General features: G+C 62.0%; 5 protein-coding genes. 4 read left to right on the forward strand and 1 reads right to left on the reverse strand.

Annotation, left to right across the window (positions count from 1 at the left end; all coding sequences use genetic code 11):
* Both AC04P6_RS08690 and AC04P6_RS08695 read left to right on the forward strand, forming a co-directional pair.
* The coding region (locus AC04P6_RS08690) for a HypE family hydrogenase expression/formation protein (protein WP_475566231.1) at positions 1–500 on the forward strand (500 nt) is incomplete at its 5' end.
* A 683-nt stretch (positions 501–1,183) separates the two neighbouring features.
* The gene (locus AC04P6_RS08695) at positions 1,184–46,720 is read left to right on the forward strand and encodes a BspA family leucine-rich repeat surface protein (protein WP_475566232.1); all 45,537 of its coding nucleotides are present in this window, start codon (positions 1,184–1,186) and stop codon (positions 46,718–46,720) included.
* 274 nt (positions 46,721–46,994) lie between these two features.
* Here AC04P6_RS08695 and AC04P6_RS08700 read toward each other — a convergent pair whose 3' ends face one another.
* Positions 46,995–47,183, reverse strand: coding sequence for a 4Fe-4S binding protein (locus tag AC04P6_RS08700; RefSeq protein ID WP_475566233.1), 189 nt, complete (start codon positions 47,181–47,183; stop codon positions 46,995–46,997).
* A gap of 451 nt (positions 47,184–47,634) precedes the next feature.
* On the opposite strand from AC04P6_RS08700, the gene dnaK reads away from it, so the two are divergent.
* Both dnaK and AC04P6_RS08710 read left to right on the forward strand, forming a co-directional pair.
* Complete coding sequence (gene dnaK / locus AC04P6_RS08705) at positions 47,635–49,545, forward strand: molecular chaperone DnaK (RefSeq protein ID WP_475566234.1); 1,911 nt, start codon at positions 47,635–47,637, stop codon at positions 49,543–49,545.
* Between the two features lie 2 nt (positions 49,546–49,547).
* Positions 49,548–50,168, forward strand: a complete 621-nt coding sequence (locus tag AC04P6_RS08710) for a nucleotide exchange factor GrpE (RefSeq protein ID WP_475566235.1) — start codon at positions 49,548–49,550, stop codon at positions 50,166–50,168.
* Positions 50,169–50,759 lie beyond the last annotated feature (591 nt).

The raw sequence follows: 50,759 nt of genomic DNA on the forward strand, positions 1-50,759 counted from the left end.
GCGATCATGGCATCACGATCATGAGCTGTCGCGAGGAACTCAGCTTCAAGGCCGACCTCCAAAGCGACGCCGCCCCCTTGAACCATCTCATTGCCGAAGTGCTTGAAGCGGCGCCCCATACGCGGTGCTTCCGCGATCCCACGCGCGGTGGTTTGGCGAGCACGCTGAATGAACTCGCCGAGCAGAGTGGTGTCGATATGGTCGTCGACGAAATGAACGTGCCCGTGAAGGACGCGGTGCGTGGCGCGTGCGAAATGCTCGGCTACGATGTCTTCCAGGTTGCCAATGAAGGCAAGATGGTATGCGTTGTGCCGGCGGAAGAATCTGAACTTGCGTTGAAGGCGATGCGCGCAAACAAGTACGGTGCCGATGCGGAGATTATCGGAGAGGTTCTTGAGTGTCCGAGCGACCGTGCGCCGCGCGTGAGCATTAGAACCGGTTTCGGAAGCATGCGAATCCTCGATATGTTGGTTGGCGAACAGCTTCCGCGCATCTGCTAATTTTTAAACTGCGCGCGCTGCGGGCTCGTGGAAAGAGAACCACTGCGGATCGAGTTGTTGAACCAAAGACATTGCAGATTGTGTGAAAGTTGAACCTTCACGAAGAAAAATGAACGCGGTTGTGGATGTAAAAACGCGCCGCAAGGGGGAGGCGGGTTCGTGCCGAAGGGTGCGTGCCCGCCTTCCGCATGCATGGGCGGCGGAGGCTTTCGAATGGTTGGCGGAAGCGCGGTATGTGGTGTGTACGATGGCTCGCTCAGGGTGGCTCTTTCGAAGGGATGGAGCGACGCGCTCGATTGAGCCCATCTTCGTCACATTGGAGCGAATGACCTTCCTTGCGTAATTGCCCCTTCTGATGGCCGAGTGCTCGAGAGCGGGCATTATGTCTGCTGGGTAACGCGTGTAGACCTTTTGAAGAAAGGGTATGGCAGAAGTTTCAAATAGGTGCTAGTATCAAGTGATACCAGGCGTGTAGCAATGGGTGAAGTATGCGCTGCGCACCTGGAGGGCATCAACTTGAGCGGGCCAAGTAACGCAGCACACCAACGTATTCTCGCTTGACCAGGCAATTCAAGGGTTCGTTGCCCGGGGGTTGTTATAAGAGGAGTGCGTTGGCAGTGGAGTGCGCTACTGCTAATAGGCGTTTCGCTTGGGGCGAGGGCAAATCCTCCGCTAAGGTGGCGGTGGCTTTTGTCGTTGTGACCCTGTGCGCTCTTCTCTCCATTGCGGCCCCCAATCTGGCATTCGCCGCAGACTCCGATTCCAATACCTCCACCAGCTCCGACGCTGCGGTAATCGCGCAGGTCGCAAGCGCTGACGAGGCTATCGCCGAGGAAACCAACAACCCCCTTTCCTCCAGCGAAGCCCTCACCGCTTCCGATACGCAAGATGCCGCTTCCGTTGTTGATCTGGAGGGTACCCAGACCCCTGAAGACGATGGGGTCGAATCCGATGATTCCGCTGATGAAGAGCTTAGCGAGCAGGGCGCGGACGCCGATGCTCCCGCAAGCGAAGAGGCTTCGCCTGCAGCGGACGATCCCGCCGGAATAGACGGCGAATCAGATACCGATCAGGTAGACGAGGAATCCCCGCAAGGAGCGGGAACCGAAGCGGACGCACCCGCCCTCGACGATGCCGATAATGATCGGGCAACCACTTCCGCAGAGACCATCGAGGCTCGCTCGGCAGACGCCGGAGCGAGCTCGTTCGTTTCGGGGAACGATGAAGGAGCGACTACTTATATAAGTAATAGTGTAGAGGGCGCCGCCGCCCAGGCTGCAATCCCCGCCGCGGATGCTTCCGCTGCGGACGATGAAAATGCTTCCGCGGCCGCCGCGAGCGAGATGGGCATCGCCCTCGCCGCCTACGCTACCGACGCTCCCGCAACGCTTCTCGATGCGAGCGAAAATGGAACCGAACTTTCCGGCGCCGCTTCCCATGGCGACGGCGCGGACGTTGCGATTGAAAACGGAACCGCTTCCGCGAATGCAACCGCCGTCGAAAATGGAACCGACGCTTTCGGTGAAAACGAAACCGGCAACGCCGCCGCGGCGGGTTCCGAAAATGGAACCGCCGACGCGAATCTCTCCGACGGCGAAAATGAAACCACGGTCGATGGTTCTTCCGACACCGCGGCTGCCAACGAAAACGAAACCAACGCTTCCGTCGAAAATGGAACGAATGAAAACGGAACCACGGATGCATCCGCTGCCGCCGCCGACGCAAACGCAACCGCGAATGCCGGCTCTGAAAATGAAACGGCCAACGCGAACGAAACCGCAACGGGCGTTCAGGAAAACGGAACCAATGGCATTCAGTTCGATCGCGCCGCGGGCATGGGAATTGCATCCGCCGACGGCGCAACCTCTCTGGTTCCGATGGCGACGAGTGGTAGTTTCAGCGGAACCGGAAGCGACGTATATTGGAGCGTTTCCGGAACCACGCTGACGCTCACCGCTTCCGGCACCGGCAATTGGACGATCGTGGAATTCGGAACTTCGCTTCCGTGGAAGAGCTCCTACGGCAAGAGCTCCATCACGCGCGTGGTCATCGACTCCCGCATCGTTCCCACCAATTTCAAGGAATGGTTCCTTGGCTACGATCAGTTGGTGAGCGTCGAAATCGTCACCAACGGCAACGTCTCCTTCGACGTTTCTCGCGTCACGAGCTTCGAGAGCATGTTTAGCGGATGCACCAACCTCACCACGATCACGGGCACGAATGGTTGGGCAACCAATCCGAATGCTACCTATACTAATATGTTCTACAACTGCTCGAGCCTTCGCTCGCTCGACATGACGGGTTGGAGCATCTACGAGACTTCGAATCGCGCGGGCATGTTTAACGGCCTTGCCTCCATCATGCAGCTCGTGGTTCCCACGAGCGTCGTGCTCGATGGCACCGGCTTGACGGTCGCCCCCAGCCGCGGTGCCACCGCGGGCACGTGGACGGGCGGCGGCTTCAGTGGAAGCACCGCCGACTTGGTGACTCTCTACACCACGGCCAACACCGCAACCGGCAATACCACTACCTACAACTTTGCCTACACGTCCTATTTCGCGAGCAACGCCGACCGCAACGTCATTTGGAGCTTCGACACCGCCACGGGCGCGCTCACCATTTCGGTGGTCGACGCCAGCAAGAGCACCGCGGTTACCGAGACTGCCGCCGAGCTTCCCTGGCTTGCCTCCGTTGACTACAAGGCGATCACCACGGTGACGGTCGACGGTAGCGTGGCGAAGATTTCCCCCGCAACGCTGGAGGCCTGGTTTAAGGATTACGTCGACCTCACGTCTTTCGATGGTTCGGGCTTCGACGTTTCCTCCACCGCGAGCTTCGCGAATCTCTTCAGCGGCGCCACGTACCTGGCGGTCGTTAATCTGACGGGTTGGGACATGCCCGCTTCCTCTTCCCGCACCTACATGTTCGCGGGATGCTCGGCGCTTTCGCGTCTTACTCTTACTAATAAGGTGATCCTCGCGAACACCTCGCTTGGCAACACGCTTTCCGGCCATGCGGCCACTGCGGGTTCCTGGGATGTCGAAGGCGGCGTATGGTTCGGCACCACCGACAACATGGTGACGCGCTATCCCGCCGACACTACCTTCGACGCCGAGCTTGGCGCTGAAGCCATTACCTACGTTTGGCATCCGAATCAGATTGCCGGTCGTTTCGCCAACGACAATGCGTGGTGGAAGTACGCGGACAATGCGCTCACCCTTGGCGTCGACGACGCCACTGGAACCGTGACGGTTACCGAGCTTGCCGCCGCGCAGCCGTGGCTGAAGGATGCGAGTGGCGCGACGATCGTTGCCAAGAACAGGATTCGCTACGTCTATACGAGCAATGGCATCGCCCCCACCAATCTCGAGGATTGGTTCTACGGCTACACCAATCTCGTCTCCTTCGATGGCTCTGGCATGGACGTCTCGCAGGTGACTACGTTCGCGGGCATGTTCCGCAGCCTTACGCAATTCACCACGATCAATCTCACCGATTGGGAAATGCTCGATGTCACGCGCGGCAACATGTTCTATGGCTGCAGCGCCCTCGCAACGATGACGCTCACTGATGGCGTCATCCTCGCGGGCACGGGATTCGATGATACGCTGGCGATCCACACGACGGCTGATGGATCCTGGCAAACGTCCGATGGTCAGTGGTTTGGTAGCACCGCGAATCTCGCGGCGCGCTATCCCGCCAGCTCGGCCACCTCGGGCAATGCGACCGGTACGTTCGTGTACATGTGGTCGACGGGACTGAAGTCGGGCCGCTTCATTTCCAATGACAACGCCTGGTGGAAATTTAACGCCGATGATGGCACGCTCACAGTTGGCGTAACCCCCACGGCGGGCAATTCCAGCAAGGTAGTGACCGAGGTGGCCACGCTGCCGGCAAATGGCGATCGCAGCAGGCTTCTTCCGTGGCTCAACGTGCTGTCCTCGGTGACGAGCGTGCAGAAGGTAATCATCCTGGGCGGCCTGCAGCCCACCAATCCCGAGGGCTGGTTCGCGGGCTACTCCAAGATCACGTCCTTCTACAGTGCGGCGTCGATGAATCCCGATGGCACGCTCGTCGATGGCCTTGGCCTTGACGTGAGCGCGGCAACCGCCAACCAGTCGCTCGCCAACTTCTTCAAGAATTGCTCGATTCTTGGTTCCGTGAAGGGCCTGGAGTACTGGGACGTGAAGGACATTACCTCGCTTTCGTCCTTCTTCTACAACTGCCCGCTTCTGCTGCTCGTGCCCGCCGTGGAGGATTGGGATACGGGTAAGGTGACGGACTTCAGCTACATGTTCTACAACACGCCCGACCTTACCGATATCTCGGCGCTGGCGCAGTGGGACGTTACCAGCGCTACCACGTTCGAGAGCATGTTCGACAATGCGCGTTACGTGGTTACGCTCGACCTGCGCGCTTGGCAGATGCCCCTCGACGCGGTGCGCACTAACATGATGCATGAGATGGGCTCGCTGCGCACGCTCATCATTGGCCCGGGCGTGATTCTGGAAGGCGTCGATTTCGAGAACGTGAGTTCCCGTTTCGCGGTTGCTGGCAGCTGGGATCGCACCGACGGGGGAGACAACGACCCGTGGTTCGGCACCACGCAGAATGTCGTTGATCGCTATCCCGAAACGGGCAACACCCACTATGGCACCGTGCATACGTATGTATGGGCCGACGGCAGCCAGCGCGGCCGCTTCCCCAGTAACGACAATGCGTGGTGGACATACGATAGCACCACGAAGCAGCTGCTGATTGGCACCACGTTCCAGACCGCTCCTTACAGCACTACGGTTACCGAGACCGCAACGGCTTCGTTCCTGGATGTCGTTCCCAACGATACCACCGTGCAGCCGTGGCTCGATGTCATCGAAGGTGGCAACGCGCGCTACAACGTGAAGTCCATCGTGGTGAAGGCTGGTTCCGACTTCATCGCCACCAACCTGTACAAGTGGTTCTACCATTACGAGGCCGTGACCTCCATCACCCTCACGGGCATGAAGCTTTCCGGCGTCGAGAATCTGGAGAGCCTGTTCGAGGGTTGCTACGAGCTCACCAGCATCGGCGGCCTGTCGAGTCTGGACGTCTCGTATGCCACGAGCCTTTCCCGCATGTTCGCGGAAGACCGCAAGCTCACCGAGATCACGGGCGTCGGCGCATGGGATACGAGCAACGTGACCGACCTGTCGGGCCTGTGCTACAACGACTACGGCATGCTGCGTTTGGTCGACCTGGGCAATTGGAACACGAGCTCGGTTACCGACTTCTCGAACGCCTTCTACAACAACAGCAGCCTCACCACGCTCGACCTGCACAACTGGGATATGCTCGCGAGCGTTGCCCCGGCCTCGCCCGATGCCGGCGTGACGTACTCGCGCGACCATATGCTGCAGCTTTGCAACGGCTCCTCGCATACCACCGTTGCGCTAACGAGCTTGAAGCTTGGTCCCAATGCCATCCTCGTCGATACCGATTTCGACGACGCGCTTCTTACGCGCCAGCCCACCGATGGTTCGTGGGATGCCAGCGATGGAATTTGGTTTGGCAGTACGAGCAATATCAATAGCCGCTATCCGGCAAGCAAGCTGGGTACCGTGAATGGCGTTGCCGGAGCCGCGCTTCCCGCGGCGATCCTGGAATACACGTGGGCGCCTGGCTTGCTGCGCGGCCGCTTCCTGAACGATAACGCGTGGTGGACATTCACGTGGACGTCGGGCAGGAACGCCGGTACGCTCACCATTGGCGCCGATGGTGGTACCAACAAGCTCATCACCGAGACGGAAGACGTTTCCAATCGCTCGATGCCATGGCTTCCCGTTATCGGCGGGCAGGCGAAGGTGACCAAGGTGGAAACCGACGCTGCGTACATGTTCCAGGCCGTCGACCCCACGAGCTGGTTCGCTGGGTACACGGCGCTCAACAGCTTCAACGGCGAGGGCTTGGATACCTCGAACCTCACGAGCTTGGCAGGCATGTTCCAGAATTGCGCCGCGCTCGTTACCTTCAAGGGTGCCGACAACTGGGACGTCACGAATGTGACCACGCTTGCCGAGATGTTCAGCGGCTGCAACGCCCTTACCACGGTGAGCGGCACGAATAGCTGGGATACCCAGTCGCTGGAAAGCCTGTATCGCACGTTCTATCAGTGCTACGCGCTCGTTACGCTCACCACCGTTTCCGCGTGGGATACCGCGGATGTAACCGACTTCCGCGAGACGTTTGCCGGCGACCGCCGCCTGGCAACGCTTAGTTTGGAAGAGTGGGATATGACCGCCGTGGATGCCGACCGCACCGACATGTTCGCGAACGATTACGCGCTCGCGGTTGTGACGTTCGGACCGATGGTCGTGCTGGATGACACGGGCTTCGGCAATGCGCTGCAGTACAACAACTCCTACACGCGCGAAGCGGCCGATGGCTCTTGGAATGCGGATACTGGCTGGTTCGGCAGCACGAACAATATCGCGTGCCGTTACCCCGCAAGCAAGCTTGGCACCGTGAACGATATTCCCGATGCAACGCTTCCGGCGCAGGCCATCACCTACACATGGGCGCAGGGCCAGCTTTCCGGGCGCTTCGTCAACGACAACACCTGGTGGCGCTACGCGAATTACACGCTCACCATCGGCGCGGACAATGGCCCGAACAAGATCGTGTACGAGACCGCGGCCGAGCTTCCGTGGAGCAGCAGCCTCGCGGGTGACGCGCATGTGGCCATTCCCACGCTGTATAACAGCAATAGGGTTTCGAGTGGCGCGGTGCTGCGCGCGTACTTCAACATCCGCACGATCAGGACGCAGAATGGCGTTGCCCCTCAGACGCTCGAGGGTTGGTTCGCGAATTACCGCATGCTTGGTTACGGCACTGGCAATTCCTCTTCCAATTACGGATACTTCGACGGAACGGGCATGGACGTTTCCGCCACGACGAGCTTCGAGAATCTCTTCAACGGCGACGACTACCTGCATATCGTGGATATCTCCACGTGGCAGATGCCCGAATCGTCGAGCCGCGCCAACATGTTCACCGGATGCACGAACCTGGGCGACCCGACGGTCGGCAGCCTCACCCTAGGACAGGGCGTCGTGCTCGAGGGCAGTGGCATCGACGGGCTTTCCACCCGTACCATCACGCAGGGCCGCTGGCTTCTGATGGACGGCGAAGACGAGCTATGGTTCGACTCTTCGGCCGAGCTCGAGAATCGCTATGGAACCATCGCCACCGTCACCGCGCGCTATGTCGATAACGCGATTACCACGCGCCCAGCCAGCGTCTACACGTATGTGTGGGATAGCTCGAAGCTCGGCGGTCGCTTCTACAGCAATCAGGATGCCTGGTGGACATTCACGCCCACGTCGGGTAGCGTTTCCACGCTTACCACCAAGGGCACGCTTGCCATCGGCGCCGATGTTGCCGGTGCGGAGGTAATCGAAGATGCGACCACGGCGAGCCCCTATGTGCTTCCGTGGATCGAGCCGCTTGGCGGTCTTTCGCGCCTGAATCGCGTGACGTCGGTGGTGACGCAGGGTCGCCTGGCGCCCACCACCATGCATGGCTGGTTCCAGGACATGGTTTCCCTGGTGAGCTTCGATGGCAATGGCCTCAATCCCACCAACACGACGTCGATGGAGAAGCTCTTCTACAATTGCACGAGCCTCACCACGATTACGCATATCGACTTCGACACGAGCAGCGTCGAGAGCTTCGCCTACGCATTTGCGAATGCCTCCTCGCTCGCGAGCATCGACCTTTCGAAGTGGGATGTTTCTGCGGCGCGCGACTTCAGCTACATGTTCTACATGGATGACGCCCATAAGGACACGAACAGCCTGACGTCGATCACGTTGGCATCCACCACGAATTCGTGGAACATGCGCACCAATGCCCAGCGAGGAACGCCCACGCTTACCGGCATGTTCACGGGCCTGCGTTACCTCACCACGCTCGTGCTGCACGACAACGTGGTGCTCATTGGCTCGGGCATCGACAACGACATGTACTACCACAAGCCCAACGCCGGCTCGTGGGGCATTGGCTCTTCCGACAACCTGGTGGGCAATACGCTCAGCCTGGCGAACCGCTATGCCGATAACGACGATGGCCAGTACTGGCGCACCACCTACACCTGGTTCCCCGGCGTGTTCGTGGGCAACTTCGCAAGCAACCCGAACGCCTGGTGGCGCTACGATAACGGCCTGATTACCGTTGGCCTTACCGACAAGACCGGCGAGGCGCACGTGAGCGAATTCGAGGGTACGTACAACGGCGTCGAATCGTCGTTGCCGTGGCGCGCGCTCATCGAGGACCCGAACACGGCAACGGGCGAAGGCGCCACCCCGGTGTATACCTTCAGCTCCTCCGTTTCCGATGGCGTGCTCATTCCCACCAACCTACTTGGCTGGTTTAAGGATTACACCGAGCTCACCACGTTCGTGGGCGATGGCCTCGACTTCAGCGAAGCCGTGACCTTGGAGAACATGTTCTATAACTGTCAGAAGCTCGAGTCGGTTACGGGCATTGGCGTTTCGGGCGCCCCCTCTTCCGCGAACACGAGCTTGGCGGGCATGTTCTACAACAATCTGCTGCTGGCAGAGCTTACCGACCTCACTACGTGGGACACTTCGGGCGTGGGCGATTACACGGCCATGTTCCAGAATGACAGCAACCTGACGAGCCTCGACCTTTCCAGCTGGGATATGTCGAACGTTTCCAGCGACCTTACCAAGGTTGCCAACATGCTCGACGGTTGCACGGGCCTGCGCTTCATGACGCTCGACGATGGCGTCATCCTGATGAATACCGGCTTCAACAATACGCTCACGAGCCTCACCGACACCGACGGCATGTGGGTGAACGAGAACGCGAGCGGCGACGAAGTGTGGTTCGACACCACGACGAATCTCGCCAAGCTGTACGATCCGGCCAACCCCACGCGCGCCGGACCCACGGGCAAGCAGCTCTACTATTGGGATGACACCCGCCTGGGTGGACGCTTCCCCAGCAACCCGAATGCCTGGTGGAAGTACACGAAAGACCCGACCAGCGCTAACTTCGGCCTCCTCGAGCTTGGTGCGGACGGCGGCGCGTCGGGCGATAAATGGGTATACGAGACCGCGGCCGGCGGATACGTGCACAATGGCGAAACCTGGGGCACGCTGCCGTGGCGTTCCGTAATCCTTAAGGCGAATGGCACGTTCGACAATACGGCCATCACCGATGTAACTACCATGGGCCACCTTTCCCCGGTGGATCTGTCCTCATGGTTTATCAATCACACCGCTCTGGAAACGTTCGCGGGCGCCGGCTTCGATACCGATAACGTGACGAGCATGCAGAGCATGTTCGAGGGCTGCTCTTCGCTGAGCAGCGTGACCGGCACTACGAGCTGGAACACTTCGCAGGTGACGAGCCTCGCCTCGATGTTCAAGGGTGCTTCTAGTATCGTGACGCTTCCGAGCTTCTCCAACTTCGACGTATCGCGCGTCACCAATTTCAGCAGCATGTTCGAGGGTGCCTCGAGCCTGCAGTATGCGACGGGCATTTCCGGTTGGACCACTACCGCTGGCACCACCTTCAAGAATATGTTCAAGAACGCGCGCAGCTTGCTCTCGCTCGACTTCAGCAACTGGAATATGCGCGCGAACGAGCGCACCTACGGTGGCGTGCTTGCGAGCGATTACGCCGACGACATGATGTACGGCTGCAGCAGCCTGCAGACCGTCGTCCTTGGCGCGAAATTCGGTAACTCCACGGTGGACAACAGCGTTGCCGCTCCCGATGAGGCGGCCCCCACGCGTAAGCTCGAGTACGATCGTGGCAATTACACGTACGACAGCAATGTGTACGGTAACAAGGAATACGAATTCTATGCTCCGGGCTCCACGTACCTCACGTTTGTGTTCGACAGCGAGATGTACCTTGGCTATCACGGAGGCATTTCGTATTACCATGGCTCGCACTCCGATACGCTCACGCTCTACAATGGCGCCGGTCAGGTGCTCAAGGCCTACAATGATGCGGGCCAGGAGGTCGAGCTTGCGTGGGGCAACATGCGCAATGCGCGCGTTACCTCCTACGATGGTTTCCTGCGCATCGTCATCAATTGGTGCGACTCCAGCTCGGGGTATCGCGCGGGAAATATCAAGGGCATCGCCTACAGCGACAGCCCCATCTACTTCCTGGGTCGTTCCTCCGCTGATGAGCCAACGGGAGCGACGGGCGTGCAGAGTTCGGGGTATTGGACGCGTTCCGATGGCTGGCTGGGTTCCTGGAAGGAGCTCATGCTGAGCTACGACGAATTCGGCGGCGCTAGCATGGCTGGCACCTATACCTGGAGTGCGGGCTCCTTCGGCGGGCGCTTCCCCAGCAACCTGAGCACCTGGTGGACGTATGACACCGGCGAGCTCGGTCTGCACGGCACGGGCGTTGCCGCCGACAGTCGCGTTACCGAAACGGCCAATCCGAGCCTCATCGATGCCGCCGACAGGGTGCCGAACACCGAGGTCTTCCCATTCGAGTTCCTGCGCAATTGGAATTCCCGTAGCTACGGCGCGCAGACCTACATTTCCGGCATCGTTTCCGAGGGCAATATCGCACCCGTGAACATGGAGAGCTGGTTCAACAGCTATGGCCTGCTCACGAGCTTCGACGGCAGTGGCATCGATACCAGTTACGCGACGCGCTTCAAGGGCCTGTTCGCCAACAATGGCGAGAGGAAGAGCGGCAACACGGTAACGCACGCCGGCCTTACCAGCGTGACGGGCATTTCCGGTTGGGATACCAGCGGCGTGGTGACGTTCGAGAGAGCGTTCTTCGGCGACAGCGGCCTGAATACCATTACCTCGCTCGCTGGCTGGGATGTCGAGGCTTCCGAATCGTTTGCGTACATGTTCTACAACGTCGATGGCCTTACCAGCCTGGACGACCTGCAGTCGTGGGTCATCAACACCACGGATAGCGTGGACATGCAGTATATGTTCTACGGCACGCGCTTCACGTCGCTCGACCGTATCGCTGGTTGGAACACCACGAACGTCACGTCGTATAGCTACATGTTCGCCGAGAACACCGCCCTGGCGCATGCCATGGCCATTGGCGCGAGCGGCACGAACTGGGTAATCGACGGCGCCGACCTGAGCTACCTCTTCTACAACTGCACGGCTCTGGAGGACGTGGACTTCAGCGAGTGGAACATGAAGGCCGCTGGCACCGTGTATACCAACATGCTCCTCATCGACCCGGCCAAGCTCTGCTCGCTGGTAACCGTGCGCGCGGGTGACAATACCATCCTGTTTGGCACGGGCCTTACCAACAGCCTGAACGACCGCGACATCGCCGACGGCATGTGGATGCGCGAAGACCGAGCCTGGTTCGACAGCACCACCAAGCTGAGCAAGCTCTATCAGGCCGATTCGACGCGTTATAGCGGTACCTGGGCGTACACGTGGCAGGCCGACCTGCCCGGTGGCCGCCTCATCAAGGAGCGCACCGTGAGCACGGTCGACGGCGCAACGGTGATTACCGAAGTCGACAACGACTACGTGTGGTGGCGCTACCTGCCCAACGAGGATCCTTCCACGGGCGGCACGCTCGCCATCGGTACCGATTACGAGGGCGCAACCCCCGACCTCACGGTCATCAACGCCTATGACGAGCTGCCTTGGCTGCCGCTCGTGAGCAATGGCCTGAAGATCACGGCCATCTCCTTCAATGGTGGCGTGAAGATCATCAACCCGAAGGATTGGTTCAAGGGTTACGCCCACGTCGTGACCTTCGACGGCTCGGGCATCGACTTCGGCGGCGCGGCCCCCACGACGACATACGTCGCGGCCGATGGCACCACCAAGAATGCGGCTGGCACGCTCGAGGGCTTCCTGCAGAATTGCGGCAGCCTCACGACGGTTTCCGGCGTGGCCAACTGGCTCAGGCCGAACATCACCTCGCTCAAGAATCTGTTCGCGAACGATAGCAGCCTTTCCACGATTGACGGCATTCGCTACTGGACGGTTGGCAACATTACCGACATGAGCGGCCTCTTCCAGGGCGTATCGCAGATTTCCAGCCTCTCGTTCCTGCTGAATTGGGACGTGAGCAACGTCGTGACCTTCGACAACATGTTTAACGGCGCCACGAGCCTGGGCAACCTCGATTACATCCGCGGCTGGAACACCGCTTCCGCCACGAGCATGGCGGGCATGTTCCGCGGTGATACGAGCCTGAACAGCGTCGACCTCACCGGTTGGGACGTGAGCGGCGTGACGGACTTCAGCTACATGTTCTACGGCGACAGCGGCATCGGCACGATGGATATCAGCACGTGGGATATGACGGTCAGCACCAACCGCGCGTACATGTTCGCGGGCCTCATCAACCTGACCACGATTACGCTGGGCGAAAACGTCATCATGACGAATGCCGGATTCTCGGGCACCACCTCGAACACCACGGGCATCTCGACGCGCCAGGCTTCCCAAGGTCGTTGGCAGCTGCGCGGTGGCCTGTGGTACGACGGCACCGACCGCCTGGCCGAGCGCTATGCCGCTGGCATTCAGCCCAGCGAGGTTACCACCTACGACTGGCAGGGCGGAAAGCCTGGCGGCCACTTCAGCAGTAACCAGAACGCCTGGTGGACGTACGACCCGACCACCTACACGCTGACCTTCGGCCTTGATGAGGGCACCACGGGCGATGAGAACATGCAGGTAAGCGAAACGCGTACCGCCCAGACCTGGGTGAGCGACGCCACGGGCATGGTGCTGAAGGGCGATACGCTGCTGAATGGCACGGTCACCTACACGCTGCCCTGGCTCGCGGTTGCCACGCCGTCGAACACCAGGTACGTGGTTGCGCGTAACAACATCATTGTGCTCAATCCCGCAAGCTGGTTCAGCGGCTATGGCGAGATTCGAGGATTCACCGGATCGGCCATGGACGCCAGCCGCGCCAGGGACTTCAGCTACATGTTCTACAACTGCTACAACCTGGGAACGCTCACGGGCGTGACGGGCTGGGACATCAGCAGCGCCAAGAGCCTGGCGTACATGTTCTACGACGACAATGCGCTTACCGATCTGTCGGGCCTTTCTGGATGGCAGACCGGCAACGTCACCGACTTCAGCTTCATGTTCTACCATGCGAGCGCCCTGGCCGATGCGACTGCCATCAGCAATTGGGATACTTCGTCCGCCACCAGCATGTCGCACATGTTCTGCTACGACTCGCTGCTGACCACCGTGGACTTCCAGGATTGGGATATGCGCACCAGTGGCGATGGCGTCACGCGCACGTCGCTCGACCTTACCAACTTCTTCTATGGCACGGGCGTGACCTCCATCACGCTGGGCAACCAGTCGTGCCTCGACGGCAGCTACCTCATCAGCCTGCGCCCCGACAGCTATGGACGTTGGTGCCTGCCGGGCAATACCTGGTTCGGCAACACCACGGCGTTGCTTGGGCGCTACCCGAACTCCGGCAACCAGCTAGCCGATCCGCTTACCTACACGTGGGACGGCGAACATCTGGGCGGCCGCTTCGAGAATGAAAACACCTGGTGGGTCTACACCATTTCCAGCCACCTGCTTACCATCGGCAGCGATTCGGGAGATGATAAGGTCATCACCGAAACATCCGACGACCTGCCGTGGGATGACCTGCGCGTGTACAACAGCTCCAACGTGGGCCGCGCGCTCATCACCTCCATCAATACCGATGGCGCGCCCATTCTGGAATCGCCCGCTGGCTGGTTCCAGGGCTATGTCTACCTGACGAGCTTCGATGGCACGTACCTTTCCGTGACGGGCGCCGAGGACCTTTCGGATATGTTCGCCGACAATCCGCGCCTTTCCAGCATCACCAACGTGGCTGGTTGGGATACCAGCAGCGCCACGAACATGTCGGGCATGTTCGCCAACGACTACGCGCTGCAGAACAACAACGCGCTTACCTCCTGGAATACCAGTAACGTGGAAGACTTCAGCAACATGTTCAGCATGGCGCCGAACAACTCGTTCACCACGCAGCTTTCCAGCCTCGACCTTACGGGTTGGGATATGACGAACGCCGCGACGGTTGCTGGCATGCTTTCCGGTTGCAAGTCGCTCACCAGCTTGCTGCTTGACAAGCAGAGCGTGCTCGCCGGCAGCGGTCTGGATGACACGCTGGTCAACCGCACGTCGCGCGATGGTCGCTGGGTGCTTGGCCAGAAGGTGAATGGCGTGTGGAACTATGGCCGCACCGCCATCGACGCCGACCATGACACCGCGAACACCTGGTGGGGCGGAAGCCCGCAGCTTTCCGCCATGTACAAGCTTGGCGGCAACACGCGTGGCGACGCGATGCTGTATACCTGGGATGGCACAACGCTGGGTGGCCGCTTCGAAAGCGACGAGCGCGCCTGGTGGACGTACGTCATTGCCGAAACCACGCTCGACCTGGGCACGCAGGATGACGACCGCATCGCGGTAACCGAAACGTACGACATCCTGCCGTGGATCAATATCGTGCCCCTGTACGCGATTACCACCATCACGAGCCATGGCCAGCTCGTTCTTCCCGCCGATTCCAATCAGTGGTTCGCGAGCACGCCGTTCGAGAACACGGACGTGATTCCCTCGGGCCACGACTTGAGCACCTGGTCGTCGAATGCGTTGAATTACCGCTCGTACAATGCTGCAACGGGCGAGCTCACCATTAGTGGCGGCAGCGGCAATGGCACCGTGTACATGCCGGTGTACCTCACGCCGGGCGATTACGCCATGAGCATCGACTACCGCGTGCCCTACTACAGTGGCAACCAGAATTACATTGCCCTCGAGTTGGACAACGCGCTCGTCCATGCGCCTTCCGGCAGCAGCGGTGGTGGCAATCGCATCGCCTACATCCAGTTCACCCTGGGTGGAACCGCCATCACCAATGCGGCGATCGGCTTCACCATCACGAACGCGCAGACGTACTATCTGATCTTCCAGCTGGACGGCCTGAGCGACTCTGCCAGCATGACGGCAGTCTTCAAGAACATTCAGCTCGTGAAGGATCCGGGTTACATCCTTCTGTCCTCCTTCGATGGCAGTGGCATCGACACGTCTGAAGTGGAGAATGCTTCGAAGATGTTCGCTGGCGACCGCAAGCTATCCACCGTGAAGGGCATCATTGGCTGGAACACCAGCAACTTCTCTGACATGAGCGGCATGTTCCAAGATGACGCCTCGCTTTCCAACATCACGCTCATGCGTAACTGGGATACTTCCAACGTCACTGACATGAGCTACGCGTTCGCTGGCTGCACCTCGCTGGTGGATAACGCGGGCATCGCCGGTTGGGATACCTCCAGCGTGACCGACTTCAACCATATGTTCTACGGTGACACCGCCCTCGAGACGCTCGACCTGAGCAAGTGGAACATGCAGGCAGCTACCGATTTGACCGACATGATTGGCGTGGACGAGGGTGACGAAAACTCGCTGACCACCATCATCGCGAGCCCCCTGACGGTGCTCGTTGGCAGCGGCATGGATGACGACCTGGTTGATCGCAAGCCTCAGGATGGCCGCTGGATGCTGGCGGATGAAAGCTGGTTCGATAGCTCGAGCCGCCTGGCGATGCGCTACCCCGTAACCGCCAACAACACGCACACCGGCGTGCTCACCTACATCTGGGACGACACCACGCTGGGCGGATGCTTCACGCCCGACAGCGGCACTTGGTGGAAGTACGTGAAGGATGACCTCGAGCTCATCATCGGCACCAACAGCGCCAGCGATAACACCGTCGACGTGCTTGCCGCCGACCTTCCCTGGATTCCCGCTCTTGGGTACGTGGCAGTGGATGGCGATGACGAGGCCACCGCGGCAAGCCTGAAGGCCGCCAAGGACCGCATCGAGACCATCAGCTCGCAGGGTGGCATCATCGTGCACAACCCGGCGCATTGGTTCGAGGACTACGACAACCTCACGACCTTCGACGGCAGCGGCATGGACGTGCAGCAGGCCACGAGTATGGCCCACATGTTTGCCGGCAACGAGCAGCTTTCCAGCTTCACGGGCGCCGATAACTGGAACACCTCGAAGGTGCAGAACTTCGGCAGCATGTTCATGGGCAACGTGAGCATGGAAGACGACGACTTGGAATGCATGCTCGACTGGGATACCAGCGAGGCCGTGAACATGGCCAGCATGTTCGAGGGCTGCGAGGGCATCACCTATCTCACTTCGCTGCGCAAGTGGGATACGAGCAGCGTGACTTCCTTCGCGCGCATGTTCTACGGCTGCAGCGAGCTCGTTGACCAGTCTGGCATCCGCAATTGGGATGTGACGGGCGCCGACCTGACCGAGATGTTCGCCGCCTGCGCCAAGCTCACCACCGTCGACTTCAGCAGGTGGACGATGACCGGCACCCTTACGGACATGCTTGCCGAGGATTCGAATCTGTCGCATATCACCACCGGCACCGGCACGGTGCTCGCGGGCACGGGTCTCGACGATACGCTTGCCGGGCGCACGCCCGACAACGGCAGTTGGACGCGCGATACCTCTTCCGGCGGCGCAACGTGGGCCGATAGCTCCTCGAAGCTTGCTGACCTGTATACGCTCTCCAACAACGCGGGCGCCTTCACCTACAACTGGGAGGAAATCATCCGCGGCCGCTTCAACAGCAACGATAACGTCTGGTGGGAATACAACGTGAACACCAAGACGCTCACCATTGGCTACGACGGACCGAACGGTGGCGACTACAACGTCACCGAGCTCGCTGGCGACCTGCCGTGGCGCGCGCTTGCCCCACCCGTGGGCCATGAGGGAGAAGAAGGCTACACCAACGTCATGGAGCATGTCGTGTTCCAGAACACGGTGCGCGTGGACAACCCGGCTAGCTGGTTTGCGGGTCACACGGCGCTCCAGGATGTGGAAGCAACGTACCTGGATGTTTCCGAAGCCACCTCCCTTGCATCCATGTTCCAGGGCTGCACCAACCTCACCACCATTACGGGTACCGAGAACTGGAACCCGGCGAAGGTCACCGACTTCAGCGACATGTTCAACGGCGCGCTGAGGCTCGAGTCCCTCGATCTTACCGGCTGGCACATGAGGGGCGATAACGTCACCGACATGTTCGCCAATGCCGCTTCCCTCTACACTCTCACGCTCGAGAGCGATGCCGTGCTGCAGGGCGCCGGCCTTGAAAGCGTGCCCTCCTTCGCACTGCATGCGGGCGTTTGGAAGGCGAATGGCGCGGTTGTTCCCGCTGCTACTTCCGCTAACGAAGCTGGCGACACCCCGTCGTTCGTGGCGCTTTATCCCGCTTCCGGCGGTAGCGTTTCCGGCGTTGTGACCTATACGTGGTCGCTCGAGAATCGCTTTGACAGCAACCCCTACGCCTGGTGGCGCTATGATGCCGACACCAAGACGCTCTACGTTGGCGTGTACGACAACGATAGCGCGTATGGCAAGGTCGTTACCGAATACGGTGATTACAACGGCCACGCGAGCGACCTGCCGTGGCGCGATTCCATCAATCCCGCTCTCGTGGAGCATGTGGTGCTGCAGGATGGCATTGCCCCCGCCAACCTGTCCGCTTGGTTCTCCGGCTACGACAGCGCGACCTTTGGCGAGACGCTTGCCTACGAGAACCTGAAGTCCTTCAATGGCGCGGGCTATACCGATGACGGCGGCGTCGTCCACACGGGTGCCGACACGAGTGCCACTTCGAGCTTCGCCGATATGTTCCGCGGCGATGCGGCTCTGGAGGTCGTCGACATTCATACGTGGGATATGCTTCCCAATGCCAGCCGTCCGGCAGGGGAGGGCGCGACGCCTAACGCTCCCGTGCTCGACGATATGTTTACGGGCACTGGCCTGACGATGATCACCCTGGGCAAGAGCACGGTGCTCGACGGCACGGGCTTCGCAGCCGACATGAACGATCGCACCACTGCCGACGGCATGTGGATGACCGATCCCGAAAAGGATGGCACGACCACGGTCGAGAACGAGGAGTGGTTTGATACCACGTCGCATCTTGCTGGCCGTTACACGAGCGATGGCAATACCATCGGCGATGAAATCACCTACACATGGGTGCCTGGCAAGGGCGGCCTCTTCGGCACGAGCGGCGACGCGGAAGACGCGTGGTGGGCGTACGAGGAAGCGACGAATACGCTGTGGATCGGCTCCGCCTTGAATGCCAAGAGGGTTGTGAACGTCGACGGCAATGCGGTGCCTTGGATTGGCATCATCGATACCAAGGATGTCCATCATATCGAGACCCGCGGCCAGCTGGCACCGATTACGATGCGCGGATGGTTCGCCAGCAACGAGCTGAGCGAAAGTAACCTCGATTTCAGTACGTGGACGCCGTCGGGTGGCGTGCAGGGCAACAATTACAAGGTGAATGGCAACACCATGAGCATCACGGGCGGTAGCGGCAATGGCCTGGTTACCACCCCGGTGTACCTGCATCCTGGTAGGTATACGCTCACCACCGACTACACGCTTTCCGATTGCACGAGCTGGTATGTCCATCGTGGCCTGTGGCTCACCGTTGCCACGACGCGTGCGGAAACCGCGAGTGGCATTTCCGGCTACGACCTTGGCTACGTGTTCCTGCCCGCTGCTTCCAGCGGCTTGGCAACGTTCTCGTTCACCATTACCTCGGCGGGTACGTACTACCTGTCGCTGCACTGCAACGAGGTAAATGACGGGCATACCGCGTACCTCACGCTCGACAACCTGGTGATTTCGGCTTCGGGCTCCACCTATGAGAATCTCGTCAGCTTCAATGGCTCGAACCTCGATGTCTCCGGTACCACGACGGCATCCGGCATGTTCAAGGGCGACAAGGCTCTCGAGACCGTCGACTTGGGCAATTGGGAGCTTTCCACCAGCGCCAATGTCTCCGGTATGTTCGATGGATGCGATGGCATCAAGACGATAACCCTGAATGAGGGCTCGATTCTGGAAAGCTCCGACCTTCCGGACAAGGATGAGCTTGGCTCCTGGGTGAATGTGACCGAAGGCAGCGCGGACGAGGGTTGGTTCGGCACCAACCAGAATCTGATCGATCGCTATCCGCAGGCGCAGGACGCGAAGGGCAACACCTTCGTTAACCAGACCTACGAGTGGACGACCGAAATCATTGGCGGACGCTTCCCCAGCAACGACAACGCTTGGTGGCGCTACTTCGACGAGGATACGACCTTCAACGGCCAGCCCGTGAAAGCCGGCACGCTCATGTTCGGCATGGATGGCCATGCCAGCCAGACTACGCGCGTGGTAACCGATAGCGGAACCAACATGCCCTGGCGCGACGTGCTTCCCGCGGGCAGCATCCGCTACGTAACTGCCGACGCCACCAACGGAAAGGTCAATCCCGTCGACCTTACGAGCTGGTTCTACAACACCGATGGCTTCTACGACGGTCTGGAAACCTTCGACGGAACCAACTTGGAAGTGACGAGCACCACGACCAGCTTCAACAACCTGTTCCGCAACTGCGACGACTTGACCACCCTGAACTTCACGGGCTGGTTCATGAATGCCTCGGTCCCGCGCGCCAACATGCTCGCCGGTGCCACGGCCCTGAACGACCTTACCATCGACGAGGGCACGCTGCTCGCCGGCGCGGGCCTCGATCCCGTGGCGTTCCGCGACTCCCAGGCGGCACGTTGGCTCATCGAGGATGTTGCGGAGACGGAGACGTCGGACAAGACCTTCACGCCAGGCGATTACTTCACCACGAGCGAGATGGAGGCGCTGTATCCCGACCCCTCGCGCAGCAATTACCGCACGGTGCATTACCACTGGTACGAGGGCACGGTCGTGACCTTCAACAAGAACAGCGCCCAGGCTTCGGGCGAGATGAAGGACGTCTTCCTGCCCTTCGGCTTCGAATACACCATGCCCGTGTACTCGCAGGATGCCGTGGTGAAGGTCTTCGAGTGGACTGGTTACCGCCTGCGCTGGTGGAACACGGCCGCCAATGGCTCGGGCGACGAGTATGAGGCGGGCGCGACCTATACGCCCACGAGCGACATGTTTGGCGAGTACACCACGCTGTACGCGCAGTGGGCTCCCATCCAGCATTCCAAGATCATCTACGACCCGAATAATCCGGCGGCGCATCTGCGCAGCGGCCATGATAGCTACAGCAACTACCTGGGCGACGCGGGCGACGATATCGCCATTCCCGCGCTGAACGACTGGTATTACGCACGTGGTTACGACATCGTGGGTTGGTATACCAATGCCGACGGCACTGGCGACTACTACGAAGCCGGCACGATCTACCGTCTGCGTTGGCTGAACGACGGCCTTACCCCGCCCTGCGTGGAAGGCGAGACGTACGAGTCGGGCGGCAACACCTACACGACTGCCGTCCAGACGCTCTACGCTCACTGGGCGCCGCGCGGTAACTTCGTTCTGAATTTCGACACCGATGGCGGCACGCCCTCCATCGCGGCCAGCACCGGCATCAAGTGGGACCAGGACAACCTGTTCCCCAAGGTAGATGGCGTGGTGGTTGAGCCCACGAAGCCTGGTTACGTTTTCCAGGGCTGGTACTACACGATTGATGGCAGCAACTTCGACGTGAAGCTCGAGGCGGATACCCAGTACATGGCCCTGCGTGCCTACCTGCTGGATATCGAGGATGGCGAAGGCTACGACGACAACGCCGTTGCCGTGAAGGTCATCGCGAAGTGGATTGCCGGCTACGTGGACATCACGTACGTCGCGGGCACCAACGGCGTCGTTTCGCGTAACTACGATGGCGCCACGGCCGACACGTCGGTAATCGAGAGCATTTACGCTCTGAATCCCACTCATAGCGAGGACGGTTTCGGCATCGGCGGCATGGCCATCGCCGACACGGGCTATCACGTTGCCTACTGGATCAACAACGTCAACGACACCATCATCCAGAACCAGGATTACATTGGTGCGAACGACCTGTTCAACATCGCATTCTGGGATGGCACGTACCATGCGGTGACGTTCACGGCCATCTTCGAGCCGAACGCCAACACCATCGCCTACGTGGGCAACACGACACCTGCCGACTTGGTGCAGGCACAGGGCGCCATCGCCAACGGCACGGCTACTCGCGGCGTGTACTACCAGATTGAGAGCGGCGGTACCACCACGGGCATCTATCGCCCCGGATACAGCTTCCTGTATTGGACGCTAAATGCCGATGGCTCGGGTCGCAGGTTCTACTCCGGCGACCTGGTGAACGACTTCTCCGCCGCCAACGGCCTGCCCATCACGCTCTTCGCCAACTGGCAGGAACTGGAAACCAAGGTGAGCTTCGGCGTGCAGACTGGCGGCTCGTTCACGCATGACGAGGTGAACGCCACTTCGTGGGGCACCTACATTGCGCGCGTCACGGGCGAAGCCCCCACGGTCACGGCGGTTGCCGTTAATGGCTATCATTTCGTGGCCTGGCTCGATGCATCCTCGGGTGCGCAGGTGAGCGCGAGTGCCGAATTCACGCCCACGCGTACCGGCAACTTCTGGCCTGCCACCATGAGCTTCATTGCCACGTTCGCCCCCAACACCTATACGGTGAGCTTCGACATGGGCGAGGGAAGCGGCTCCATCGACGATATCTCCGCCACGTACGGCACGGCGTTCCGCCTGCCCATGGCCACCAATGCCTCGCGCACGGGCTACACGTTCGGCGGCTGGACCACCGGCCCGAACGGCACGGGCACGCTGTACGAGGATGGCGCGCTGGTGGAGGATAACCTGGCCTACGCCCAGGATGCCGTTGCCATGCTGTACGCCAAGTGGGTTCCCACCACGTACCAGGTAGCCTTCCGCTCCGGCGCTTCGGGTGCTACGGGCACGATGGCCAACCAGACGCATACTTACGATCAGGCGAAGAACCTTTCCGATAACGCCTTCTCGTATGCGGGCCACACCTTCGCCGGCTGGGCTACCGAGCCCGGTGGTGCTGCGGTATACACCGACGCGTTCGACGGTACCGCCGACGGCAAGATCACGGTCATGAACCTTTCCAGCGATGGCACCACGGTGACGCTCTACGCGACCTGGGTTCCCACGTCGTACACCGTCACGTTTGCCGCGGGCGACCATGGCTCCATCAGCGGGTACGCCGGTCCGTACAGCGTCGCGTATGGCGAAGTGATTTCCGGTTCGCTCGTACCTGGCACCTCGCCAGCCGGCGGCTACAAGTTCTCGCATTGGTCGTACGTGATGACCGCTGATGGCGCAACCGTCAAAGTCGACATTACGCAGGATCCCACGCGCGTGCACGTGTGGGGCAACACGGTGTTCACGGCCGTCTGGCTGCCCACGAGCTCGTATCTCGTGCGTTACTCGCCTGGCGACCATGGCTCGTTCGGCGAAGTGGAAAACGTGACGTACTGGACCAACGTGGCCGACGGCGCGAGCATGAGCAACTACCAGTTCCCCACGGGCAATACCGGCACCGAAACGTACATCGACACCATCGAGACGAATCCTCGTAACTTCGGCAACCCTGCTGCGGAATCCGGCTGGAAGTTCCTCGGCTGGAAGTGGACCGTGGGTTCCGTGACGTACGCCACGTTCGCCAATGCGAATGGCTGGATCGTATCCGAGCTGCCCACCACGGTTACCGCTGACCTGAACTTCTCGGCGCAGTGGGAGCAGAGCCAGCAGGTGCTCACCTTCGACGCCAATGGCGGCACCGCACTCACCTCGAACCTTTCGGCGCGCACCGCCACCACGGGCGATACGGTCGTGCTTCCCGATGCCACCGACGTTGCGCGCGCTGGCTACACGCTCGCCGGTTGGGGCCTTTCCGCAACGGGTGCAGCGGGATACGCTCCCGGCGCCAGCGTGACGATGTTCACGGGCAACACCACCCTGTATGCCATCTGGGAAGCCAATACGTACACGCTCGTGTACGACACGCAGGGCGGCAGCGTCATCGCGAGCCGCACGGGCGTTGGCTGGACGCAGGCCGACCTGCTGAACGGCATCGCCGATCCCACCAAGCCCGGCTACACCTTCGTGGGCTGGTACATCGGCACCGACGATGATTCCTCGCCCGTGAGCTCGAACACGCAGTTCTCGGTTGTGGCCAGCGGTAGCGCCAATGGCTCCATCGGCACCATCTACGCATGGTGGCGCGAGGAAGTGGGCAAGATCACCTACACCGCCGTTACGCGCAATGCCACCACGGGTCAGATGACCATCACCACGGGCGGCTATGTCAACCGTACGTCGGAGACGATTGCGGCCGTGTCCGATAACGAGGCAACCGGTTCCGCTGCCTACGCACGTACTGGCTACAGCTTCCTGTACTGGATGGATGCTGCGGGCAATATCGTGGAAACGTCCTCGTCGTTCAAGCCCACCAAGGATCCCTACGATGCAGCCAACGGCGTGTACTCGGTATGGGGCAGCCCCACCGCCTATTACGCGGTGTTCACGGCTCATGGCTTCACGGTGAGCTTCAACGTCAATGGCGGCACGGGTGCGCTCGATGACATCGCATTCGTCTACGACGTCGAGCAGCCGCTTCCCACCGCTGCTGCGGGTGGCATCACGCGCGCTGGCTACACGTTCGGCGGCTGGACCACCGGCGCCGATGGCTCTGGTACCCTGTACACCGACGGGCAGTCCGTGAAGAACCTCACGGGCGCGTCGGGTGGCAAGGTCACGCTGTACGCGTATTGGGAGGTCGCGGCTTACACGCTTACCATCGATGGCAACGGCGGTTCGTACAACACCTCTTCCGCTTACTCCGCGAACCTCAAGCCCAATGGCACGCTCCAGTTCCCGCTGAACGCGTTCGCTACCATGCACCTGCCCGCTGCAAACGCATTCCTGCGCACCGGCTACGTGCTCGATGGCTGGTCGGAGCTTGCCGAGGGTGCGGTCACGTACGTCCCGGGTGCAACCTACACGATGCCCACGGGCAACGCGACGCTCTATGCGCATTGGAAGCCCATCACCTACACGGTGAGCTTCAGCCCGAACTGCGACGACTCGACGGGCTCCATGGCGAGCGTCACCTATACCTACAACGTCGAGCAGGCGCTTCCCGCCAACGGATTCACGCGTAGCGGTTACCACTTCGCAGGTTGGAAGACGGCTACGGGCACCGTGGTCTACGGCGACCGCGCCTCGCTTTCCAACCTCACGACCCAGGCTGGCGCCGACGTGCTGCTGTATGCGCAGTGGACCCCGGTTGGCTATGCGGTGTCGTTCGGCACGAGCGACATGGGCAAGGGCACGGTGTCCGCTGACACCCTCACGGTGCTCTACGGTTCCACGCCTTCCACGGCAGCCGTTACGGTGAATGCTGGCAGCGGCTACGCGCTCGACGTGTGGACCTACGTGATGACGCGCGATGGCGTGCAGGTGGCCACGGGCCATACGCCCAACCCGGCGCAGATCGTCATCCTGGGCGATACCGTCTTCACCGCCCAGTGGACGCAGGTGCTTTCCGTGACGTTCCTTCCGGGCGAGCACGGCGATTGGGCGTATCGCGATGAAGGCACCTATTACGAGAGCAAGACGTCTGGCATGGAAGTCACGTTCTCGGGCCCGGTTGAGGGCGGCGCGCCGCGTTCGGCCGTGGATGCCGACGGCGTGCGTTGGGTCTTCGTCGAGTGGATCGACGGTGACGGCAACGTCATGACGGGCCTTACCTACGCGTTTGGCGAGTCCAGCGTGGTCTACACCGCGCATTGGAAGCGCGACATCGAGGTTACCTACTCCTTCCTGGATGCCGACGACGTCGAGCGTGGCGGTTGGGCCGTGCCTGGCACGCCCAGCACCGATACGCAGGAGTACAACACTGCTTCCAGCAACAATTACACGCTGCGTGGAGCTTCCGACGTCGTGCGCGCTGGCTATCGCTTCGATGGCTGGGCGCTCGAGAAGGACGGCACCGTGAGCTTCGCCCCCGGCGAGGTAATCGAGCTGTTCGCCGCGAACACCACGCTGTACGCGCGCTGGACCCAGCTGCGCTACACCGTGATCTACGATACGGGCGAGGGCACGTACGTTCCCACACGTTACGACGTCACGTGGGATAGCAGCGACGTCGTTCCCGTGGATGACCCCGAGCATGTGGGCTACTACTTCATCGGCTGGTACTACTCCAACGAGTTCGACCAAAGCGACCTCTCGAAGTACCGTGCGCATGAGGGCGACACGTTCGCCATGCTGGCCGAGGCCTTGGGATATGCGGATGACGAAATCACGACCCTCATTCTGTACGCGTGGTTCACGCCCGAAGAGGCCGTGCTGCATTACGCGGTTAAGGAAGGCAGTGGCACCATCGAGCCCGATTCCGAAAAGGTCAATGCTGGCGACGGCAAGCCGCTTGGCGCCACCGCGAGCGCGCGTGCTGGCTACAGGTTCGCCGGCTGGCGCGACGCTTCCGGCGCGTTGGTGAGCCGCTATGCGGTATTCGCTCCCACCAAGGGCGCGGATGACGTCTGGTTCACGGGTACCACCTGGTACGCATACTTCGAGCCCATCAACTACACCATCGTCTTCAACGGCAATGGCGCCGATAGCGTGTCGGCGGGCATCCAGCCGCTTGATGCCACCTATAACGAGCCCATCGCCCTGACGCCGGTGACCGGCGGCTTCGAGCGCGAGGGTTACACCTTCAACGGCTGGAACACGTCCTCCACGGGCACGGGCACGAATTACGCCGACGCCGAGACGGTCATCAACCTGGCCAACGTTGACGGCACCGTCGTCGTGCTCTACGCGATGTGGAACGAAATCGGTCATACCGTCACGTACGACCCGAACAATACGGTTCGCGGTAGCGTGAACCAGCCGCCTTCAGGCGTGCTGTACAAGACCGGCGCCACGGTGACCACGGCGAGCTCGAGCGACACCACCAACCTCTGGCGCTATGGCTACGCGTTCGACGGTTGGGCGCTTTCGCCCAACGGCGCGAAGGTCTACGGTTTCGGCGATACCTTCACGATGCCCAACTATGACGTGGTTCTCTACGCGCACTGGACGCCCTACACCTACAAGGTGGAATTCCACGGCAACGTGTGGGATGCCTACTACGATACCTCCAGCGGCCTGCCCCAGAGCATCACCGTGGCCTATGGCGAGCAGGTGAACATCGCCAATCGCTTCAAGCGCGAGGGCAACCACTGGGTTGGCTGGATCATCGAGGGCGCTTCCGATAGCACGCTCACCAGCACCACGTCCCAGGGTTACATGGACAACCTGAATTACCACGACGGCGCGACCGTGCACTTCTATGCGGTTTGGGAAGCCGAGCGCGTGACGGTGACGTTCGCCAGCAGCGATATGACGAAGGGCACCATCGGCGGCAGCGATAGCCAGACCGTCTGGTATGGCGATAGGGCCGACTACGACAGCGTGGTCATCACGCCTGCGAACGATTACTTCCTCGCTGGCTGGACCGTCTACTACGAGAGCCAGGGCGGCACCGCCCAGCGCGACCTCACAATCGAGGAGGCCAAGGCCTGGACGGTCATCGGCCCCACGGTGTTCCTGGCGAAATGGGCTGCTGGCTACACGGTGAGCTACCTCAACGGCGAATATGGCACCTTCACCGAGGGCGACGAGGGCACGAGCTACTTTGGCCACGTGCAGCCCGGCGATGCGGTGCCCACGTTCGGTGGTTACCCCGCATCCAGCAATCCCGCCAAGACGTTCGGCGGCTGGGAGCTCGCCGACGCGGACGGCAATGGCACGGGAACCATCTACAAGCAGGTCGACCTTTCGCAGGTGCCCGGCCTGAAGGTCGATTCCCCGCTCGTATTCATCGCGCGCTGGGTCGACCTCGACTTCACCATCACGTTCGACGCGAACGAGCCCGTGGGCGCCGACGCCCATACGGGCAGCATGCCCGCTCAGGGCTTCGCCTACGGCTACGGCATGCAGCTCGCGCCGAATGCGTTCGCCGTGAATGGCTACACCTTCGCTGGCTGGAACACGCGTGCCGACGGCATGGGTGCCGACTACGCGGATATGCAGGCCATCACCCTTGCGAGCCCCACCGCTTCCTTCACGCTCTACGCGAAGTGGGTAGCCAACAGCTACACGCTGATCGTGGATGGCGGCGACGAGACGGGCGGCGCGCTTTCCGAGGGCACGGGCTTCACGCATGATACGCGTACCAGTGGATCGGTGGTGCAGGACATCTACACCGCTACCGTTACGTACGGTCAGCCCGTTTCGCAGGTCATCGGCGTTACCGAGAATGCTGGCTGGCGCCTGAAGGGCTGGAAGTGGACGAGCGTCAAGGATGACGGAACCGTTCTTTCGGGCACCATCACCTGGAACGGCACTGATGCCGATTACGGCCTGGCACAGCTCATTCCGTACGGCGCCTCTACTGCCACCGCGCTGTGGGAGCAGCTGGTGAACGTCGTGTACCGTCCCGGTGACCATGGCGATTTCGCCGAGCAGGTCATCTCCGGCCAGCGCGTGGGCTCTCCCGTTCCCGCGTTCTCGGGTGCGACCATCAACGTCGACGGCGTCGACCTGCCCAAGGGCACGGGCACCGAGCAGTGGCTGTTCGTGGGCTGGCGCGCGGGCGATGGCACCGTGTATAGCGCAAGCGACCTTTCCACGCTCAGCATTCCCGCGGGCGGCCTGGTGCTTACGGCCATGTGGACGGCTTGGTACCACACCATCACGTTCGACGGCAACAGTGGCACGATCGACGGCAGCGTGACCAACCCGCTCACGCGCCGCACTGGCTCGACCGTGGTGCTGCCCGCGTCTTCCGACGTGACACGCGCCGGTTACGTGCTCGATGGCTGGGCGCTTACCGCCGATGGTAGCGTTGCCTATGCGGCGGGCGCATCCATCGCGATGCCCACCACCAACATCACGCTGTTCGCGCATTGGGCGCAGGACGCCGTGCAGATCAATTACGAAGTGCGCACGATTGGCAGCTGGTCGTACGGCAAGCTGGAAGGCCCCGAAGGCGCCACGGGTCTTACCTGGACCGATGGCACCGTTACCGACCCGCGTAACTACTACGTGCCGTCGTTCAGCGATACCTACACCGTGCATCAGGGCGCAAGCCAGTGGGTGAGCTCCATCTACGGCGAAGTCCTGGTGTGGGACGACGTGAACAAGGTGTACGTCCAGACGGGCGTTGGCTATCCCTACACCATCACGGCCACGCCGTTTACGGGTTACACGTTCCTCTACTGGGTCGACGCGAACGGCAACATCGTCTCCAGGGATGCCGCCTGGCGCGTGTCGCCTAGCAGCGAAGACGCTCGCTACCATACGGCCACGTACTACGCGGTATTCGCGGAGGACGGCAAGGTGACGTTCACCTACGCGGTAGAGAATTCCCAGACCGCTTGGGTCAACCGCTCCACCGAAAGCGTGAACCCGCTTTCCGGTACGCCCGCGGGCAGCGAGGGCCATATCTCCCAGGGCTACACCATTCTGGGCTGGTATGACGAAACGGGCGCGCTCGTTTCCACCGAGCTCTCCTTCGTGCCCACGCGCAACGCGACCACTGGTCTGTTCGAGGCACATACGTACACGCTGAAGACTCAGCCCGCCACCAACACGGGTTACGTCATCAGGCATCTCTTCCAGGATTCCGACGGCTCGTTCGCCCAGGTTTCCGGCTATGGCGACATGAACGCCACGGGCACGACCGGCTGGACCGTAACCGTGGTTGCCGACGGCACGAACTACGTGGTCGCGAATTCCGCTGACTCTACGGTATGGACGCCTTCTGGCCAGAGCACCGTGCTCTACAGCCGTTCCGGCTGGACGTATTCGCCCACGCTTTCCGCCTCCAGCGCCACCGGCGTCATTGCGGCGGATGGCACGCTCGTGCTCACCCTGTATTACGTGAGCAACGACAACCTGGTTACCATCGTGTACCAGGCTGGCACGGGCGGAACGGTTACCCCCGGTTCCGAGACGCTCACCTCGGTGAACGATGACAATGCCCAGGGCGCCACGGCAACGGCGCTTCCCGGCTACTACTTCGTGGGCTGGCAGAACGCCGCCGGCGTGACGGTTGGCTCCACCGAAGCATGGGCTCCCACCTTCAGTGGCCTGGGCATTACGGAATGGCAGCAGGTGCAGGCGTTCACCGCCATCTTTGCCGAGCTTGGCGACGTGACGATTTCGTACACGGCTGGCACCGGCGGCACCGTGAACAAGTCGAGCGAGACCGTTGCCCCGGCGTCGGGCACGCCCACTGGTGCGCTGGCGACCGCGGCCGATGGCTACGAATTCCTCTACTGGATTGATGCGGCCACCAAGCAGATCGTGCTCTACGCCGATGGCAGCCGCGCCCCCGAACATATCACGCCGCAGAAGAACCCGGTTACCGGCGTCTTCGAGCCCATTACCTACCAGGCCGTATTCGGAGCGCTTTCCGATGTGGCCTACACGGTCGAGCATTACAAGGTTGACGGCGAGGGCAACGTGAGCGTGTACGCCACCGAGCATTTGACGGGCACCACCGGACGCCCCGTTACCGCGACGCCCATCGACACGAACACGACGCCTGGTTGGGAAGGCTACGCGTATTACGCCAATTACAAGGGCGAAGGCATTGGCGAGGTGGCCGAAGGCACCGTGGCTGGCGACGGCTCCACCGTGCTGCGCCTGTTCTACGTGGCCGGCGATACGGCCTACACCGTGCTGCGCTACCAGCTGAATGGCGACGGCACCATAACCGTCCTCGACCCGCTGGAGCTTACGGCTACCACCGATAGCCAGGTCACCGCGCCTACCAACGACATCCCCGTCGGCTATGTGGCGGTTGCCAACGGCGGCACCATCACGGGCAAGCTCGCGGGCGTTACCACCACCTACACCGCCGACCTCACGGGCACGGTTACCGGCTTCGTGCTGGCGGCTGATGGCACCACGATCGCGCACGGCTCTAAGCTCGTGCTGGTGCAGCTGTTCACCGCCGAGGAAGTAACCTACACCATCAAGTACTGGAAGATTCCGGGTCAGTATCACGATGTTGCCAATCCGCTGGCGTACGCCGAGCTGGTGCAGACCGACACGCCCACCGCTCTTACGGGTGCGAAGGTTACGGTGACGCCCATCACCATCGCTGGCTACACCTACGTGCCTCCCGAGACCAAGGAAGCCTATCCCAGCGTCATCGCGGGCACGGTTGCCGGCGACGGCAGCCTGGTGCTGAACCTGTACTACGAAGCCAATACCGGCCGCAAGCTGGTGCTGGTCGTGAACCCGGCCAATGCTTCGGGCGCCGAGTGGGCAAGCGGTTACGCGCACCTGGCTTCCACGAGCTACCGCAGCGACACCAAGACGTACCTGCCCACCGCCGTGAACGTCAACTACGCTGGCTACACGTTCCTGGGCTGGGATACCAATGAGGCCGCCACCAACGCGGTGTACAACCCGGGCGTCGAGTACACGGTTGGCACCGCCGCCGAAACGAAGCTGTACGCGGTATGGCGCGCCAACACCAATACGCCGTACAACGTCGTGCGCTTCCAGGTGAATGGCGATGGCTCCATCACGCAGCTCGATACGCTCTCGTATTGGGGCACCACCGGCACGAGCGTCACGCCCACGCCGGTCGTTCCCACGGGCTTCGAGCTGAACAGCAGCAAGGAAATCACCTTCAACGGCGTCACGTACCGCACGATCGAGACCGGCACCATCGCCGGTGACGGCTCCCTCGAGTTGGTGCATGTGTTCACGGCCAGGGAAGTGGCCTACAAGATTTACGTGTACACGCTCGATGGCGATGGCACGCTTTCGGTGTACGACTCCGTGAACACCACCGCGGCTACCGGCACGCAGATCGTTGCCGATGCCGCTGCGGGCGCCGTGGCTCCCACGGGGTACGTCTACTACAACCTCACCACCAATCTGCCGGCCGGGTACGAGTACCTGGGCCACCTGGTTGCGGTAACGAGCCAGAGTGGCAGGTCGTTTACCTCCGTCGCGCGCGGCACGGTTACCGGCGACGGCAATCTGGTACTGGAAATCTACCTGCACGCAATTGTCTACGAACTCACCTATGCGCCTGGCAGCGGCACCTGGACGGGTGCTGGCGACAGCTCGCCCGAGACGCAGTATGGCTACACGGTAACCCCGCTCCCCGTGGCCAACGACGTAACGCGTTCCGGCTATACGCTGGTTGGCTGGACGACGAGCGCGCAGGTTGACGTGAGCTACGTGAGCTCGCGCACTGGCGGCAACGTGAACGCCACCGTGACCACGAACACGGCTGTGGGCGACGAGGCCATCGCGCTTTACGCACTGCTTTCCGGCGACGCTGCCACGTATGGCTTCTACGCGGTGGGCGGCCAGTTCACGATGCCCCATGCCGACACCACGCTCTACGCGGTGTGGATGCCCAACCTGGTGAATTACACCATTTACCGTTACGCGCTCAACGCCGACAAGACGGCCGCTTCCAGCACGCTCACGCAGGAAACGCGTACCGCGCGCGTCGATACCTGGACGAGCGCCATGGCTACCGACACCACCTGGAGCGGCTACCATTACTATGAGAACAACACCACCGACCCGTTCACGCTGAACGTCACGCAGATTCAGGTGAATGCGGCCGGCACGGGCTCCGACGCCCTGAAGCTCTACTTCACGCAGGACGCCGATACGGCCTATACCGTCATGTACTGGAAGATCACCGGCAACGGCACGCGCGAGGCGCTGAACGTCGTCTACGATTCCACGACCGGAACCTGGGGCAACGCGCTCGTGCGCACGGGCTACGCCGACACGACGGTGAACGTTTCCGAAGATGGCACGAACACCGCGACGTACTACTATGACAACCAGGTGGTTCCCGACGATTCCTCCACGTACAACACGCTGGGCTACAAGTTCAGCAAGAGCTACAACGACGGCACGTACGCCACGCGTTACGAGGGAATCGTTAATGCAGCCGGCACGCTGGTGCTGAACCTCTATTACGAGGCCATGTCGCGTTCGCTCGTGTACGATTTGGGCACCGACGGCCAGTGGACCGACGGCGACAAGACGCCCACGCCCGGCCCGAACTCCGAAGCCGTGATCACGCTCGCTGGCAGCGACGACGTGTACCGCTACGGCTACGCGTTCGTTGGCTGGTCGCGCACCTCGGGCGCCACGTCGGCCGATGACGACCTGCTCGCCACGGGCACGCTTTCCTTCACGATGCCCACCGCCGCAGTCACCACGCTCTATGCGGTGTGGGCGCCGGCCGATTCCACGTACGTCGTGGAATACTGGAAGCTGCGCGGCGACGGCACGCTCGAGCATGTGACCTCCGAAGATGCGGTGGCCACCGGTACCACTGGCACCGTGGCCAACGTGAAGTCGCCCATCGACTACACGGCGCACGTCATCGCGGGTTACGAGTACGCTTCGAGCATCTCCTACAACGGCGAGACGCTGTACTCCTACGGCGAGACGGGCAACACCGACGACGGCACCATCACCGGCCATGCCGCCAACGCCACTGCGGGCGTGCTGCATGTGAAGCTGTACTACACGGCTGCGAGCACCGCCTACACGGTGGAGCGCTGGGTGGTTTCGGGCGATGGCACGCTGCTTCCCGTGAAGGCCGACGGCACGGTCGATTACAGTTGGAACGGCACCGACGACGTGAGCTCCTACTGGATCTCGCATTCCAGCTACACCGATGCCAATGCTAACGCGCAGGCTAACAACGATTCCGCGGCTCTTGGCTGGGATGCTGCCACGCATACCTATTACACGGCCGACGACGTGGCCATCACCGGTTTCGAGTTCGCGCCTCACGGCACGTACGTCGAGAAGGGCGACGCGGCCGAGACCAAGTACTACACCGTGGCCATCGGCACCATTTCGGCCGTGGGCGACCCGCTCGTGCTGAAGCTGTACTACAGGGCCATCAGCATGCGCCTCACGTTCGACAAGGGCACGGGCGAAGCGTACTCCTGGTATCCGAACGAAGATCCTTCCGCCGACCATATGGCTGGCGACGCCGTGACGCTGCCCACCGCCGGTCAAACCCGCCGCACGGGCTACACGCTGCGCGGCTGGGTGCAGCTGCCCACCGCGGCCAACGCCGACGACTACACGATTGACATCACCTACGGTGGACAGACGCGCACCTTCAAGGCATCCGACATCACCTCGCTCGCTGGCAACTGGGCCATCGAGTTCCTGAAGCTCGTCCAGAGCGATGCGAGTGGCCAGTACCTGGTGTTTACCTACGCTGGCGCTACCGTGAACCTGCCGTACTACACGGCGGCATCGGTGATCAGCATGCCTACCGTTCCCACCACGATGTACGCTGCGTGGGAGCCGAACCAGAACACCGCCTACGTCGTCGAGTTCTACAAGCATAGGGGCGACGGCGCGATGGTGAAGGCCGACACGCAGACGTTCTACGGCTACACCGACACCACGGCGACGTTCGACCCGGCCAACGCCTCGGGCAAGTACGCTGGCTACCACCAGTACACCACCTCGCCCGACGAAGAGGGCTACAAGCTCGATGCCGACGGCTACGTGCTCGATACCACGGGTGCGCGCATCACCGATGGCACCAACCCCTACCAGCAGATTCTGGAGGGCAACATCTCCGCCACCACCACGTTGGCCCTGAAGCTCTTCTACGAGGCCGACCTGGTGCACTACGTGGTGCGTTGGTACAAGTGGACCGGCGCCGAAACGCTCGTGCGCGAGTACGAGGAAGTGCGCAGCGGCAAGGTCGATGGCCAGGTGAGCGTGCTCGATTCCGATAAGTACCTCACCAAGGACACCACGAAGGGCTATGACTTCACGTCCTACGCGTGGAGCTCGACGTTCACGTACACCGACGAGGCGGGCGTGACTTCGAAGAACATCCTTTCCGACACCGTGGGCACCACGCCTCTGGGCTCGGTTTCCGTGAGCGGCACCGACGTCGATTACTACACCGAGCTGGCCCTGTACTACGTGTCCCAGGAAATCACGCTCACGCTGGAAATCGGCGCGGGCAGCTGGTACAACCCGTCGTACGCTTCGCAGAACGTGCGCGCCGACTACCCGAACTACCCGCTTCCCGGCTCCGACGTGGTCGACCGCAGCGGCTATCAGTTCATGGGCTGGACAGCGGTGTCCGACTACACGTTCGCGAACGACGCAGCTCATTACGCAGGCGAAACGTACACGGTGAACACTGCGGAAGGCAGCGTCTCCCGCGCGATCTACGAGGCCCTGAACGCGGCTGGCGCCATTATCACCGGCACCTTCAACCTGGGCACGGAAGACACGACGCTCTACGCCGTGTGGTATGCGCTCGACAGCACCACCTACACCGTGCGTCACGTGCGCATCGATGGCAATGGCAACGAGAAGACGGTTATCGTCGACACCTTCACGGGCATCACCGACGACACCGCCGTTGCGGAAGTCTACACGTCCACTTCGGGCACCACCGCCGCTAACTATCCGTCCTTCGTGGGCTGGACGTACGACGACGTAGTTACCGTTGGTAGCGTTACCAAGACCAGCGGCAACAACCAGACGGGCACGTGGGCTCCTGGCACCGGCAAAATCGTGGCCAGCAACCCGAAGCTGATCATCACGCTCTACTATGCGCCGAACGGCTACACGTTCACGCTGGATGCGGGCACAGAATGGTCTACGCTTCCCGCAACCTGGACCGATGGTACCGTGGGCAACAAGGTCGACACCGACCACGCCACCGAATACAAGACCACGCTTCCCGGCGCCAACGCGGTCGATCGCCCCGGCTACACGCTGGTTGGCTGGACCACCGATGCTGGCGCGAAGGACCCCGAGCGCTCCGGCCAGGCGGCGATTACCTACGCCGACAGCCTGGGCGACCTGCTGCTCGCCCCGGGTTCCGAATACGTGTTCCCGGCTAACGCGCTCGATGCCATCACGCTCTACGCGGTGTACAAGCCCATTACCACCGCCTACACGGTGGAGCATTACAAGGTAGTGAAGGATGCTGCGGGCAACATCGTCATCACGAAGGTGAACACCGACAATCTCAGCGGCATCACCGACACCACCGCCACGGCAACGCCGCATAACGTGAACAGCGAATCCGCTTGGGCGGGCTACACGCTGGTGGGCGACGGCTCCTCCATCTACGGCTTCACGGATGCCGACCTCGCTGGCTATATCGTCACGGTTGGCGGCGTCGTCGATGGCACGCCCACCGCAACGGCCTACACCACGCATCTCACGGGCAACATCAGCGAGGCCAACCCGCTCGTGCTGAAGCTCTTCTACGTGGCTAACGACACGACGGCATTCGTCGTCGAGCGCTGGTACCTCGATCCCACGGGTCAGTACACCACCAAGATCGCCACCGATGTGGTTGGCACGGCCACCACCGATACCACGATCACGCTCAGCGCCGAGGGCGACATCACCACCGGCGCCCATACGGGCTACTCGATTACGGGTGGCTATGCGGTCATCGCCGGCTACAAGATGAAGAACGACCTGACGGTTGGCACGTACAGCACGGCCTACGCCACCGCCGCCACCATCACGGTGAAGATCGCCGGCAACGGCACGTCCAAGTTCGTGCTCCTCTACACGCCGGACGTGGCGACGTTCAAGGTGGAGTACTGGAAGTACACGGGCGACCAGAGGATCGAGGCCCTCGATGCGTTCACGGTGAACGGGTCGAAGACCAATACGATCACGGTTTCCGGCGCGGACATCCTCACGAGCTACACGGCCATTGTGAACAGGGGCCAGAGCGAGGTTGCTGGCGACGGCACCGGTTCCGTGTACCGTCACCTGAACTACGCGGCAGGCGAGAGCTGGGCTCCTTCGGGCAACTACACCATCGACTACAGCGCCTTCACCGGCTACACCTTCAACGCGAGCTTCAACAAGACCGGCTCGAACGGCATCGCGAAGGCGACCGTGTTCACGGGCGTCATCGCCGCCGATGGCAGTCTGACGCTGATTCTGGTGTACGAGGCCGACAACCTCACGCTCGACTTCGACCTGGGCACGTACGGCAGCAAGTCGACGGCTTCCACGTACTCGATGCCCTCCACCGTGAAGGCCGAGAGCACCGTGACGCTTCCCGTGGCCTCTGACGTCACGCGCGATGGCTACACGCTGGCCGGCTGGACGACCGAATCGAGCTTCACGTTCGCGAGCGGCACCTACAGCGGCGAGACCGTTACCGTGGCCGACGCCAAGGGCTATCGCGCCAACGCGCTGAAGGACGCCCTGGCCGCCGCTGGCCTGCTGTACACCACGACGTTCCCGATGGGCGTGGAGAACGACACGCTCTATGCCGTGTGGATCACCACCAACGACACCGATTACTCCGTGGCCGTGTATCGCATCAAGGGCGACGGCACCATGGAATACACGGGCACGAAGGTCTACCATGACGGCGTTGCCGACGAGTCGGTTTCCCCGGCCCAGAGCCCCGTGGGCACCTACGATGGCTCGCTTACCGGCGCGAACCTCGAAGCTGACACCTACAAGGTGCTCGGTTACACCTGGGTGGCGCCTGGCACCAACGTTGGCAACTACGGCACGGGCATGCCCTTCGAAACCGATGGCACCGCAATCGTGGCGGCCGACGGCAGCACCGTCCTCAACTTCATCTTCACCGCGACGGAAGTCACGTACTACGTAGCGCGTTACCGCGTTGACGGTGATGGCAGGACCTACCTGGTCGATGCCAACGGCGTTGATGTGATTCACAACGGAAGCACCGTCACGAAGGACGATGTTGACGCCGACCTCGATACCTACAAGGGCTACCTGATTTCCTACACGGGCTACGCCGATGCCGCGGTTAACGTGGTCGCGGGCGTGTCCTGGGTGTACGACACCAGCGCGACGCCTTACACCTACAAGAGCGACGACAACCAGGACAACGTCGACGTTCAGGGCGGCACGCCGAACGCGACGTACAATCCCACCTACGAGGGCACCACGGTCACGGGCTCCATCGAGCGCGACGGCTCGGCAGTGTTCAGCATGTTCTACCTGCCCAGCACCTTCACCGTGAAGATCATGCCCAATAGCGGCACCTGGGCTACCTCGGGCGCCTATGCGGGCGATGGCAAGCTCACCTTCGCCGACGATGTGTGGCAGGGACGCCTGTCTTCCGGCACGTCGCTCGTGATGCCCACCAAGACGCAGCTCACGCGTGCGGGCTACGAGCTCGACGGCTTCACCACCGAAATCGGCGGCGACGTCGTGGTGGCTGCCGGCGGCACGTACTCCACGCCCATCGGCGCCATCACCCTCTACGCGCATTGGAAGGCGCTGCCCAGCTACTACAAGGTCAATCATGTGAAGATCCACGGCGACGGCACCACCGAGGTCGTGTGGAGCTATCGCACCACGGGCGATACCGGCACCACCGCGCAGGAGGCTGCGAAGCCCGCCAATGACACGACTCTGGCGGCTAGGGACCAGGAGAGCGGCACGAAGGTCTTCAACTGGAACGGCTACGACTTCCTGGCCGATACCGCCTCGTTTACCTACAAGGACAACAACGGCGTGCTGCACACGGTTACCACGATCCAGAACGCGGAAATCACCGCCGATGGCTCGCTCGTGCTGAACCTGTACTACACGCCGCGTTCCGACACGACGTACTTCGTCGAGCGTTGGCTGCTGAATGGCGATGGCACGCTTTCGCCGCTCGATGCCAACGGCAACGTGATGCGCGATGCGAATGGCGCTCTCATCGTGACCACGCCCGAGGCGGTGGCTGCCGATCCTACGCTGTGGGAGACCTACCGCAAGCAGCACACCGGCCGCACCGACGCCATGGCGTATGCCGATGGCGTGGTTCCCGAAGGCGCGAGCCAGGGTGCCGTTCCCTCTACCGAGGAGCTTGGCTACAACCTGGTGAACGACGCGATCGCCATCGAGGGCTATACATACCTGGGCCACGACCAGAGCTACACCATCGAGGGCAAGACCGTTACCACCACCTCGCGTGGCAATGTGAACGGCGACGGCACGCTGCTTCTGCGCCTGTACTACCGCGCCAATACGCTCGTGCTCACCTACGAGTCTGGCTCGCTTTCTCCCAACGGCACGTTCACGCAGAACCATGCCGCCGACGACACCTTCGCGCTGCCCACGGCGGGCCAGGTCACGCGCACGGGCTACGAGCTGGTTGGCTGGACCACGTATCAGAGCGTCACCGTGAATGGCGAGACGATTGACGTGAATGAGGCTACCGGCAAGAACGCCTTCGACATCATCACGTACCTGAATGGCCAGAACGCGCTCATCACGGGCACGTACAACAAGGTCTTCTTCCTGGATGGCGCGACGTACCTGATGCCCACCACCGCGCGCACGCTCTACGCCGTGTGGAGCCCCATCCTGATTGACTACACCATCGTGGTGAAGAAGGTAACGGGCGAGGGCGACGTCGTGGAAGTTTCCTCGAACGTCTACCAGACCTGGGCTGACACGATTGTCCATGCCGACAGCGCCCCCGTAAGCGGAGCGGATGAATATGGCTATCTGAACAGCACGGGCGTCACGAGCCGCGACGGCGCTGCGGATGCGACCCCGTCTATCGCGAACGCCATTACCGGCTACACCTATCTGGCCCATGGCCTGAATGCCTACGGCGTGACTGGCTGGAACGTCACCATCAATGGCGGCGACGTTACCACGTACGCATGGGATTACGTCGGCTTCACCACCGGCGGCGTCACGTTCACGCTGTACTACCTGGCTAACGAGGTGCAGATCACGCTGAACACCGGCGCGGGTGCGTGGGATACCTCCACCGCCGCGGGTGCCAGCTGGAACGGCACCAACCCGAAGACCTTCCGCGTCGAGCAGGAAATTCAGCTGCCCGCCTACGATGCCGTTACGCGTGCTGGCTACACGCTGGTGGGCTGGGCGCGCAGCAGCGACGGCGCTTCGGCCACGGGCCGCAACTCGCAGACCGTTGCAAGCACGCTCGCGGGCGTCACGGGTGACGCGTTCTACGCGGGCGGCGCCCACTGGACGCTGGTCGCCACGTGGAACGGTAGCGCGTACGTGTATGCGACCGACATCGCCTACCTGGTGCCTTCCGCAAACCAGACGCTCTACGCCGTGTGGCGCGCCAACGACGACACTACCTACTACGTCGACCATGTGCGCATCGACGGCACGGGCGCCGTGAAGGGGACCATCACCGATACCCTCACCGGCATTACCGACGAGGTCTACCCGTTGACCCCGTACACGAGCGCGTCTGGCGTGAACTCCGCCAACTACCCGGCCTTCGTGGGCTACACCTTCAACGCGAACTTCAGGGATGCGCTTGGCGTGCAGCGCACGAGCACGCTCACGCCCACCGCCACCATCACGGGCGATGGAACGATGCGCTACACGTTGTACTATCGAGCCGACGACCTGACGCTCGAGCTCGATGCGGGTGCGGGTGCTTGGGGTGCCGTCGACTACAGCTCGACGACGCATCAGACCGAGTCGACCTTCAACCTGCCCACCAATTCCGACGTCACGCGCGCTGGCTACACGCTGGTGGGCTGGAGCACCGATCCTTCGGGTAAGGCCGCGACGGCCGATAGCTCCCAGAGCATTGCCGACGCCCTGGCGCTGATCACGGGCAACACCCCGCAGAACGGCGGAGCGAACTACACGCGCGTGGCCACCACGCCCGACGGCATCACCTACACGTTCTACACGCCGGGCTACACCATGCCCACCACGAGCCAGAAGCTCTACGCGGTATGGCGCGCCAACAACAACAGCCTGAACTTCGTCGCAGGCACCTACGCGTCGCCCGAGGGCGATCAGGGCACCTCGGCGCTGCATTCTACCGATTCGCAGTTCGCGCTGCCCACGGGCGATAACTTCACGCGCCCGGGCTACACGCTGGTTGGCTGGACGACGTATCCGACCTACAACGGCTCCTCGGTTAACGAGAGCACGGGCGTCGAATCGCAGAACATGGCCGACGCCATCGACGACGTGACGGGTGGCACGGCTGCTGGTGGCGCGTACTTCACGCTGGCCAACGGCACGGCGCTCTACCAGATGCCCACGAACCGCAGCGTCACGCTCTACGCCGTGTGGCGTGCCAACAGCGATACCGAATACTACGTCTATCGCTACAAGGTAACCGGCGATGGCGTGCTCGTTCCCATCGACGAGAATGGCAACGAGGTCAGCGAGGAGTCGGGCCTGAACAGGATCGTTCATGTGGGCGTGACCGACGAGCATGCCGACGCCGAGGGCAACGACGATGTGCCCAATGCTCACGTGACGCACGACAACACCAACGTCGCCGGCTACACGTATCTGCCGCATGGCACGAGCGTTACCGACGCCGAGGGCGAACCGTATACCACCAGTTCTTCCGGCAGCATCTCGGGCGAGCTTGGAAACCCGCTGGAGCTGTTCCTGTACTACTCCGCTAACGAGAACACGCTGCGCCTCGAGCTGGGCGGCACCACCGACGCTCCCGCAAGCTGGAAGTCTGGCAGCGAGGGCAAGGCCGTAACCCCGCATACCACGCAGAGCACCACGGTGCTTCCCACCAATGATGACGTGCTGCGTCCCGGCTATACGCTGGTGGGCTGGGCTACCGACGCCGCTGGTTCCACCGCCGAGGGCCTGAACTCCCAGGAAACGGCCAACAGGCTTGCTTCCGCAACGGGCAACGATTTCGCTCATGGCGGCGCCAACTGGACGCTCGTGGCTACGTGGGATCCCGTGAGCAAGTCGTACGTCTTCCGTGATGCTGATGCCATCGAGTACCTGATGCCCACCAACGCCGAGCGCGTGCTCTACGCCGTGTGGCGTGCCAACGATGATACTCCGTACACCGTGAACCGCTACTACGTGGACGGCAATGGCGTGGTGCATCCCATCGAAACGCTGACGCATACCGGCGTGACGGGCGAAGTCGCTATTGCCGACGTTGCCGCGCTCGATCCGACTAAGCCGTGGTATACGCAGGACAATGACAGCATCACCGGTTACGAGTACCTGACCAATGGCACGACGCGCACCATTTCCCATGTCGACGATTCGGTTGCCGCGGCGGCCAGCACCACCGTCACCACCGTCTCGCGCCTGAAGATCAAGCTGGCGGCCGACGGCAGCATCCTCACGGTGCTCGACCTGTACTACGCGCCCGTCACCAAGACGATTACGTTCGACGCGGGTAGCGGCACCTGGGCGGCTGGCGGCAACAAGAGCGGCGAATACGGCACCGACGAGGAATTCCTCACGCCCGATGCCGGCGACCTCAGCCGTACCGGCTACGAATTCATCGGCTGGTCCGCCGAGCCCACGGTAACGCCTGCCGGCGGCAGCCCCATCGCCGTGCACACGAGCACGGGCGATAACTCGCGCACCGCCGCCGACCTGGCTGTTGACCTGGTATACACCGATGCTAAGGCGGCCGAATTCGGCGTGGCCTACACCGCGAAGGGTGGCGCGTACCTCGTTCCCACCACGAACCAGAACATCACGCTGTACGCGGTGTGGAAGGCAATCGTCAATACCATTACCTACGAGGGTGGTTCCGGTACGTGGGCTGACGGCTTCGACACCAGCGTCGACTACGCAACCGACGAAGTGTACAACCTGCCCACCGGCTCCAACATCACGCGCGAAGGCTACACGCTCGTGGGCTGGACCACCGAACCCACGGTTACGCCTGCTGGCGGAACTGCCATTTCGGTGAACACCAGCACGGGCGAGGATTCCCGTACCGCCGCAACGCTGGCTCAGGCGCTGAATTCCGATAGCACGCTCGCCCCGAACTTCGGCGCACGTGGCGTTGCCTTCACCGCCCAGGGTGCTGCCTTCACGGTTCCCACCAACGAAAACGTCACGCTGTACGCGGTGTGGCGCGCCAACGACGTCACCTACACCGTTGAATATTGGATCATTCTGGAAGACGGCACCGCCGTTCAGATGAAGCTCGGCCCCGACGGCAAGACGCCTGTGGTCGACCGCGATGCCAATGGCCTGGTGGTGCGCACGCATAGCGGCACGTATGCCACTGACAATCGCGTCACGTATACGCAGGGCGTGCCGCACGAGACGGCGCTGGCCGACTTCACAGGCACCGATTCGCTGCCTTACACCAACAACGACATCAAGAACGTCGCCGGTTACCAGTACATCGCCCACGGCCAGAGCTACCTGGGCTTCACCACGGTGGCCCAGGGCGAGATTCTGGCCGACGGCAGCCTGCACCTGGTGCTCTACTACAAGCCCGCCATGCAGCCCGACGGATCCTTCACCAATGAGCTCGAGCTCGTGGGTGGCAGCGATTCCAGCTGGGCTGGCAGCAAGACCTACCATTACTCGAGCGATTCCTCGCACGTGCTGCCCAACGGTACGGGCGCCGATGCCATCACGCGCGATGGCTACACGCTCGTTGGCTGGACCACGCAACCGACCGTTAACGTGTCTGGCGCCAGCGTATCGGTGACGGAATCCACCGGTTGGGCAAGCCGCAACGCCGCCGCCGTGGCCGCTGCCCTCGCGGGTCGCGCTTCCGATACGGGCGCTGTGTTCACCGCGGCTGATGGCACGTACGTGATGCCCACCAACGCCAAGGTCACGCTCTACGCCGTGTGGCGCGCCAACACCGATACCCCGTACTACGTCGAGCGCTGGATCATCACCGGCGATGGCGTTGCCATTCCGCTGAAGGCCGACGGAACCATCGACCGCGACGCTTCCAATAACGTCGTTTCGCATGACGCCGCATGGGCGGTTACCCAGCGCGTTGCCTACACCGGCACCACCGACGAGGAAGCCTGGGCCGACGCGCTTGACTCCACGGTCACGTACCGCCATGCCGACAACATCGCGGTCGAGGGTTACGCGTACGTCACGCGCGGCAATAGCTACCTGGGCTACACCACGGTCGCGCGCCACAATCTCGACGGTGACGGCAACATGGTGCTCGTGCTCTACTACAAGCCCGTCGACGTTGCCATTACGCTCGTTCCCGGCAGCGGCACTTGGAATGCGGGAGATACCTGGTCGGGTACGTACAAGACCGACGAGACCTTCGCGCTTCCCGGCAATGGCGATATGACGCGCACCGGCTACACGCTGGTTGGCTGGACGACCATTCCCACGCAGGGTGGCGTGAACGTTGGCACGAGCGAGGGCATCCCGTCGCGCACCGCTGCCGATGCGGCTGCCGCGCTTACGGGTAACGCCACCACAACGGGCGCCGAATTCACCGCCGCAAACGGCACGTACACGGTGCCCAGCGCGACCCCCGTTACGCTCTACGCGGTCTGGAAGGCCAATGACGATACCCCGTACTACGTCGAGCGCTGGGTTATCACCGGCGACGGCGTGGCCGTTGCCCTGAACCAGGACGGCACGATTCCGTATGGCACCGACGGCAACCCCGTCACGCATGCGCCTGGCTCCGATTGGGTGGTCGCCAACCGCGTTGCCTACGCGGGCATCACGCATGAAGAGGCGTGGGCCGACGAGCTCGATGCGGCCACCACGTACCGCCATGCCGATAACATCACCATCGCCGGCTACACTTTCATCGCCGCTGGCACGGCTTACACCGCTCCCGATGGCACGGTGTACGAGTCGATTACGCGCATGGATATCGCTCCCGACGGAACCCTGGTGCTGAAGCTGTACTACGCGGCAGGCGACCTCACCACCTACGTCGTGAAGCATTGGCGCATTACCGGCGACGGCACCCTGAAGGAGGTCATCACCGATGCGATGATCCAGGGCGTCGACGCCACCGTTGGCCCGTCCGACACGCGCCATTACGCCACGATTCTCTCTGATGACGAGAGCGAGGCACGTGCGGGCTACGCCTATAACGAAGACTTCATCGGCTACGTGTTCGTGACTTCCGCCACTGACGCGGCTGGCAACACGTACACGAGCGTTACCGACGGCGACATCTACCACGATGGCAGCCTGGTGCTGAATCTGTACTACATCGCCAGGGACACCATCGAGCTCATCCTCGATCCGGGTGCTGGCACGTGGGTCGACCATTCCGCCAACGCCGATGGCGTCGAGCAGTCCGACGGCACGAAGAAGAGCCAGCATTCCAGCGAGTCCTCCTTCCGCCTGCCCGGCACGGCCGACGTGCACCGCGATGGCTATGACTTCATCGGCTGGTCGAACGTGCCCGACGGCTCGAGGACGATTGGAAACATCTCCGTTACCACGGCCGACGGTCTCGATGACGCTGCGGACAACTTCCATGGCGCGGGCATCGACACCAAGACGGGCATGGGCGGCTTCTCGACGGGTACCTGGCTGATCGTCTTCGCTGACAGCACCGCCGAGGGTGGCTACACGTACACCAACCCGACGCTGTACTTCATCACGCCCGACGGCATGTTCCTGATGCCCACCACCTCCACGACGCTCTACGCGATCTGGGCGGCACGTCACGACGTCGACTACGAGGTAAGCCATTACCTGGTCGACGTGAATGGCGTCGCGCATGAGGTGCTGGCCGACCAGGAGCATCCGAACCCGACTGCGGGCGCGGTTACCGACGAAGAGGTTTCCAGCACGGCGAAGCCCGATGGATACTATCCTGGCTACACCTACGTGCCCGGATACGCCAAGCTGCTGGTGGACGAAGAGGGCAACCCGATTCCAGATGAGCACGGCAACCCGCAGTACACGTTCGTGACCGATGCTGATGGCAACAACGTGGGCACGGGCCTGGATACCGCGAGCCTGGCGGGAGACGGCAGCACGCACCTGCGCTTCTTCTACGTGGCGAACACCGACACCAAGTACTACGTCGAGCGCTGGGTCATCGATGGCGATGGCAACCTGGTGCCCGTGGCCGCCGACGGCACGATTCCGCACGATGAGAACGGCGCAATCATCATCAACGACGAGGCGTGGGCAGAAACGCAGCGCATCGAGCATGAGGGCACCACCGACGACGAGGCGTGGGCCGACGAAGACGTCGAGGGCTACACGTACCGCAATGCCGACAACATCGCCATCCCCGGCTATGAGTACGTGCCTCATGGCGAGGTGGTTACCGACGCCGAGGGCAACGAGTACGTCACCGTGGCGCGCGCGATTATCGCCGGCGACGGCACGATGGTGCTTCGCCTGTACTACAAGGCCATCAGCAACGTGTTCACGCTCGACCCGAACAACGGCATCTGGACCGACCCCGAAGCCGAGCCGGCTGAGGAAGAGGAGATTCCCGAGGACGAGACGGTCGAGGAGAAGGCGGCACGCGAAGAGGGCGCGGCTATTGCCAAGGCTGGCGGCACGGTGCCCATCGATAGCGATTACCGCAAGCCCATCGTCACCGACCGCGACACCGACAGCGTGATTGAGCTGCCTACGGCCGACGACATCTCGCGCAATGGCTACACGCTCGCTGGCTGGGAAGACGAGGACGGCAGGGTTTGGGATCCCGGCTACCTCTACACGATTCCCGCCGAGGGCGGCACGCTCACGGCCGTGTGGGTGCCCAATACGTACCACATCACCTTCGACCCCAACGACGATGTTGCCGAGGGCAAGATGGACGACATCGAGTACGTCTACGGCGATGAGGGCTTCGAGCTTCCCGAGGAAGGCTTCACGCGTCGCAACGGCACGTTCCTGGGCTGGGCGCTCCATGAAGGCGCGACCGTTCCCGACTTCACGCCCGAGCAGCTTATGGAGGCGCTGCTCGAGTTCCAGAAGTCCGGCAAGCTGCCTTCCGATGCGTCCATCGACGACCCGAACACGGCGATGTTCCTGCTTGCGGCCATGGCTGGCGTCGACGGCGAGATCACGCTCTACGGCGTGTGGGACATTGAGACGCATACCGCATCCCTGGGTGGCAACGCTGGCGTCATCGGCCACGATGAGGACGGCAACCCGATTTACCAGGGCACCTACGACGGCGGCAACGTCACGCTCCACACGCGCGACATCGAGCCTGGCTTCACGATTTCGCGCGACGACGTGACCATCGACGTGCACGATGGCTGGTACCTGAAGGGTTGGTACGTGACGCGCGATGGCGTGACAACGTACTACGAGGACCCCGATGCCATCTTCAACATCCCGATGGATGCCGATACCATCTTCGAGCCCGTCTTCGGCAACTACGCCGCCGAGGCTGGCTATGCAGGATACGGAAACGGCGCCGGCGATGTGCTTCCGCGCACCGGCGATGCCGATTTCGCTTGGCTTGTCATTCTCGTGATTGGCGCGTTCGTGCTGATGTGCATCGCGCGCCGCAGAATCGCCCGAAGGGACGGGTGATCATTGCGACCGGTCGCGTTCGTGTCACCCATAGCGAACGAGGACCATATATTCAGTGGCGTCCGTCTCCCTTAACGGCCCCGGTGACGGACGCCACGCCCTTCCTTGTTGGGGAAGGGAGCACCTGAAGCCGTGGCGCCAGGTGCCTTGCCCGCATTATAAGGCCCCCAAGCCGCGGGTCGAGGCGCTTGGCGTCACGGCTTCCCTGCGTCAGGGCAAAAAAAGAAGCCCTTTCGGGCTTCCTCGCATTGGCCATATGGCTATGCTGCCAGCGCTAGTCTTCCGAAATCTCGGTGATGGCGCCCATGGGGCATTCTTCCAGGCATTCGCCGCAAGCGATGCAAGATTCCTCGTTGGCAACCTCTACAGCGCCGCCGTTTACCTCCAGAACGCCCTGGGGGCAAGCGTCTACGCAAATGCCGCAACCGATGCAATCATCCGTGCTAATAAGGGGACGTGCCATGATGGCCTCCTTCTAATCATAGGTCCCTAACCCATGCCTGCTTTCTCCATGCGCCCAAAATATCATGACTCTGCCTCATTGCAAGGCAATTTTGAAAAAAAGCCCTATGTGGCTTCGATTAATGGGGAAAAGGAACCGATTCGAATACATAGGGACATGCTGGGAAAACGCGCCTTCGAGTGGGGGAGCGTTCGCGCATTCGCGCTCTGTGGCGGAAAGGTTACGGAATGGTGGCGGCTCAACCCGCTATCAACCCACGTGCGTGTTCCCAAATCCACTTCGCCCAGGTCAGAGGGCATATAAAGATTTCTTACCGCTCGATTTTAGGAAATTTGACAGAGGGGCACTTAGATTTTATAGTGCCGATATGCAAAGAAAGCTTGCCAGCGTGCGCTTCGGCATCTTGCAAACTCGGGCCGGGCAGCGCAGCATGTAGGAAAGGAACAGCATTATGGCAAAGATCATCGGCATCGACTTGGGTACCACCAATTCGGCCATGGCCGTCATGGAGGGCTCCGAGCCCGAAATCCTGGTCAACGCCGAAGGCGATCGCACCACGCCTTCCGTGGTCGGCTTCCGCAAGGACGGCGAGCGCGTGGTTGGCAAGGCCGCCAAGAACCAGGCCGTAACCAACCCCGAGAACACCGTTTCCAGCGTGAAGCGCTTCATCGGCCGTAGCTTCAGCGAAACCGGCGAAGAGCAGAAGACCGTTTCCTACACCGTGAAGAACGGCAAGGATGGCCGCGCCGTCGTCGACATCGACAACAAGGACTACATGGCCGAGGAAATCTCCGCCATGGTTCTGCAGAAGCTGAAGAGCGACGCCGAAAAGCAGGTGGGCAGCCCCATCACGCAGGCCGTCATCACCGTTCCCGCGTACTTCAACGACGCTCAGCGCCAGGCCACCAAGGATGCTGGCAAGATCGCCGGTCTGGAAGTCATGCGCATCATCAACGAGCCCACGGCCGCTGCCCTGGCCTACGGCCTCGATAAGACGAACAAGGACGAAAAGGTCCTGGTATTCGACCTCGGCGGCGGCACGTTCGACGTGTCCGTGCTCGAGCTGGGCGACGGCGTGTTCGAGGTGTGCTCCACCGCTGGCGACAACCACCTGGGCGGCGACGACTGGGACCAGCGCATCATCGACTGGATGGCCGATAAGTTCCAGCAGGAAAACGGCATCGACCTCCGTGGCGACAAGATGGCCCTGCAGCGTCTGAAGGAAGCTGCCGAGAAGGCCAAGATCGAGCTTTCCAGCACCACGCAGACCAACATCAACCTGCCCTTCATCACGGCCGACGCAACCGGCCCGAAGCACCTCGACTACACGCTGACGCGCGCCGAGTTCGAGCGCATCACGCATGACCTGCTCGAGCGTTGCAAGCAGCCCGTCCAGCGCGCCCTCACCGACGCCGGCCTTTCCACTGGCGACGTGAACGAGGTTCTGCTGGTTGGCGGTTCTTCCCGCATGCCCGCCGTGCAGGAACTGGTGAAGACGATCACGGGCAAGCAGCCCAACATGAGCGTTAACCCCGACGAGGTAGTCGCCATGGGCGCTGCCGTTCAGGGCGGCGTTCTGGCTGGCGATGTCGAAGGCATCCTGCTGCTCGACGTCACGCCTCTGTCCCTGGGCGTCGAAACCATGGGTGGCGTCATGACCAAGATGATCGACCGCAACACCACCATCCCCACGCGCAAGACGGAAATCTACTCCACCGCCGCCGACAACCAGACGAGCGTTGAGATTCACGTCCTGCAGGGCGAGCGCGAAATGGCCGCCGACAACAAGACGCTCGGCAAGTTCCAGCTCTCCGGCATTCCCGCTGCCCGTCGCGGCATCCCGCAGATCGAGGTCACGTTCGACATCGACGCTAACGGCATCGTGAACGTTTCCGCAAAGGACCTGGGCACCGGCAAGCAGCAGCAGATCACCATCTCCGGCAGCACCGCGCTGTCCGACGACGAAGTCGATCGCATGGTGAAGGACGCCGAGAGCCATGCCGAGGAAGACGCCAAGCGCAAGGCCGAGGTAGAGGCTCGCAACAACTGCGACTCCCTGGTGAACGCCACCGAGCAGACGCTGCGCGACCTGGGCGACAAGGTTCCTGCCGACACCAAGAAGGCTGCGGAAGACGCCGTTGCCGAGGCCAAGACCGCCCTGGAAGGCACCGATGTGGAAGCCGTGAAGGCTGCAGCCGAGAAGCTGAAGCAGGCTGGCTACAAGCTCTCCGAGGTTGTGTACAGCCAGCAGCAGGCCGGTGCCGACGCCGCCGCGGGCGCTCAGGCAGCCGATGCCAGCAACGATGGCCCCATCGAGGCCGACTACGAGGTCGTCGACGACAACAAGAACGAAGGTAAGTAAACATGGAAGAAGCCAAGGACATGAATAGCGAGGTTACTCCCGAAGAGGAAACCTCAGCCTCTCAGCCCGAAGCTGCTTCCGTCCCGTCCGATTCCGAGGCTGCCGAAGCGGCCTCGGCGGACGCCCCCAACGAGGGTGCAGAGCCTTCCGCGGAGGATGCCCTGGCCGCAGCAAAAGCCGAGGCGGCCGACTGGCAGGATAAGTTCATGCGCCTGCACGCGGAATGGGATACCTACCGCCGCCGCATGAACGCGCAGCGCGAGGAAGAGAAGAAGCGTGCCTGCGAAGGCATCGTAAGCGGCCTCATCCCCGTGCTCGACGACTTCGAGCGCAGCATCGACTACGCCGTGAACAACGGCGAAGCGGGCCTGCTCGACGGCGTGCAGAAGGTGCACGCCAAGTTCGCCGACGTGCTCGCGAAGGCCGGCGTCGAGGTAATCGACCCGGTAGGCCAGGCGTTCAACGCCCTCGAGGCCCAGGCCGTGGCAACCGTCCCCAACGCCGACGTGCCCGACGAGACCGTGCAAGAGGTCTATCAGAAGGGCTACAAGATGGGCGTCAAGGTGATTAGGCCGGCCATGGTGACGGTGAGTACCGGCGGGCCTGCGCGCGAGAAGGAGTAATCCTCTCGTCCGCGGGGGTTGGTCCCGGGCCCTTCCGGGACGCCCCGCTCCGCTGCTCGCGGCGGAGCCGCTCGTGCGCTGCGCTGCTTCATGCTTTTACTTGCGCTTGGCTGAGCCAAGCGCGGGGGTTGGTGTTCAGAGGGTCCCGGAAGGGGCCGGGACCAACCCCCGCTACGAGCAGGGTCGCCCGGTTTCTCCCACGGCATCCTTGCCGGATGTGGGGGAACCCGGGGTCCGATCGGGAATCGGTGGACGGGCGCGGACGCTTCGCTGCGCGCCCTGATGTGATTGGGTTCCGCTCGCCGGGTCGGTGGCTCGTGGGACGGGCGGAAACGCTTCGCTGTCCGCCCTGCTGCGAGTGGATGCCGCTTGTGCGTTATCCACGGGCGAATGCGCATCGCTGTTCGCCCTGCTGCAACGGGGTACCGCTTGCGGAGGGGCTACTCACGGGCGCTCGCTTCGCTGCGCGCCCTGCTGCGAGTGGGCACCGCTCGCCGGGTCGGTGGCTCGTGGGACGGGCGCGGACGCTTCGCTGCGCGCCCTGATGTGATTGGGTTCCGCTCGCCGGGTCGGTGGCTCGTGGGACGGGCG

Source organism: Denitrobacterium sp. (assembly GCF_056180635.1).

What these genes read in the sequence shown, in the direction of transcription:
- AC04P6_RS08700 (WP_475566233.1), bottom strand. Translation starts at nt 47,183, where the DNA reads ATGGCACGTCCCCTTATTAGCACGGATGATTGCATCGGTTGCGGCATT.
- dnaK (WP_475566234.1), top strand. Translation starts at nt 47,635, where the DNA reads ATGGCAAAGATCATCGGCATCGACTTGGGTACCACCAATTCGGCCATG.
- AC04P6_RS08710 (WP_475566235.1), top strand. Translation starts at nt 49,548, where the DNA reads ATGGAAGAAGCCAAGGACATGAATAGCGAGGTTACTCCCGAAGAGGAA.